Below are 56,063 nucleotides of genomic sequence, written 5' to 3'. Positions count from 1 at the left end.
CGCAGGCCATGCCGGCTGACGCGCTCCGCGCCGATCAACGCCGGCCAAGGGATACTGGAAGCATGCAGCCGATGAGAGGACAACCATGACCAGCACGGTGCTGTACGCCGCGGTAACCGGCGAGGCGATCGACGCGGGCGAAGCTACCGCCGCGGTGGGCTCCGCCGAGTGCGGCGCCGTGGTCAGCTTCAGCGGCGTGGTCCGCAACCACGACGGCGGCCAGGCCGTGGCCGCGCTGTCCTACTCCGCCCACCCCAGCGCCCAGCGCGTGATCGCCGAGGTCGCGGGGCGCATCGCCGCGGACCACGACGGCGTGCGCATCTGGGTGGCGCACCGCACCGGCCCGCTGGCGATCGGCGACCCGGCCCTGGTCGCCGCCGTCGCGTCGGCGCACCGCGCCGAAGCCTTCGCGGCCTGCTCGGAGCTGGTGGACCGGATCAAGGAAGAGGTGCCGGTCTGGAAGGAACAGCACTTCGCCGACGGCAGCACCGAATGGGTCGGCATCGGCCAGTAGCGATACGCTGGAGGGCATGACTGAGCAACTTGCGGTGGCCGTGCTGGGCGCCGGCGGACGGATGGGCAGCGAGGCCGTCGCGGCCATCCAGAGCGCCCCTGACCTGGACCTGGTGGCCGCGCTGAAGCGTGGCGACGCGCTGGAAGAGCTGGTGGCCGCGGGGACGCAGGTCGTGGTCGACCTGACCACCCCGGACAACACCGAGGCCAACGTCCGCTTCGCCGTCGAGCACGGCATGCACGCGGTGGTCGGCACCACCGGCTGGGACCAGGCCAGGCGCGACTCGCTGGCGGAACTGCTGGAACAGCATCCCGGAACGGGCGTGCTGATCGCCCCCAACTTCGCGCTCGGTTCCGTGCTGGCCTCGGCCTTCGCCGCCACCGCCGCCAAGTACTTCGAATCGGTGGAGATCATCGAACTGCACCACCCGGACAAGGTGGACGCGCCCTCCGGCACCGCGGTCCGCACGGCGCAGCTGGTGGCCGCCGCCCGCATGGACGCCGGCGTTCCCGCCGGCCCCGACGCCACCACCACGACGCTGGACGGGGCCCGCGGCGCCGACGTGGACGGCGTGCGCGTGCACAGCGTGAGGCTGCGCGGCCTGGTGGCGCACCAGGAGGTGCTGCTCGGCGGGCCGGGCGAACAACTGACCATCCGGCACGATTCCTTCGACCGCGCCTCCTTCATGCCCGGCGTCCTGCTGGGCGTCCGGACCGTCGCCGGGCGGCCCGGACTGACCTACGGACTCGACGGGTACCTGGAACTTTCATGAGCAACGCCGAACACACGGGTCCCGCAGCGGACGGCGGCAACGGCCGCATCGGCTGGTATGCCCGGCACGGAGCCAAGATCTGGGTCGGCGTGATTATCGTGCTGCTGGTGGGCTACCTGGGAGCCACGCTGCAGCGGGCCTGGCTGATGCTCAGCGAACCCGACCCCGTAGCCAAGGGCCTGGGCATTGCGCTGGTGGTCCTGCCGATCATCGGGGCCTGGGCGCTCAGCCGGGAATTGCTGTTCGGCGCGCGGATGTCCAGGCTGGCCCGGACCCTGGAAGCCGAAGGCGGGCTGCCCGTGGACGACCTGCCGCGCACGCCCGGCGGGCGCATCGTGCGGGAGGCGGCCGACCGGGAGTTCCTGGTGTACCAGGCCGAGGCCGAAGCTGCGCCGGAGGACTGGCGCAGCTGGTTCCGCCTCTCGTGCGCCTATGACGCCGCAGGGGACCGCAAGCGTGCCCGCGAGTCGATGCGCCACGCCATCAGCCTCAGCCGCTCCTAGACCGCTCAGCGGCCGCGGCTGCCCGCCGGCCGCAGCGCCTCCCGGGTCAGCCGGGCCGCGGTGGAGGTCACCAGCTCGAACGGTCCCCGCCATCCCAGGGCCAGGAAGGCCATGCCCACCGCCACCGCTGCCGCTGCCTGCCAAAGATAGGTTGGAAGTTCGGGAGCAGCCGGCGGCAACGCGCTGAGCACCCAGACATGGGCAGAATAGAGCGTCAGCGTCATGGCACCGGCGCCCGCCAGCGGCAGCAGCAGCCACGGCAGCCGGGACGTCAGCAGCAGGCACAGCGCCAGGACCACGGCCGAGGTGCCCACCGTGTGCAGCAGGTCAAAGGTCGTACCGGCATGCGGCGACGAGCCGCCCAGCCACCACCACGAGCCGCGCTGCTCGATCCAGCTCATGTTCACCTGGTACACGAGATCGAAGTCCGGCCGCCGTGCCGCCTCGGTCGCCGCGACCTCCGTGTATCCGCCGAGCCGCTCCATCACGAACCAGGAACCCGCCTTGGCCGCCACGGCCATCACCGCGCCGGCCGCCAGCAGCCCCAGTTGCACGCCGGTGCGCTGCAGCTCCAGCCGCCCGATCAGCAGGCCCGCCAGCAGATACCCCAGCCACTGCACCACGGGATAGTAGCCGGTGAGGAAAACATCGCTGAGCAGCGTGGCCGGCGTCAGCAGGTCGTAGACCATGGGGTTGTGGCCCAGCTCGGCGGGCTGCACCGCCGCTTCCGCCCAGGGCCGCAGCACGTGGGCCAGCACCGGCGAGACGACGATCCAGCCGGTTGCCCACAGCGCCAGCACACCGCGGCGTAGCTGCAGGAACGGCAGCGCGCACAGGAACAGCACGCCGTAGTGGACCAGGATCACCGCGACGTTGACTTCCAGCGCACCCAGCATCATGCCGACCGTGGCAATGAGCAGCGCACGCACGGCTATGCCCCCGCGGTCCGCGGCCAGGCTCCCGCCCCGGTGGCCGCGGCTGCCGCCGGTGAGCAGCGCCAGCCCGACCCCGGCCAGGACCGCGAACAGCGCCGAGGAGCGCCCGGAGAGGACCAGGCCCACGAAGTTCGGCTGCGGGTCCGTGCCGGCCGTCCACGGCGCAAAGATGTGGGTCGCCATCATGCCCAGCAAGGCGATGCCGCGGGCGGCATCAATCCCGGCGATCCGCGGGCGGGTGGAACCTGGGCGCATGCACCGATAATCTCACAGGGGGCGTGGAGGCGGCTGTGAGACCGGCGGCCGGCACGCGATACCGTGAGGGAATGAACAGGTTGGAGAACGCGGCTGCCGCACCCCTGGAGCGGCCATGATGGGATTTGCCGTCAACGGGGACGACGGCGTGCGGCTGGCCTTCGAGGACACCGGCACCGGGGAGCCGCTGCTGCTGGTCCATGGAACCGCCCTGTCCAAGGCCACCTGGCGGGGGCTGGGCTACCAGCGTGCCCTCAAGCCGCGGCACCGGGTGATTTCGCTGGACATGCGCGGGCACGGCCGCAGCGACAAGCCACACGACGTGGGCGCCTACACGATGGAGCGTTTCATGGGCGACGTCGAAGCGGTGCTGGACGCCTGCGGGCTGGACAGCGTCAACTACTTCGGCTATTCCTTCGGCGCGCGGGTAGGACTCGCGATGGCGGTGTACCGGCGGCAGCGCCTGCGTTCGCTGACCATGCTGGGCGGAACCCACCGGAGCATGGCCGGCCAGGTCGGCAAGCTCTTCTTCCCCGACTACCTGGACGCGCTGGAGACGGGCGGGATGGAAGAGTTCCTCCGCCGCTGGAACGGGCGCCGGGCCGTGCCGGTGGACGCGGCCACCCGGCAGGCCTTTTTGGCCAACGACCCGGCGGCGCTTGCCGCCTACTTCCGCGCCGGCGAAGAGCTGCCCGGTCTCGATCCCCGCCAGGTCCAGCGGATCCGGTTGCCCGTCCTGCTGATTGCCGGCAGCGAGGACCACCCGCGCGCCGCGGAGTCGCGCCAGGCCGCGGCCTTGCTGCCGGACGGACACTTTGCCGAGCTGCCGGGCCTGGACCACGCCGGCTGCCTCGCGGCCCAGGACGAAGTGACCGCCTTGCTGACCGGTTTCCTGGGCCGCCTCCCCGCGCCCCGCTGACATGCCCGCCTGCTCCGGCCGCCGGGCCCGGGCGCTACGGCGGCGGGAGCCGCGGCACGTGACGTGAAGCTCTGTGTCGCGCCTTGTACGCCATTGCCGATAGGACCCGCGGACACGGTAACGTTTTCCCTATGGTTGAGTCTGACGTTCGTGAGTATCCCTTTGGCACCATGGTCACCGCAATGGTCACCCCCTTCACCGAGGAGGGCGAGGTCGACTACGGGAAGGCAGCGGAACTGGCGGACAAGCTGGTCCAGGACGGATGCGACGGGCTCGTCGTCACCGGCACCACCGGCGAGACCTCGACGCTCACCGACGACGAGAACGAGGGCATGTTCCGGGCCGTCGTCGAGGCTGTGGGGGGACGGGCCAAGGTCATTGCCGGGTCCACCACCAACGATACCCGCCACTCGGTCAGTCTCTCCCGGCGCGCCGCCAGCGCCGGCGTGGACGGACTGCTCATCACCGCCCCCTACTACAACAAGCCGAGCCAGGCCGGCGTGCAGGCCCACATCGAGACCATCGCTTCGGCCATCGGCCTGCCCGTCATGGTCTATGACATCCCCGGCCGCGCCGGCATCAACATCGAGACGGAAACCCTGATCCGGCTGGCCGAGCATCCGCTCGTCGTCGCGCTCAAGGACGCCAAGGCGGACTACGCCGCGACCACCCGCGTCCTGGCCGCCACGGACCTCGACGTCTACGCGGGCGACGACGGCCTGACCCTGCCGCTGATGGCGGCCGGCGCGGTCGGCGTGGTCAGCGTGACCGCGCACGTGGCCACCCGCCAGTTCCGGGAGCTCGTCGATGCGGCACTGACGGGGGACTTCGCCACCGCACGCCGGCTGCACTTCGAACTGGACCCGATCATCCGGGCGGTGATGACACACATCCAGGGTGCGGTCGCCGCCAAGCAGATTTTGAAGTGGCAGGGCGTTCTGCCCAATTCGGTGGTCCGGCTCCCGCTGGTGGAACCGACCGAGGCCGAGCTCGCGCCGGTCCGCGCCGACCTGGCCGAGGCCGGCCTGGCGCTGGGGGTCTGACCGCCCGATGAGCGAGTCCACCATCACCCAGTTGCGCACGCCGCCGCTGCTTGAACCGGGGACGCTCCGGATCGTTCCGCTCGGCGGGCTCGGGGAAATCGGCCGCAACATGGCGGTCTTCGAGATCGACTCCAGGCTGCTGGTGGTTGACTGCGGCGTGCTGTTCCCGGAAGAGCACCAGCCGGGGGTGGACCTGATCCTGCCGGACTTCTCGTACATCGAGGACCGGCTCGACGACGTCGTCGGGGTGGTCCTGACCCACGGGCACGAAGACCACATCGGCGCCGTCCCGTACCTGCTGCGGATGCGGCAGGACATCCCGCTGATCGGTTCCCAGCTGACCCTGGCCCTGGTCGAGGCGAAGCTGGCCGAGCACCGGATCAAACCGCAGACCCTCACCGTCGCGGAGGGCCAGATCGAGCAGTTCGGTCCCTTCGAATGCGAATTCGTGGCGGTCAACCACTCGATCCCGGACGCCTTGGCGGTCTTCATCCGCACCGCGGCCGGCACCGTGCTGCACACCGGCGACTTCAAGATGGACCAGTTGCCGCTGGACGGACGCATCACGGACCTGCGCGCGTTCGCCCGGCTGGGGGAGGAGGGCGTGGATCTCTTCATGGCCGACTCCACGAACGCCGACGTCCCCGGCTTCACCACGGCCGAGAAGGAAATCGGCCCGGTGCTGGAGCGCCTGTTCGGGCAGGTGCAAAAACGCATCATCGTCGCCTCGTTCGCGTCCCACGTGCACCGCGTGCAGCAGGTGCTCGACGCCGCCGCGGCCCACGGCCGGCATGTGGCGTTCGTCGGCCGCTCCATGGTGCGGAACATGGGCATCGCCGCCAAACTGGGCTACCTGAACGTTCCCGAGGGCATCCTCGTGGACCTGAAAAACGTTGAGGACTTCCCGGACGACCGGATCGTGCTGATGTCCACCGGGTCGCAAGGCGAGCCGATGGCGGCGCTGTCGCGGATGGCCAACGGCGACCACCGTGTGCAGGTCGGCGCGGGGGACACGGTGATCCTGGCGTCGTCGTTGATCCCGGGCAACGAGAACGCCGTCTTCCGGGTGATCAACGGCCTGCTCAAGCTTGGCGCCGACGTCATCCACAAGGGCAACGCCAAGGTACATGTGTCCGGCCACGCCGCGGCCGGGGAACTGCTGTACTGCTACAACATCCTGCGGCCCAAAAACGCCCTCCCGGTGCACGGCGAGACCCGCCACCTGATTGCAAACGGGCGGCTGGCCGAGCAAACCGGCGTGCCCGCCGGGAACGTGCTGCTCGCGGACGACGGATCGGTGATCGACCTGAAGGACGGCACGGCCCGGATTGTCGGCCAGATCGAATGCGGCTACGTGTATGTGGACGGATCCAGCATCGGTGAAATCACCGACGCCGACCTCAAGGACCGCCGGATCCTGGGCGAGGAGGGCTTCATCTCCGTCATCACCGTGGTCAACCGCAGCACCGGCCAGATCGTCTCCGGTCCCGAAATCCATGCGCGCGGGTTCGCCGAGGACGATTCGGTGTTCGACGACATCAAACCCAGGATCATCGCCGCCCTCGAAGAAGCCGTGGTCACCAACATGGACCACACGACCTACCAGCTGCAGCAGGTCGTGCGCCGGGTGATCGGCACGTGGGTGAACAAACGGCACCGCCGCCGGCCGATGATCGTTCCCGTGGTCCTGGAGGCCTGATCCCGCACCCGGCGCAGCCGATCCGCCGGAGCCAAATCCCGCGGATCACGCCGGGCAGCCGGTAACCTAGCCACTATGGCGACTCGTACTTCCCCTGCCCGAAAAGGCACCCAGCAGTCGCGCGGTAAGGCTACAGGCACCACTGCGCGCTCCTCCTCGGGGCGTTCCAGCAAGACCAAGGTGCTCGAGGTGCAGCCCCAGGAAGAGCAACTGCCGCTGCTGGCCCGGCTGATCCAGGGGCTGTGGATGGCCGTGGCGCGTCCGGTGGCCGCGGGCGTCCGGAAGCTGGGCCCCGATGTGCGGCCCGACCCCGCACTGCGCCGCGACGGCACCGGCTTCTTCCTGCTGCTGCTGGCCGGCTGCGTGGCCACCGTCGAGTGGTGGGCGCTCGACGGCTGGTTCGGAGACGCCGTGCACGCCATGGCCGGCGGGACCTTCGGCTGGATGGCGCTGGTGCTGCCCGTGCTGCTGGTGATCATGGCCGTGCGCCTGATGCGCTGCCCGGAGGACTCTCCCGCCAACAGCCGCATCTCCATCGGCCTTATCCTGGCGCTGGCGTCCGGTTCCGGGCTGGCCCACGTGATCGGCGGCCAGCCCGCCCTCGCCGACGGCTTCGATGCCTTGTGGGCGGCCGGCGGCATGGCCGGGTTCCTGCTTGCCGCGCCGCTGGCAGCGGTCAACACCTGGCTGGCGGTGTCGTTCTACGCACTGCTGGCCTTCACCAGCATCCTGATCGTGACCGCCACGCCGTTCCGCCACATACCCATGCGCCTGCGGATGCTCTACGAACACCTGATGGGCCAGGACCCGTCGGCAGAAGCCGGGTACCGGCCGGCCGCCGACGGGCATGACCAGAGCTACCTCTACGCCGACGACGCCCCGGCCAAGGAACCCAAGCCGCGGCGCAAGCTCTTCGGCAAGCGCAAGGCCGAAGAGACCGACAGCGGCGAGGACGAGGGTTTCTTCTTCGACGAGGCGTTCGAAACACCGGTGATCGAGGCCGGGGAGCCGGAGGAAGAAGCCGGAACGGAGCAGGCGGCACCGGCCGTGCCGCCGGGAGTGCGCAGGCCCACCCAGGCCGAGCTCGCCGTCGAAAAAATCAAGCGCAACCAGGGGCTGGTACCGGAAGGCGCCACCGAGGCGCTGCCGGTGCTGCCTGCCGCCGCGCCGGCGGCAGCGGCCCCCATCGTCCCGTCCACCCCGGTCCAGCCGCAGCCGCCGACCACCCCGATCCCGCAGCGCACCGAGCAGTTGCAGCTGGCCGGCGACGTCGCCTACACCCTGCCGCCCTCGGATTTCCTCCCGCCTGGCCCGCCCTCGAAGGAACGCTCGGAGGCCAACGACGCCGTCGTCAAGGCGCTGACCGAGACGCTGGACCAGTTCAAGGTGGACGCGAAGGTCACCGGCTTCTCCCGCGGTCCGACGGTGACCCGCTACGAAATCGAGCTGGCGCCGGGCACCAAGGTCGAACGTGTCACCGCGCTGTCCAAGAACATCTCCTACGCCGTGGCCAGTTCGGACGTGCGCATCCTCTCGCCGATCCCCGGCAAATCGGCCATCGGCATCGAGATCCCGAATACCGACCGCGAAACGGTCTCCCTGGGCGACGTGCTCAGGTCCAACAACGCCCGCAAGACCGAGCACCCAATGGTCATGGGCGTGGGCAAGGACGTCGAGGGCGGCTTCGTGCTGGCCAACCTGGCCAAGATGCCGCACCTGCTCGTCGCCGGCGCTACCGGCGCGGGCAAGTCTTCGTTCGTGAACTCGATGATCACCTCGATCCTGATGCGCTCGACGCCGGACGAGGTGCGGATGGTCATGGTGGACCCCAAGCGCGTGGAACTGACCGCGTACGAGGGCGTGCCGCATCTGATCACGCCGATCATCACCAATCCGAAGAAGGCGGCTGAGGCGCTGCAGTGGGTGGTCCGGGAGATGGACACCCGCTACGACGACCTCGCCAACTTCGGCTACAAGCACATCGATGATTTCAACAAGGCCGTGCGCAACGGGAAGGTTGTGCCGCCGGCCGGGTCCAAGCGCGTGATCAAGCCCTACCCGTACCTGCTGGTGATCGTGGACGAGCTCGCCGACCTGATGATGGTCGCCCCGCGGGACGTCGAGGACTCCATCGTCCGCATCACCCAGCTCGCCCGCGCCGCCGGCATCCACCTGGTGCTGGCCACCCAGCGGCCGTCGGTGGACGTGGTGACCGGCCTGATCAAGGCCAACGTGCCGTCGCGGATGGCGTTCGCCACCTCGTCGGTGACCGACTCCCGCGTGGTGCTCGACCAGCCCGGCGCGGAGAAGCTCATCGGCCAGGGCGACGCCTTGTTCCTGCCGATGGGCGCCAACAAGCCCATCCGCGTCCAGGGCGCCTGGGTCTCCGAATCGGAAATCCACAAGGTCGTGGAACATGTCAAGGGACAGCTGCAGGCCGTCTACCGGGACGACGTCGCCGTCGAGGCGCCGAAGAAGCAGATCGACGACGACATCGGTGACGACCTGGACGTGCTGCTGCAGGCGACCGAACTCGTGGTCACCACGCAGTTCGGCTCGACGTCGATGCTGCAGCGGAAGCTGCGCGTGGGCTTCGCCAAGGCCGGCCGCCTGATGGACCTGCTGGAGTCCAGGGGCGTGGTCGGCCCGTCCGAGGGCTCGAAGGCACGCGACGTGCTGGTCAAGCCGGACGACCTGGCCGCGACGCTTGCCGCCATCCGTGGCGATGAGCCGCCGGCGGCCGCCCCGGCCGCGGCGGGCGAGGCCGATCCGCTGACGGAGGCGCTGGCGGAGAACGCCAACGCGAACCACGGCTTCGAGGGCCCGCGTGACCTGGTCGCCGAAGACCTGGCCTCCCGGCCGCAGGCGGAGGACTACTACGACGACGACGATTCAGGGTCCGAGGACGCCTGGAGCCTGACCGGGCGCTGAGGCGGGTGCCGCGTGCCCGCCGGCGGCGGCCGAAGGGCCACGGCGGGCGGGTAGCCTTGAAACCGTGACTGATTCAGTGTCCCGCCCCGTGCCCCTGCTCAATATCGCCAACGTCCTCACCACCGTGCGGATCCTGCTGGTCCCGTTTTTCATCTGGTTCCTGCTGGCCGACGCCGGGGCAGGGCAGGTGTTCCGCTGGCTGGCCGTGGCGGTGTTTGCCGTCGCGATCTACACCGACAAGCTTGACGGCGACCTGGCGCGGTCCCGGGGCCTGATCACCAACTTCGGCAAGATAGCCGACCCGATCGCCGACAAACTCCTGATCGGTGCGGCCCTGATCCTCCTGTCGGTGCTGGGCGACCTGCCGTGGTGGATCACCGTCGTCATCCTGGTCCGGGAGCTGGGCATCACCCTGCTGCGTTTCGTTGTCATCCGCTACGGCGTCATGCCGGCCTCGCGCGGCGGCAAGTTGAAGACCGTGCTGCAAACCATGGCGATCTTCCTGTACCTCCTGCCGCTGGAGGCGTGGCTCGGATCCTGGGCCGTCTGGGTCGCCTTTGCCGTCATGGCGGTCGCCGTCGTCGTCACCGTCGCAACAGGCATCGACTACGTGGTCAAGGCAGTGGCGCTGCGCCGTGCCGCCCTCGCGAAGCCGCAGGGCCGGCCGTGAGCACGCCCGCCTCCGTGGTCGTAGGGGCCGCCATCGCCCGGAAGGTGACCTTGGCCACGGCCGAATCACTGACGGCGGGAATGGTGGCTGCGGAACTGGCCACCGTTCCGGGAGCTTCGGGCGCGCTCCGCGGCGGCGTGGTGTCCTACCAGAGCCGGATCAAGACGGCGGTGCTCGGCGTCGACGCGAACCTGCTCGAGCGCGAGGGCGCGGTCACGGAAGCGGTCGCCTGCCAGATGGCAGACGGCGCCAGGCGCGTGTTGCAGGCCGACATCGCGGTATCCACGACCGGGGTGGCGGGACCGGAACCGCACGGGGGACGGGACGTGGGAACCGTGTGGATCGGCGTGGCCTCTCCGAAAGGCACGCGCGCCGTCGGATACCGTTTCGAGGGGGACCGCGCCCGCATCCGGCGGTTGGCGTGTGACGCGGCCATCGAGCAACTGGGCCTCGCGATGGCCGCGATTCCCGGTCCCGCCGGCACCGGAGATTCGGGCCCGGGAACAAAAACTTTGATTCAGTAGTTATCAAAGGGTGTCAGCAACTGTTACGTTGTTGGCCTAGGCTTGGAAGACAGCGGCGCGAGCCGCATACCTCATGAGGGAGCAAGGCGATACAGATGGTAAAGCAGCCCGTGTCCGTAAACGGTGTAGTCCGTTGGCGTGATGTGGGATTGGCCGAAGAACCGCGCACGGAGCAGAAGGAGCGCAAGATGGTGGTGCTACGACACGAGATTGGCGACGTCCTCCGCGATGTCCGGCAGCGTCAGGGACGCACCCTTCGAGAAGTGTCGCACAGCGCCCGCGTCTCCCTCGGATACCTGAGCGAAGTTGAACGCGGCCAGAAGGAAGCATCGTCGGAACTCCTGTCCTCGATCTGCTCGGCCCTGGACGTTCCCCTGTCGCACATGCTCCGCGAAGTCAGCGACCGGGTCGCGGACGCCGAGGGCGTCGTCATTCCCGACACCGTTCCGCAGGAACTGTCCCGGGAATTTGTCGGGGCCATTCCCGACGAGCTGCCGGACGAGCTGCGCGGACTGGCTTCCGCCCGCTACTGACCCGAAAACCTGAACCGGCCGGTTCCGCCCCGTGGCGGACCGGCCGGTTTTTGTTGTGCCCGCCGATGCCACGCCGCGCCTCTCGTCCCGGAGGTTGTGCCGCTAGTGGACGGGCGGCTCGTTGGCGTACGAAGCGTTCAGCCGGTCCAGCAGTTGTCCCAGCGTGGACAGGTCCTCGACGGACCAGTCGCCAAGCCGCTCGTGGAAGGCGACTTTGCGGGCGGCCTGTGCCTCGGCCAGCTTTTCCAGCCCGGCCGGAGTCAAGGTGATGGATTGGGCCCGTCCGTCCAGTGGATCAGCCTCCTTGCCAACCAGTCCCAACTGCTCCAGCATGGCGATCTGGCGGCTGACGGAGGGTTTGCCCACCCCGATGGCGGCCGCCAGTTCGGTCAGGCGCATGGAGCGCTCCCGCTGCAGGATCAACAGCAGTCCGTAAGCGGCAGGTTCCATGTCCGGGTGGACGTTTCGTGCCACCCGGTGCGAATTCGCCCTGGCCCGCCGCCAGAGCAGGCTCAGCTGCCGTTCCAGTGCTTCGATGGCCGCATCGAACCCTGCATCTGCGCTGCCTGTGGCGTGGTCTGTCATGGGCTCATTGTAATGAGCAGCATGCACACGCAGGGCAACGGCGGCCTGACGCGCCGTACCCTTATTCCGACGGCGCCGAATCTCCGTCCGGCCCGGTTGAGGCCGGACGGACACGTGAGAAGATGGACGCGTGCGAACCAGTGACTTCTGGCGGTTGATGGACGATGAATTCGGTCCCGCATACTCGCATGTCCTGGCTGCCGACCTGGTGCTGGGTCAACTCGGGGGCCGTACCGCGGCCGAAGCGCTGGCCGCGGGAATCCCGCCCAAAACCGTGTGGCTGGCCCTCTGCGATGTCCAGGACGTTCCGCCCGAGCGGCGCTGGGGCAAGGACCGCGAGCCGCGCGGCTGAACAGACACGCCGCGCCCAACGCCGATATGTTCGAAAGTGTGTTCGGATCCCGCTAAGCTTCTACACAGACCCCCGAGTGGACGGATCATCCACACGCTCCGCTGCCGATCCCATTTTGTCCGAACCGGCGGTTACGGTCGGAAGACGTCAAGACAAAAAATGGCCCGAGGGCCGCAAGAGACTGAGGTGAACAATGGCCGCACCAGCTGACCGCGAGAAGGCACTGGAAGCTGCGCTGGCGCAGATCGACAAGCAGTTCGGCAAGGGGTCGGTGATGCGGCTCGGCGACGACACGCGCGCCCCGATCGAAACGATCTCCACCAGCTCGATCGCCTTGGACGCTGCCCTGGGGATCGGCGGCCTGCCGCGGGGCCGCGTGGTGGAAATTTACGGTCCGGAATCTTCCGGCAAGACCACCGTGGCGCTCCATGCCGTGGCCAGCGCCCAGCGCAACGGCGGCATCGCAGCCTTCATCGACGCCGAGCACGCGCTGGACCCGGAATACGCCAAGAAGCTCGGGGTGGACACCGACGCCCTGCTGGTGTCGCAGCCGGATACCGGCGAGCAGGCCCTGGAAATCATGGACATGCTGATCGGCTCCGGCTCGCTGGACATCATCGTGATCGACTCCGTCGCAGCCCTCGTGCCCCGCGCGGAGATCGAGGGCGAAATGGGCGACAGCCACGTGGGCCTCCAGGCGCGCCTCATGAGCCAGGCCCTGCGAAAGATCACCGGGCGGCTCAACCAGTCCAAGACCACGGCCATCTTCATCAACCAGCTGCGCGAAAAGATCGGCGTGTTCTTCGGCAGCCCGGAGACCACCACCGGCGGTAAGGCGCTGAAGTTCTATGCCTCCGTGCGCATCGACGTGCGCCGCATCGAGACCCTGAAAGACGGCGCCAACCCGGTGGGCAACCGTACCCGCGCCAAGATCGTCAAGAACAAGATGGCTCCGCCCTTCAAGCAGGCCGAGTTCGACATTCTGTACGGTCACGGCATTTCCCGCGAGGGCGGCCTGATCGACATGGGCGTGGAACATGCGCTGGTCAAGAAGTCGGGCGCCTGGTTCACCTACGACGGCGACCAGCTGGGCCAAGGCAAGGAGAACGCCCGCAAGTTCCTGATCGACAACCCGGACCTGGCCGATGAGCTGGAGCGCAAAATCCGGCAGAAGCTCGGGATCGACCCCGTTCCGGACAGCGGAGAAGAAGGCGGACCGAAGCTCAAGGCAGTCGACGGATTCTAGGTGGCCCGCAGGCACGGTCCGGCCGCCGGGCCAACGCCGGGCAGTCCGGCCGACCTGGCGCCCGAGGCGGATCCTCATGCGGTGGCACGCTCGATTGTGCTGGGCGCGCTGACACGGTCCCCGAAAAGCCGCGCGCAGCTGGCCGCAAAGCTGGCTGAGCGCGGCGTCCCGGACGACGTCGCCGAGGCGGTGCTCGACCGATTCGAAGAGGTCAATCTCATTGACGACGCCGGGTTCGCCGAAATGTGGGTGCGCAGCCGCTCCCAGACCCGCTCCTTGGCGCGCGCTGCCCTCAAGCGGGAACTCGGGGAGAAGGGCATTTCCGGCGACATCGCCGAGCAGGCACTTGACCAGCTATCGCCCGACGACGAGCTGGAAGCCGCGCGGGGACTCGTTCGCCGCAAGATCCGTCCCGACTGGGAACTGAACGACAGGTCGGCCAGGGATAAGCATCTGCGGCGGTTGGTTTCGATGCTGGCCCGGAAGGGCTATCCGCCCTCGCTGGCCTACCGGGTCGCCGACGAGGAACTCGGCACCGCCGCCAACCCCGAGTTCTGAGCGGCTCCGTTATGCAATTGAGACTTTCCGCGGTTTGGTCGGTATCATTGTGCGACTGTGAGCCCCTCGCAGAATCAACGACGCAAATCCACCCAGCTACGCAGGATCAACCGCAGGCGGCGCCGCCTCCGGATCGCGGCGGGGGTGACTCTCGGCTCTGTGGCCGCCCTCGGCGCAACCGGGGCAGCGGGCGCCCTCCACAACGGCCATAGCCCGTCCGCAGCGGTGGGATTCATCGCAGCCCCGGTGAAGCAGTTGATGGGGTGGAGCGACCCGGACGAGGGGCAGCGGCCGTTGGCGCGTGCGGCCCAGCGGCAGCAAACGGAGGAAGCGTCCACCGACGCAACCGCTCCGAAGGCCGCCCGGGCTCCGGAGGCGCGCACGGAAGAAAAGGAAACTGCCGCCGCACCGGCGCCCGAAACCCCTGCGGCAGAGCCCGCGGAGAAGGAAGCCTCCGGCCCGACGGATCCGGGGCAACACGGCGACGCCGGAGCGCAGGCGGGCGCGGCACGGGAGGGCGCGGCGACAGACCCAGCCGGTAATGCAGCTGCCGGACGCACGGCCGAAGAACAAACCGCACCGGGGGCAAGTGATCAGCAGGCTGCAGCCGGCGCGGCCGAAGAACAGGCACCGGCGGCCGGCGCGGCGGCAGACCAGGGCGGCTCATCGGCTCCTGCCGAGGCGCCCGCGACCGACTCGGAGCCGGCCGACGCCCGCACCGGAGCAGCAAGCCCGGCCCCCGGCTGGGGTGCCGGGGAATTGGCCTGCCTCGAAGAACTGTGGAACGAGGAGTCGGAAGGCAACGCCGGCGTTGAGAAATCGACCGACGGCGGGTACGTTTTCCGGATCCGGCTCGACCGCGGCCTGGATTACATCGAGTCCCGGTACGGTTCGCCGTGCCTGGCCCTGGACTTCCAGCTGGCCAATAACTGGTACTGATTTGCCGGCCCCGCGAATTGTGGCCGGTCCCGCTGCAGGCCGTACCCTTGTAAGGTGAGTTTGACTGCCCCAGCCCCGCCCATCGAGACGCAGCACGAAGCCCGCACCTACCAAGTGCGCACGTTCGGCTGCCAGATGAACGTACACGATTCCGAGCGGCTTGCCGGGCTCCTCGAAGCAGCCGGCATGGTCGAGTCCCAAGGCGGGCAGGCCGACGTCGTGGTGTTCAATACCTGTGCGGTGCGGGAGAACGCCGACAACAAGCTGTACGGCAACCTCGGCCAGCTCGCCCCCGTGAAGGAACGCAACCCCGGCATGCAGATCGCCGTCGGCGGCTGCCTGGCGCAGAAGGACCGGGAGACGATCCTCCAGAAGGCGCCCTGGGTCGACGTCGTGTTCGGCACCCACAACGTGGGCTCGCTTCCCGCCCTGCTGGAGCGTGCCCGGCACAACAACGAAGCGCAGCTGGAAATCCTCGAGTCGCTCGATGTCTTCCCCTCGACGCTGCCCACCAAGCGCGATGCGGTGTACTCCGGGTGGGTTTCCATCTCGGTCGGTTGCAACAACACCTGCACGTTCTGCATCGTGCCCTCGCTGCGCGGCAAGGAACGCGACCGCCGGCCGGGGGACATCCTGGCGGAGGTCCAGGCCCTCGTCGACGACGGCGCCATCGAGGTCACCCTGCTGGGGCAGAACGTGAACTCGTACGGCGTGGAATTCGGCGACCGCGGCGCCTTCGCGAAGCTGCTGCGGGCCTGCGGCAGCATCAGCGGCCTTGAGCGCGTCCGGTTCACCAGCCCGCACCCGGCGGCGTTTACTGACGACGTCATCGACGCCATGGCCGAAACGCCCAACGTCATGCCGCAGCTGCACATGCCGCTGCAGTCCGGGTCGGACAAGGTCCTGAAGGACATGCGCCGGTCCTACCGGTCTACCAAGTTCCTCGGCATCCTCGAAAAGGTCCGGGAACGGATCCCGCACGCCGCCATCTCCACCGACATCATCGTCGGATTTCCCGGGGAGACCGAGGAGGACTTCCAGGCCACGCTGGACGTGGTGGAACGGGCCCGCTTCGCCAGTGCCTTCACCTTCCAGTACTCCAAGCGGCCCGGCACGCCGGCCGCGGAACTGCCGGACCAGCTGCCCAAGGCCGTGGTGCAGGAACGCTACGAGCGCCTGATTGCCCTGCAGGACCGGATTGCCGCCGAAGAGAACGCCAAACAACTGGGCAGCCGGCTCGAGGTCATGGTGACCGCGCAGCAGGGACGCAAGGCGGAAGCGACCCACCGGCTCTCCGGGCGCGCCCGGGATCAGCGGCTGGTGCACTTTTCCGTGCCCGCGGGCGCGCCGGCGCCGCGGCCGGGCGATCTGGTCACGGTGACCGTCACCGAGGCGGCACCGTTCCACCTGATCGCCGACCCGGCATCCGAAGCGGACTACCAGCTGCGCCGCTCGCGCGCCGGGGACGCGTGGGACCGCTCCCAGGCGGATTCCTGTGCGGTTCCGGCCGCCGCGGGCAAGCCCTCCCAGGTGTCGCTGGGCATGCCCGCGCTGCCGGGCCGAACCGCCTGACGGCGATGCCGGTCCACCCCCAAGCGCCGCGCGGCCCGGCGGTCATCGCCGTCGTCGGTCCCACCGGCTCCGGAAAATCGGATCTCGCCGTCGCGCTGGCCCGGCGGCTGGGCGGGGAAGTGATCAACGCCGACGCCATGCAGTTTTACCGCGGCATGGACATCGGCACGGCCAAAATCGATCCGGCCGAGCGGCAAGGAATCGAGCACCACCTGCTGGACATCCTCGACGTGACGGAAGAGGCGAGTGTCTCTGCCTACCAACACCAGGCCAGGGAAGCGATCGACGCCGTGCACGGGCGGGGGCGCCGGGCCATCCTCGTCGGTGGTTCCGGACTGTATGTACGGGCCGCCCTGGATGCGATCGAGTTTCCGGGTACCGATCCGGCCCTGCGCCGCGGCCTCGAAGAAGAGCTGGAAAGGCTCGGCCTCGCAGCGATGCGGGAGCGGTTGCGGCAGGTCGACCCGGTGTCCGCCGGGCGGCTGGCCGACGCCCGCCGGGTCATCCGGGCGCTGGAAGTGCGGCAACTGACCGGGCGTCCGTTCAGCTCCTACATGCCGGAGCGGGAGTATGTCCGCCCAACCGTGCAGATCGGCCTCCGGGTGGACCGCGAGCGGCTTAAGCACCGCCTGGCCGGCCGCGTCCATACGATGGTGGAACGCGGGCTGCTGGAGGAAGTCGCGGCACTGGACCGGCGGGGCCTGCGCCAGGGCCGGACTGCCTCGCGCGCGCTCGGCTACGCCCAGTTCCTGAAGGTGGTCGACGGTGAATGGACCCGGGACGAGGCCGCCGAGGACACCATCGCCGCCACCCGCAAGTTCGCCCGGCGGCAGCTGACCTGGTTCCGCGCCGATCCGAGGATTCACTGGCTGGACTGGGAGGATCCGCTGGCGGCGGACAAGGCGGCAGCGCTCATCGCTAAGCTTGAGCCGTGAACAACCCCATGCCTGATCATCTGTCGGCCCTCGCCGGGCTGCCCTTTGCCAAGGGACACGGCACCGGCAACGACTTTGTGCTCATTGCCGATCCCGACGGGGCCAAGCGCCTCGGGGCCGAGGAGGTCGCCGGCCTCTGCCACCGCCACCTCGGCATCGGCGCCGACGGGCTCATCCGTGCGGTCCGGTCCCGGCACCTGCCCGAGGGCCGCGAGCTGCTGGAGAGCGCGCCGGAGGCCGAGTGGTTCATGGACTACTACAACGCCGACGGCTCGACCTCGGAAATGTGCGGCAACGGGGTCCGCGTCTTCGTGCACTTTCTGCTGGCCGAAGGACTCGTCCAGTTGCCGGCCGGTGAGTCGCTGACCATCGGGACCCGGGCGGGAACCAAAACGGTCAGCCGGTCAGCCAACGGCTACGCCGTGGACATGGGGCCGTGGGAGTTCATCTATCCGGCGGAGGCTGCCGCCAGGGCGATGGATTCGACGGTCACCGCAGGCGGCCTCCAGGTGCCGCGGCCGGCACTGTCGGTGAGTCTGGGGAACCCGCACACCGTGGTCGCCCTCGCCGGGCTCGAAGAACTGGCCGCCACCGAGTTGTTCCACGCGCCGGCGGTGGACCCGGTCCCGGAGAACGGAACGAACGTTGAGTTTGTCGTGCCGGCGGAACCCCTCGTCGCCGACGGCGCCGGGCACATCAGTATGCGCGTGCACGAGCGCGGGGTGGGGGAGACCCAGTCCTGCGGGACCGGCGCCTGCGCTGCCGCCGCCGCCATCCGCTACTGGGCGGGTGCGGGCGCACCCGACGACTGGCAGGTAGGAGTGCCGGGCGGCGTTGTCCGGGTCCGGTTCATCCCTGCGGCCGACGGGCGGGAACATGTGGAGCTGAGCGGCCCCGCCGTGCTCGTGTCCCGAGGCGTGGTGGCCTGACCGAAGCGGCTCAGCCGGCCCGCCGTACGCAGAGCACCCGGAACGTCTTTGCGGTGCTTTCCCGGCTGACCGCGTAGTCCGACGGCAGTTCGGCCGCGAGCCAGCGCTGCAGCGAGTCCGATCCCAGGTTCTTCTGGACGACCAGCCAGGCGGTGCCCCCGGGTGCGAGGCGGGGCAGCCACATCAGCAACAGTGCGTGAAGCTCGCTCTTGCCGATCCGAATCGGAGGATTGGACCAGATGGTGTGGAACTGCAGGGCCGGGTCAACGTCTTCCGGGCGGCAGGCACGGACGTTGGCCAGCCCCAGCGACGCGGCGTTGTCGTTGGTCAGTGCGATGCTGCGTTCATTGACATCCACGGCCAGCACCGTGGCATCGGGGGACTTCAGCCCCATGGTGAGCGCGAGCGGTCCCCACCCGCAGCCGACGTCGAGCAGGTTGCCTTCCGGAGCAGGTGGCGGGACCTCGTCCAAAAGCACCGCCGTGCCCTTGTCGAGGCCGTCCGGACTGAAGATGCCTCCGGCTGTTTGCAGCTGCCGCATGCGGCCATCCAGCTCGACGGCGAGGGTGCGACGAACCTCGGGATTGCCTGGTTGCGCGCTGAAGTAGTGCTCTGTTCCCATAATCGGCCAGATTAGTGCGCCGACCGCGGAATCGGTATCTAGGCCCACCTAAGCAACGTCGGCTCTGATACCGTGGGAGGCATGAAAAAGCTGTGATTGCGCCGTAACCTGCTGTCTCCGCTCGTAGCCGGACAGCGCGTGCCGATGGTTGAGGCCTTGACCTCCCCGGCCGCCGGGCAATCACCGTTCCCGAAGGCTCACTCGAGTCCCTTCTGATTCGGTGCCGCAGCCGCCGCAAGGGCTGCGGCGGTCCCCGGCACCCGCTGCTTGCCCTGCCGCCCGGCCGGGCGGCAGCCCCGCCTTTCCCGCCCGGCAGCGCCCGGGCCCATGCCAGGAGGACTTTTGGCGAATCATCCACAAACTGCATCTTCGGGCTCTGCCGGCCGCATCCCGGAGGACTACGATAAGACCACGGACATTTCGAAGGAGAGCATGACCACCAACCACCCCCAGCCGACACCGGAACCGGAAATGACGCCTGACGAAATCCAGGCGGTCATCGACCGTATCCTTGCCCGCGACACCGCGGCGCGCGGCAAACAGGGCGTCGGCGGCAGAGCCCAGGCACTCTCCGAACTTGATGCCGAGCATTCCGAATTCGACGGCGACCAGCAGGACCTCGCGGAACGCCGCGCCCTGCGGCGCGTAGCCGGCCTGTCCACCGAGCTTGAGGACGTCACCGAGGTTGAGTACCGGCAGCTGCGCCTGGAGCGCGTTGTCCTCGCCGGTCTCTGGACCGAAGGCACGGCCGACGACGCCGACAATTCCTTGCGGGAGCTGGCAGCGCTGGCGGAGACAGCCGGCTCCGAGGTGCTGGACGGTATTGTCCAGCGCCGGTTGAAGCCGGATCCGGGGACTTTCCTGGGCTCCGGCAAGGCCCAGGAACTGCGCGACATTGTGATGTCCACCGGCGCCGACACGGTCATTGTCGACGGCGAGCTGTCGCCGTCGCAGCGCCGCGGTTTGGAAGACATCGTGAAGGTCAAGGTCATTGACCGCACCGCGCTCATCCTGGATATTTTCGCGCAGCATGCCAAGAGCCGCGAAGGCAAGGCCCAGGTAGAGCTGGCCCAGCTTGAGTATCTGCTGCCCAGGCTCCGAGGCTGGGGCGAGTCCATGTCCCGGCAGGCCGGCGGCCGGGTGGGGGCGGCCGGCGGCGGCATTGGTTCCCGCGGGCCCGGTGAGACGAAGATCGAGCTGGACCGCCGGCGCATCCGTACCCGGATGGCGAAGCTGCGCCGGGAGATCACCGGCATGAAGCCCGCACGGGAAACCAAGCGCGCCAACCGCCGCCGCAATGCCGTGCCGTCGGTGGCAATCGCCGGCTACACCAATGCCGGCAAGTCATCGCTGCTCAACCGCCTGACCGATGCGGGTGTGCTGGTCGAGAACGCGCTCTTCGCCACCTTGGATCCGACCGTCCGCCGGGCGGAAACACCGGACGGTATCGGTTACACGCTCGCCGACACGGTAGGGTTCGTCCGGTCGTTGCCGACGCAGCTGGTGGAAGCCTTCCGCTCCACCCTGGAGGAGGTTGCCGACGCCGACGTCATCCTGCACGTCGTCGACGTCTCGCATCCCGACCCGGAGGGCCAGATCGCCGCCGTGCGCGAGGTGCTGACCGAAATCGAAGCACGGCATATTCCGGAAATCGTCGTCTTGAACAAGGCCGATGCCGCCGATCCGTTCGTGGTCGAGCGACTGCGCCAGCGTGAACCGCGGCACGTCGTGGTCTCGGCGCGGACCGGGCAGGGCATCGATGAGCTGCTTCGGCTCGTCAGCGAGACGATCCCGCGGCCGAGTGTGAAGCTGCAGCTGCTGGTGCCCTACGACCGCGGCGAAGTGATTAGCCGCCTGCACAACGAAGACGCCGAGATCCTCTCCATGGAGCATGGCGGGGACGGCACGCGGCTCGACGTGATGGTGCGCGAGGGCCTGGCATCGGAGCTGGAACAGTTCCTGCGGCATGACTGACCTCCAGGTTCCCGCCGGTGAGGCGCTGCGGCTGCTTGACGTCGCCGTACAGGAGATGGGCGGGCAGCACCGTGCCGGCCAGCACGAGATGGCGGCGAAAGTAGCCGAGGCCTTCGAGCGCCGGCAACACCTGCTGGTGCAGGCGGGCACAGGCACCGGCAAGTCGCTGGCCTACTTGGTGCCGCTCATGGTCCAGGCGCTGGAGGGGGAGAAGCCGGCGATCGTCTCCACCGCAACGTTGGCGCTGCAATCGCAGATCGTCAAGCGGGATCTGCCCCGGCTGTTGGAGGCCGTCGCCGACGAGCTGCCCAGGCCGCTGGACGTCGCTTTGCTCAAGGGCAGGAACAATTACCTCTGCCTGCACAAGCTCGCGGGCGGCTTTCCGGACGAGGACGCGCCGGCGGCACTGTTCAGCCTCGGCGAGGACGCGGTTCCGCATCCTGCTCCGGCCGGCGCAGCGTCGGCTTCCGGCGCCTCGGGCGCGCTGGGCAAGGAAGTCGTGCGCCTGCGCGAGTGGGCGCAGGAGACCGACACCGGGGATCGGGATGAACTGGTGCCCGGTGTCAGCGACCGGGCCTGGCGGCAGGTCTCCGTCGGGTCCATGGAGTGCCTGGGCGCCCAGAAGTGTCCCCTGGCCGCCGAGTGCTTCAGCGAACTGGCACGGGGCCGCGCGGCAGAGGCAGACATCGTGATCACGAACCACGCCATGCTGGCCATCAACGCCTTCGAGGGCGTCGCGGTACTCCCGGACTATGACGTGGTGGTCATCGACGAGGCCCATGAGCTGCAGGACCGCGTCACCAGCGCCGTCGCGGGGCAACTCTCCGCCGCCATGGTGCGTACCGCCGCCTCGACGGCGCGCAAACACACGGGGATCAGCGTGGAGCCTTTGAACTCCGCCGCCGACGCGCTGGAGGACGTCCTGCAGTCGGTGCCCACCGGCCTGCTGGCGGCCGGCCTCCGCGAGGAGCATGAGCTGGTTCTCGCGCAGGTACGGGAAGCGGCCCGCGCGGCGCTCTCCGACTCCAAGCCCGAGGGTGCGGGGGCAGCGGACGGCGGACGGCAGATGGCGCGCTCACGGCTCGCGGCCGTGCTGGAACTGGCCGAACGGCTGCTGTCCGCTCCGGACTCCCGGGAGGTCATCTGGGCGACCCGTCCCAGCACCTATGGCGAAACCGGCGACTACGCCGCCAATGACGACCAGCCGGCAACGTTGAACATAGCGCCGCTCTCGGTGGCGTCCCGGCTGCGTGAGGGCTTGTTCGACGACCATACCGTTGTGCTGACATCGGCGACGTTGTCGGTCGGGGGGACCTTCGATGCCGTCGCCGGGTCGCTCGGACTGCTCGGAGCCGGCGCGCCCGCCTATTCCAGCGTGGACGTGGGCAGCCCCTTCGATTACCCCAGGCAGGGCGTGCTCTACGTGGCGTCGCATCTGCCGAAGCCGGGCCGGGGCACCAGCCCGGAACAGCTCGATGAACTCGAGGAGCTGCTGCTGGCCTCGCGCGGCGGCGCCCTGGGCCTGTTCTCCTCGCGGCGTGCGGCAGAAGAAGCCGCGGCCGAGATGCGCGGGCGCACCGACCTGACCATCCTGTGCCAGGGCGAATCGTCGATGGGCGCGCTGGTCCGCCAATTCGCCGAAGAGCCCGACACCTGCCTGTTCGGCACCATGACGCTCTGGCAGGGCGTCGACGTTCCCGGTTCCGCGTGCCGGCTCGTGGTCATCGACCGGATTCCGTTCCCCCGGCCGGATGACCCGCTCACGACTGCCCGAACCCGGTCCGTGGCGCAGTCCGGGGGAAACGGTTTCATGACGGTCTCGGCGACCCATGCGGCCGTGCGGCTGGCCCAGGGAGCCGGCAGGCTGATCCGCGCGTCAAACGACCGTGGAGTGGTGGCCGTGTTGGACTCCCGGCTGGCGACGGCGCGCTACGGGAGTTTCCTCCGCAGCGCCCTGCCGCCCTTCTGGAGTACCAAGGACGGCGCCACGGCCCGCCAGGTCTTGGAAAGGCTGGCTACGGCCTCAGCCTGAACGGGTTGGGGGCACGCCCGTTCCGGAGCGAGCGGGGCCCTGCGCGGGGACCGCCCGTGCGGGCAGGGGATCCCGGGGTGGCTGCAGCGCGGACCGGGGAGACCGGGCGCGTCAGAGGGCCCGCATCACCGAGACAACCTTGCCCATGATGGTTGCGTGGTCGCCAAGAATCGGTTCGTACTGGGTATTCTGCGGCAACAGCCAGGTGTGGCCGTCGCGCTGCCGGAAGGTCTTGACCGTTGCTTCGTCGTCGAGCAGCGCCGCCACGATGTCGCCGTTCTCGGCCGTGTGCTGCTGGCGGACCACGACCCAGTCGCCGTCACAGATGGCCGCATCGATCATGGAATCGCCCGAGACCCTGAGCATGAACAACTCGCCGTGTCCCACCAGTTGCCGCGGCAGGGGCATGACGTCCTCGACCGCCTGGTCCGCCAGGATCGGCCCGCCCGCTGCGATCCTTCCCACCAGCGGCACCATCGCCGTGTCGGATGACGTGGTCAGCTCGGATACGGCGACGCCGCTGGAGCTGCGCAGCTGTTGCGGTTCATCGACTCCGACGATTTCCACACCCCCGTGCTCGAGTGTCAGCGGGGTCAGGATTTCCATGGCACGGGGACGCTTGGGGTCGCGCCTGATGTAGCCCATCTTCTCCAGTTGGGCCAACTGGTGCGTGACGCTGGACAGGCTTGCCAGACCGACCGTGTCACCGATCTCGCGCATGGACGGAGGGTATCCGTGGGACATGACGGAGCGCTGGATGGTTTCCAGGATCTTCTTCTGCCTCGGCGTCAGGCTGCGCCCCACTTTGACGGGCCGGCCGCGTCGCTTCGCTCCGGCAGTGGTGGTGGTCTCTTCCGACATGTCCGGCCCCGGTCTCCCCGTAGTGGTCCCTGCGCCGGCGCCGTAGCGGAACCGCACATGGACTGTTGTCTCAACTGTTTTGTCGGTGGCGGCTGATGCACTGCTCTTACTGCCGCCCGACGCTTACAACGCTAGGCGAGGCGGTAGCGAATTTCAAACATTTGTTCGACTGAGTCTCGACAATGTTCGATCACCAGTGCTAAAACTGTAGAAGACGTATTCGAAGATACGTTCGAATACCGTTGCAAGACGATCGAAACCAGCCGAAATAGATCGAATATCGGAAAGGTGGCACCATGTCCGCCCAGCTCGCACCGCAGCCCGCCGGCCTTCGTACCAGCACAGGCCTGCGGCTGACCCGCCGCGGCCGTTTGTTGCTGATCGGCCTGCCGCTGATGCTCGCCGCGGCCGCAGCCCTGACCCTGATCGGTTTCTTCACTGCTCCGGCAATGGCCGCCGCCGGGGGGCTGGGGCCGGGGCCGGCGGCGACCGTCACGGTCGGCAGCGGCCAGTCACTGTGGGACATAGCAGTGCAGTCCGCGCCGGACCGCAACCCCCACGATGTCATTTTCGAGATCGCGCAATTGAACGGCCTGCAGGGGGACATCGTCCACGCCGGGCAGCAGCTGCTGGTCCCGTCCGCGCGCTGAGGCAGCCGTAATATGAGCTGCTTCGGCCCGCCCGATTCCTGCCCCGGGCGGGCCGAAGCTTAAACTGGACCGGTGAGTGAGCAGTTAGAACGCCTGAACCGCCTGCCGTTGCGGGAAAATCTCCGGGGCCTGGAGCCCTATGGTGCGCCCCAGCTGGAGGTTCCCGTCCTCCTGAACGTCAACGAAAACACCCATGGCCTGCCCGATGCTGTCCGTCAGGCCATCGTCTCGGCCGTCAGCGAGGCTGCCGCGGGTCTGAACCGGTATCCGGATCGCGAGTTCACGAAGTTGAGGACGGCGCTGGCCCGCTACTTGGGGCACGGCCTCACCGCAGAGAACATTTGGGCCGCCAACGGATCGAACGAGGTCCTGCAGCAAATCCTCCAGGCCTTCGGCGGCCCCGGCCGCACCCTGCTGAGCTTCCCGCCCACCTATTCCATGTACCCGCTGCTGGCCAGCGGGACGGACACGGATTATGTGGCCGTTCCGCGGGGGGCAGACTTCACGTTGTCCCCGGACGCTGCCGCCGCCGCCGTGGCCGACTCCGGGGCAAACGTGGTCGTTCTTTGCTCCCCGAACAACCCGACGGGCACCGCCCTGGGTCTTGAGGTCGTGGAGGCGGCGTATGAAGCGGGGGAGGCCTCCAAGGCCATCGTGATCGTGGACGAGGCCTACGCCGAGTTCGCCCACGCCGGAACGCCGAGCGCGCTGACGCTGTTGCCGGGACGGGAGCGGCTCATCGTTTCCCGCACCATGAGCAAGGCCTTCGCGCTGGCAGGCGCCAGGGTCGGGTACCTCGCCGCCGCACCGCAGATTACCGATGCGCTGCGCCTGGTCCGCCTGCCCTACCACCTGTCCGCCGTCACGCAGGCAACGGCCCTGGCCGCCTTGGAACACGCCGATGCGCTGCTGGCCAACGTCGAAGACATCAAGGCGCAGCGGGACCGCATTGTCGACGGGCTGGCCGAGCTGGGACTCGACCCGGCGCCGTCCGACTCAAACTTCGTGTTTTTCGGCGGGTTGGAGGACCCCCGCTCGGTGTGGCAGGGACTGCTGGAAGCCGGCGTTCTGATCCGCGACGTCGGGATCCCGGGCCATCTGCGGGTAACCGCCGGCACTGAGGCCGAGACCACAGCCTTCCTCGACGGCATCAAGGCCCTCGTGGCGAGCCCCGTCTCCTAAACTAGTAAGAGCGAACCGGCTCGCGCCGGTCGACCAATTCGTCAAAGGACTCCCATGACCGTGGAAACCACCACCGGACGTACCGCACGCCTCGAACGCATTACCAGCGAGTCGTCCGTGCTGGTTGAACTGGACCTCGACGGCACCGGCCGTTCCGAGATCAGCACCACCGTGCCGTTCTACGACCACATGCTCACCGCCCTGGCGAAGCACTCGCTCGTCGACCTGACGGTGAAGGCCAGCGGGGACACGCACATCGACGCGCACCACACCGTCGAAGATGTCGCCATCACCATCGGCGACGCGCTGAAGGAAGCGCTGGGCAATAAAGCCGGGATCCGCCGTTTCGGCGAAGCCACGGTGCCCCTGGACGAGGCGCTGGCCCACGCCGTCGTGGACATCTCCGGCCGGCCCTACCTGGTGCACACGGGAGAACCGGCAGGCCAGGAGTACCACTTGATCGGCGGACATTTCACCGGATCGCTGACCCGCCACGTGTTCGAATCGATCACACTGCACGCCCAGATCTGCCTGCACATGCGCGTGCTGGGCGGCAGGGACCCCCACCACATCGTCGAGGCCCAGTTCAAGGCCTTCGCCCGGGCACTCCGCGCCGCCGTCGAAGCCGATCCACGTGTCGAGGGCATTCCCTCGACGAAGGGAGCCCTGTGACGGCTGCGCCCAAGGTCACCGTACTGGACTACGGTTCCGGGAACGTCCGCTCGGCAGTCCGCGCGCTGGAGCACGTGGGTGCCGACGTCACGCTGAGCCATGCCTCCGACGACGTCCTCGACGCAGACGGCCTGCTGGTTCCCGGCGTCGGCGCCTTCGCCACGGTCATGCAGGGGCTCAAGTCCGTGGACGCGCTTCGCTGGATCGGGCGCCGGGTGGCCGGCGGCCGGCCCGTGCTGGGAATCTGCGTCGGCCTGCAGGTCATGTTCGAAGAAGGCGTGGAACATGGCGTCCGCACGCAGGGCGTCGGGGAATGGCCGGGAACCGTGGAAGCGCTGCCGGCGGAGGTCGTGCCCCACATGGGGTGGAACACCGTGGACGCCGCAGAGGGCAGCCGGCTGTTTGCCGGGATCGAAGACGAGCGCTTCTACTTTGTGCACTCCTACGGTGTGCAGCACTGGAACTTCGACGTCACCCAACCCGCGATGACGCCGCCGCTGGTGACCTGGTCCACGCACGGCGCCCCGTTCATAGCGGCCGTCGAAAACGGTCCGCTGAGTGCTACCCAGTTCCATCCGGAAAAGTCCGGAGACGCCGGCGCGGAGCTGCTGCGCAACTGGTTGAAGACGCTGAGGTAGCCATGGGCAGCATCCTCCTGATGGGCCTGGCCGGGCTGCTGGCCGGCGGCGCCATCTCGTTCCGGCAGCAGCGGCTGCCCAAGTGGTTGGTGATCGTCTTCTGGATCCTGGCCGGCCTGTCGCTGCTGGCTGCCTACTTGCTCACCCTCGGACCGGCCGAGTAACCACACCCATCCCGCGCCCGCTGACGGCGCGCAGAAAGCGGAAGAACCATGACGAACCAAACCTCCATCCTTGAACTTTTGCCCGCGGTCGACGTTGCCGACGGCCAGGCCGTCCGGCTGGTCCAAGGCGAAGCCGGCAGCGAGACCGGCTACGGGGATCCGCTGGAGGCTGCGCTGGCGTGGCAGAACGACGGGGCGGAATGGGTGCACTTGGTGGACCTCGATGCGGCGTTCGGCCGGGGCAACAATACGGAAGTGCTGCGCCGCGTCGCCGACGAGCTGAAAATCAAGGTGGAGCTGTCCGGCGGCATCCGCGACGACGCGTCATTGGAGCGCGCGCTTGAATTCGGGGCCGCGCGTGTCAACCTGGGCACCGCCGCGCTGGAAAACCCGGAATGGACAGCACACGCCATTGCCCGGCACGGTGACGCCATCGCCGTCGGCCTCGATGTCCGCGGCACCACGCTCGCGGCCCGCGGCTGGACGCAGGATGGCGGCGACCTCTGGGAGGTGCTGGCCCGCCTCGAAGACGCCGGCTGCTCGAGGTACGTGGTCACCGATGTGACCAAGGACGGGACGCTGCGCGGACCCAACGTGGATCTGCTCCGGCAGATGTGCGAGCGGACCGACAAGCCGGTGGTTGCCTCGGGCGGAATCTCCAGCCTGGATGACCTGCGGACGCTGCGCGGCCTGGTTCCGGCCGGAGTCGAGGGAGCGATTGTGGGCAAGGCACTGTACGCGGGCAAGTTCACGCTGCCCGAAGCCCTCGATGTGGCGGGACGGCGCTGAGGGACCAGCATGGGCAAGAAGCAACTGCCCGCCCATATCGCCGCCGCGCTGGCGGGAGCCGGCGGGGCGGGGGACTCGGCCGGCCAAAGCTGGGCCGGACGGGACCTGAGCGGTGAAGGAAACCCGCTCCACCAGTTCGACCACGATGACGGCAGCGCGGATCCCGGCTACGAGGCGGCGCTGCAATGGCTTGCCGCCGGAACCGGCGGCGAAGCGGAAGTAGTGGCTGCCCTGGCGAACGCCCGCGTTTTCGTGCCCATCGTGGCGACGCTGGGAGAAGAGGCCGAGGGCAGCCACGGCCTGACAGCGGATAAACAGGCCGACATGGCCGTGGTGACGTTGCAGGCGCCGGATGGGCGCCGGGCGCTGCCGGTGTTCAGTAACACGGCCGCCCTGGAAGCCTGGCATCCCCAGGCCCGGCCGGTCGCCGTGGAGGCGCCGCGGGCGGCCTTGGCGGCCGTGTCCGAAGACGCCGAACTGATGGTTATGGATCCGGGCGCCGCCCTGACGTTCGTTGTCCGGCGGCCGGCAGTGTGGGCGTTGGCCAAACAGCACGAGTGGGTGCCCTCCTACCGCGATCCGGCGCTCTTGGAGTGGGTGGCCGAGGCCACGGGCGGCGAGGAGGCGGTTATGGCCTCGTTCGTGGAGCCCGGGACCGGGATCGCGGTCCGGGCGGCAGATGGAGCCGTGGTGGCCGGCGGCGGCCACGGCCCGGAGCTGCGCCTGGTCCTGCAGGTGCGGGACGGGCTGGGGCGCGAGGAGTTGGGCGCCCTGGCGGGACGGATCCAACAGCGGCTCCAGTCCCGGCAAGAGTTTGCCGAACGGGTTGATTCGCTGGAGCTGAAGTTCACCCGCTGAACCCCGCCGGCGAACGCCGCAACCAGAAGCGCAAAGACAAAGGACGACGCCGGTGCGTGGCTCCGGCGTCGTCCTTGTTCAGTTCTGGGAGCCCGGGCCGGTCAGTTGACCGGACCCGTGAACTTCTCGCCCGGGCCCTTGCCCGGATCGTCCTGGATGACCGATGCTTCGCGGAAGGCGAGCTGCAGGGACCGGAGGCCATCGCGCAACGGGCCGGCATGCTGGCTGCCGATTTCCGGCGCGGCAGCGGTGACGAACCCCGCCAAGGCGGTGATCAGCTTGCGGGCTTCGTCCAGGTCCTTGAGCTCTTCGGCGTCGTCTCCGGCGGCCAGGCCGCACTTAACCGCGGCGGCGCTCATCAGATGGACTGCCGCGGTGGTGATGACTTCCACGGCCGGTACTTCGGCGATGTCGCGCATCTGGCCCAGGACTTCCTGTTCCTGGCTGGAGGCAGGACCGGCGTCGGGCGCGAAGCTGTGGCGGTGGCCGTCGGTCTGCGGATTGTTATCTGAGCTGCTCATACTGGTAAGCTTGTCACAGACCAATTGGATCCCGTTACTTATGTGCCTCACAGCACGTGCGGAGCAGGATCCGATCTGCAAGCGGAGTCCTCTCCCACCCGTCGGTATGGCTAGCCAGAGCTGCCGGGTCCAGGTCGGCAGGCTGTAGCCGGAAACCCTCGCGTGAGGTGCCCGGGCCAGCCGGTGGAACCCTAGCTTGTTTCCGCCTGCCGCCACTTCGAGGCCTTCGATTGCGTTTGCAATGGGGGGCCTTCTTTCATTGCAAGCGGCAGCCGATATTAGTGACAGGAGCCACACATTAGCGAGCCAAGAATCAATGATCGTATCCGCGTTCCCGAGGTGCGGTTAGTCGGACCGAACGGCGAACAGGTTGGGATCGTCCGTATTGAGGATGCCCTGCGCCTGGCCACGGAATCGGATCTTGACCTGGTTGAGGTCGCACCGCAGGCAAAGCCTCCGGTGTGCAAGCTTATGGATTTTGGCAAGTACAAGTACGAGGCTGCGGTCAAGGCCCGTGAGGCGCGCAAGAACCAGACGAACACTGTGCTCAAGGAGATCCGGTTCCGCCTGAAGATCGACAAGCACGACTACGAGACCAAGCGCGGCCACGCGCTGCGGTTCCTCGCAGCCGGCGACAAGGTCAAGGCCATGATCCAGTTCCGCGGCCGCGAACAGCAGCGCCCCGAAATGGGCATCCGCCTTCTCCAGAAGTTCGCCGAGGACGTCGCCGAGGTCGGCGTGATCGAATCGACTCCCCGCATTGACGGCCGCAACATGGTCATGGTGATCGGCCCGACCAAGAACAAGGCCGAAGCCAAGGCGGAAGCCCGCAGGGCCGCGCAGAAGGCCGACGCGAAGGCAACGAACGAGGCCAAGAAGCAGAAGGTGGACACCTCCGCCGATCAGGACCCGCTGACGCAGAGCCTGGGCGACCTTATGCCGGAAGGCCTTGCCGCAATGGCAAACCAGCCGGAGGAAACCGCCGAAGCACCTGCGCCGGCCGATGCCTCGCCTGCGGTTGAGGTTGAGGTTGTGCCCGAGGCCGAGCCCGCGGAGCAGCCGGAAGCCGAGGCTGCGGTTGCGGCCGAGCCCGAGGTTGAGGTCGAGGCCACGCCTGCGGTCGAGCCGGAAGCCGAGGCCAAGCCGGCCGCCCAGGCCAAGCCGGCCGCCCAGGCGAAGCCAGCGGCTCAGGTGAAGCCTGCCGCGCAGGCTAAGCCGGCGGCCGAGGCCAAGCCATCGGTTCCGGCGAAGCCCGCGGCGCCCGCCACAGAGGCCAAGCCCGCGGCACCCAAGCCCGCCGCCCGGCCCAAGCCGGCAGCGCGGCCTGCAGCACCCAAACCTGCTGGCCGGTCCGGTTCCAAGAACTAAGACCGTACAGAGAGCATCCGGCAACCGCCGGGCACGGTTCAGTGCCCGGTGCCGGTAGACAAGTAAACCGCCGGTGCCCGTTTTGCGGCACCGCACGAGCCGACGGTCGGCAGCGACCCGAGGAGACGTAAGGAGAACGGCAGCCATGCCGAAGCAGAAGACCCACAGCGGCGCCAAGAAGCGCTTCAAGCTCACCGGCAGCGGCAAGCTCAAGCGCCAGCAGGCCAACCGCCGCCACTACCTGGAGCACAAGCCTTCCACGCTGACCCGACGCCTTGCCAGTGACAAGATCGTTGCTCCGGCCGACGTGCGCAACATCAAGAAGATGCTCGGCATCTGATTTTCTCCCCTCTGGTCCGCGCGGCGACGCCGCAAGGGCCATCCAGCTAGTTTTGCCCCCGGCCGCCGATTGCGGCGGCCGAGCACCGGGCACCAATCATCAAAAGGAGTACGCACGTGGCACGTGTGAAGCGGGCGGTCAACGCCCACAAGAAGCGCCGGGTCATCCTGGACCGGGCTGCCGGATACCGCGGACAGCGGTCCCGCCTGTACCGCAAGGCCAAGGAACAGCTGCTGCACTCGTTCGTGTACAGCTACGGCGACCGCCGCAAGCGCAAGGGTGATTTCCGCCGCCTGTGGATCCAGCGCATCAACGCTGCCTCCCGCGCCAACGGCCTGACCTACAACCGCCTCATCCAGGGCCTGAAGGCCGCCGAGGTCCAGGTCGACCGCCGCATGCTGGCCGAGCTGGCCGTGTCCGACGCCGGCGCCTTCGCCGCTCTGGTGCAGGTAGCCAAGGACGCCCTGCCCGCCGACACTTCGGCTCCGGCAGAGCGCCAGACCGCCGCCGCCAAGCCTGTCGCCGCCGCCAAGACCGCTCCGGCCGCCGCCAAGGCTGCCGCGCCCGCCGCTGAAGCCGGAGAAGTTGCCGGCGCCGTGAAGGCTGTTGACGGCGAGGACGCTCCCGCCGGCTACACCATCAAGGGCAACCAGTCCAAGAAGTACCACGTCCCGGGCTCCACCTGGTACGAGAACACCACTCCCGTGTACTGGTTCGAGTCCGTGGAGGCCGCCAAGGCTGCCGGTTTCGAGCCCGCCGGCGGCGAGGCCCGCCAGAAGGTTGCCGAATAAGCACCGGATGCATAAACGCTTATGTGGCGACGTTATAGTCGCTGTATGAGCACTACCGGGCGCCCGCAAGCCATCATGTCCAACCCCCGAGCCGATCGGGTCAGGGATGTGGCAAAGCTTGCCGGGCGCTCGGTGCGTTTAAAGCGCCGCCAATTCCTGGCCGAAGGCCCGCAGGCTGTCCGCGAGGCCCTGTCCGCCCACCGGGCGCATCTTGGCGCCGGAAACAGCGGCATCGTGGCCGAGGTCTTCGCCACCGAAGCCTGCCTGGACCGGTCGCCTGAACTGGCGGACCTCGCCGACGGCGTGCCGCTGCGGCTGGCCACCGATGCGGTGCTGGCGGCAATGGCAGACACGGTCAACCCGCAGGGGATCGTGGCCGTCTGCCACTACCTGGACCGGCCGCTGAACGAGGTCCTGCAAAGCAAACCCCGGCTGCTGGCGGTCATGGTCCGGGTGCAGGACCCGGGCAACGCCGGCACCATCCTGCGGGCGGCCGATTCCGCCGGCGCCGATGCCGTGATCCTGACCAACTCCAGCGTGGACATCTACAATCCCAAGGCCGTCCGTTCCACGGCCGGATCACTCTTCCACCTTCCGGTGGTGAACGGTCACGATTTCGGTGACGTGGCGGCGGCGGTGCGCGCCGCCGGCGCAACCATGCTGGCAGCTGACGGCTACGGCACCATCGATCTGGACGATTTGCAGGACCGCAGCGCCCTGGCCCGGCTGGGAGAAACTCCCGCGGCCGGGGACGAGGGCGTGGCCGGCAGCCTGCCGGATCTCGCGGCGCCTACCGCCTGGCTCTTTGGGAACGAAGCCCAAGGGTTGTCGTCGGAAGAACTGGCCGCCGCGGACCATCGGGTCGCCGTGCCGGTTTACGGCCAGGCCGAAAGCTTGAACGTCGGCACGGCGGCCACCGTCTGCCTGTACGCCTCCGCGAGGTCCCAGCGTCGACGCGGGCCTGCAGGGTAGCTGTTGGCCGGCCGGCCCGCCGCACGATGCACCTCAGGCGAGTCTGCGCCGTTTCTCGAGCGCCCCGCTGAGAGCGGCGATGACCAGCCCCAAGGATGCCAGCCCGGCGCCGACCAGCGCCGGCGCGGCATATCCCCAGCCCCAGGAGATCACGAGGCCGCCCAGGAAAGCGCCGAGGGCATTGGCCATGTTCAACGCCGAATGGTTCAGCGAGGCGGCCAGGGTCTGGGCGTTGGGGGAGGCGTCCATCAGGCGTGTCTGCAGGGCCGGGATCAGGCTCGATCCTGCGGCCCCCAGGAGGAACACGAGGGGAATCGCCAGGGCGACAATGGATGAGGCCGCCCAAAAGAACACCAGAATCACGATGATCGCCGTCATCACCTGGTAGATGGTCCCCATCACCGAGCGGTCCGCCAACTTGCCGCCGATGAAGGTGCCGACGACCATGCCCAGGCCGTAGAGGCCGACAATCAGCGGCAGGGCGGCCGGGGCCAGGCCTGTCACTTCGGTCATGGTCGGGCTGATGTAGGAATACACCGCGAAAAATCCGCCGAAGCCGACCACGCCGATCAACAGCGCCAACCAGACCTGGATCCGTTTCAGGGCGCCGAGTTCCCGACGGATGCCGGCCTCCGCGTGCGCGGGGGTGAAGGGAACCAGGCGCTGGAGCATCAGTATCGTCACCGCGCCGACGATGCCCACGGCCACGAACATCAGCCGCCAGCCGTACTGTTGGCCCAGCCAGGTGACCAACGGGACGCCGACGACGTTGGCCACCGAGAGCCCGAGCATGACCATGGCGACCGCCTGCGCGCGGCGGGTCGGCGAGACCAGCGACGCGGCCAGGACGGCGGCCACGCCGAAATAGGCGCCGTGCGGAAGGCCGGAAATGAACCGGGTGGCCAGCATCGTGGCGTAGTCGGGTGCGAACACCGACGAGAGGTTCCCGAGCGTGAACAGGACCATCAGCCCCAGGACCATGTGCTTGTGCGGAAGCTTGGCTCCGAGGGCTGCGAGCAGCGGCGCGCCGACCACCACGCCCAGGGCGTAGGCGGAAATCAGGTGCCCGCTCTCCGGGATGGAGACGTCCAGGCCGGCCGCCACATTCTGCAGCAGGCCCATGATGGCAAATTCCGTCGTGCCGATGCCGAAGCCGCCCATGGCCAAGGCGACGATGGCCCACGCCGTCCGGCGGTTTTCGGTCTGCCTCCGTGCGGTGACGAGTGTCGGGGAATTCATGATCGGCTTTCGGTCGGACGGACAACTGGGCGCCGGCGCAAGCCTGCATGCCGGGGCCTGGGCACGGGCGGCAGTTGCGGGCACCGGCTGCCACTGTACGGCAACGCGACGGCACGGCATCCCATTCCGGACCCGTGTGGCCTGTGGTCTGCGGCATAGTCCGGGGCCGTGGGAACCGGGCCGGACCCGCCCCGTAGACTGAACCGCGTGCAAACGAGCCTGAAACAGATTGTCGGCGCAGCCATCCTCGACGCCCGCGACGCCCCGAACAGATTACTGGCCGCCCGGCGCACCGCGCCGGAGGCGCTGGCCGGCCTGTGGGAGTTTCCCGGCGGCAAGGTGGAGCCGGGGGAGAGCTGCGAAGACGCCCTGCGCCGCGAAATCCGCGAGGAACTGGGGGTCGGAATAGAGCTGGGAGTCGAAGTCTCCGGTCCGCTCCCGCAGGGCTGGCCGCTGAATGAGGCGGCGGCCATGCGCGTATGGTGTGCCTACATTACCGACGGGCTGCCGAAGCCGCTGCAAGACCACGACGAATTGCGCTGGGTCCGGCTGGAGGCGGCAGAAGCCGCGGCCCTGCCGTGGATTCCCGCCGATTTTCCGATCCTCGAAGCCGTGCTGACCGCTGCAGGCCGCACCGCCGCCCGTCCCGCGTAACGGCTCCCGCCGGAACCCGTCGTCCTGCCGGGGCCGAAGCGTTGCCCGGACACTTAGAACAACGTCGCCTGTCCCGCTGCGGCCGGCGTGCCCGACGGCGCTGCCGGACTTTCCGCCGGTGGCCGCACGGGCACGTCGCGCAGCCGGGCAGCGTTTTCCAATCCGTGCCGGCGCTTGGCTTCCCGGACCCGGTCCGCCAGCCAGACCCGATAGTCCTTGGCGGCATACGTGCCGCCGTCGTAGAGGCGGCGGTACTTGCCCACAAGTTGCGGGTATTCCTTGGCCAGCCATTGCAGATACCATTCCCTGGCGCCGGGACGAAGGTGCAGCGCGCCCGCCGTCATGCTGGTGGCCCCGGCTGCCGCAACGGCCGCGCACAGCCCGTCGAGCGCGTCCTCCGAGTCCGTCAGCCAGGGCAGGATCGGCATGGCCATCACCGAACACGGCAGGCCGGCGTCGCTGAGCTTGGCGATCAGCTCGAGCCGGGCACGCGGCGTGGGTGTTCCCGGCTCCACACGGCGCGCCAGTCCGGCGTCGGTCATGGCGAGCGAAATCCCCATGCCGACCTCGACGTCCCCGGCCGCCGCACGCAGCAGCGGCAGGTCACGGGCCAGCAAGGTGCCCTTGGTCAGGATCGAAAACGGGGTTCCTGACCCGGCCAGGGCCTTGATGATCTCCGGCATCAGCTTGTAGCGGCCCTCGGCCCGCTGGTAAGGATCGGTGTTGGTGCCCATGGCCACGTGTTCGCGCTTCCACGACGGTTTGGCAAGCTCGCGGCGGAGGACCTCGCCCACGTTCACCTTGACCACCAACTGGCTGTCAAAATCCAGCCCGGTGTCCAAATCGAGGTAGCTGTGCGTCTTGCGGGCGAAGCAATACACGCACGCGTGGCTGCAGCCACGGTAGGGGTTGATGGTCCATTCGAACGGCATCCGCGAGCTGGCGCCCACGCGGTTCAGCGCCGACTTGGCCATGACCTCATGGAGTGTGATGCCGGCGAAACCGGGGGTCTGGACGCTCCGGACCAGTCCGGACAACGGGAGCAGTGCGCCTGGTTCCGCTTGCTGGGAGGACCACCTCATGCTTTAAGTAGAACACATCTTCGAACCAGGCGACAGGGGCAGGAGGGGTCTTCCGCAGGAAATTCAGCCGGCCGCCCGCACGGGCCGCGAGCCGCGCCGCCCAGGCCTCCGCCGCACCGGCCGCTCCTTGTAGCCGCCCGACTGCAGCCCGGCCAGCCGCTCGAAGATGTTCCGGGACGCCGGGTCGCCGGTCCGCCACCACGACCAGGCGGCAGCGAAGCCGTACAGCGGCAGGAACGGCAGGCCCAGCACCAGGCATATTGGCTGCTGTGGCGGGATTCGTGGCCCAGCAGCACCGGATTGCCGGCCAGCCCGGCCGCAGCGTCGCGGAACAGCACCACGTTGCCCACGGTAAAGGCAGCGGCCTTCGGCAGCCCGGGCCGAAAGCCGTGGGCCAGGATCAGGCCATGGGGTCCGGGATGAAGGCTGCAGCGGACCGCGGCGGCGAGGGCCAGCCCCAACAGGGTGGAGCCGTTGAGCAGGTTCCAGGCGGCACGCAGCTTCTCGGACGGCGTCATGGGCCCATCGTAAGCGTTTCGGGTCGGTGCCGGCCCGTGAACTAGACTGGACTGGTTGCCCGTACGCGGGCGGAAACCCTTTAACCTATTCCGAGGTCCCCACAGCACATGTCTGACGTGACACCCCCAGCCCAGGAGCCACCCGTGCCGAGCCCCCTCGACGAAGCCGCGGTAGCCGCCGCCGTCGAGCAGGCGGTGATGGCTTTCAAGGCTGCCTCCGACCTGGACGGGCTCAAGACTGCCCGGCTCGCCCACGCCGGCGAGAAGTCCCCGCTTAGCCTGGCCAACCGCGAAATCGGCAAGCTGGCCAAGGAGGACAAGGCGGCTGCCGGCAAGATCGTGGGTCCGGCCCGCGGGCGCATCAACCAGGCGCTGGCCGCCCGCACCGCCGAACTGGAGGCCGAACGGGAGGCGCAGATCCTCGTCGAGGAGGCAGTGGACGTTACCGCGGCTCCGCGCCGCCGCCGCGCCGGTGCCCGGCACCCGCTCTCCACGCTGCAGGAACGGGTCAGCGACATCTTCGTCGGCATGGGCTGGGAGATCGCCGAGGGGCCGGAGGTGGAATCCGAGTGGTTCAACTTCGACGCCTTGAACTTCAAGCCGGACCACCCCGCACGGGAGATGCAGGACACCTTCTTCGTGGAACCGCCCGAGGCGCACCTGGTGCTGCGGACCCACACATCGCCGGTGCAGGTCCGCTCCATGCTGGAACGAGACCTGCCCGTGTACGTGCTGTGCCCGGGCCGGACGTTCCGCACCGATGAACTGGACGCGACCCATACGCCTGTTTTCCACCAGTTTGAAGGCCTGGCCGTGGACAAGGGGCTCACGATGGCCGACCTGCGCGGCACGTTGGAGCACTTCTCGCGGCAGATGTTCGGCGCCGAGGCCAAGATCCGCCTGCGCCCGGCCTACTTCCCGTTCACCGAGCCCTCCGCGGAGATGGACATCTGGCATCCGGGCGCCAAGGGCGGCCCCCGCTGGATCGAGTGGGGCGGCTGCGGCATGGTCAACCCCAATGTGCTGCGCGCTGCCGGCATCGATCCGGAGGTCTACTCCGGTTTCGCCTTCGGCATGGGCATCGAACGCACCCTCATGTTCCGCAACGACGTCCCGGACATGCACGACATGATCGAAGGCGACATCCGCTTCAGCCAGCACTTCGGGATGGAGATCTAGAACTATGCGTATTCCCCTTTCCTGGTTGCGCGAGTACGCGCAGGTTCCCGCAGACGCCACCGCCGAGGACGTTATGGCCGACCTCGTCAAGGTCGGACTCGAAGAAGAGGACGTCCACCGTCCGTCCGATTCGATCTCCGGACCGATCGTGGTGGGACAGGTCCTCGACCTGGTCAAGGAGCCGCAGTCAAACGGCAAGACCATTAACTGGTGCCAGGTGCGTGTGGCGCCCGAAGGCGCCGGCCAGCCGCTCAGCGGCGACGGCATCGACCCGTCCGGCGTGCAGGGCATCGTCTGCGGAGCCCACAACTTCGAGGTGGGCGACAAGGTCGTGGTGACGTTGCCCGGCGCGGTGCTGCCGGGGGATTTCCGGATCACCCCGCGCAAAACCTACGGGCACACGTCCGCCGGCATGATCGCGTCCGCCCGAGAGCTCGGCATCGGCGAGGACCACGACGGCATCATCGTGCTCTCCCGGCTGGGACTCGACCCGGAGATCGGCACCGACGCGATGGAACTGCTCGGCCTGACCGACGAGGCGGCCGAGATCAACGTGACGCCGGATCGCGGCTATTGCTTCTCCATTCGGGGGGTGGCCCGTGAATACGCGCTGGCCACCGGCACCGAATTCGTCGACCCGGCCAGCCGCGTCGTTGTTCCCGAAGCGGCCGGCGAGGGCCACCCCGTCCGGCTCGAAGACCAGTCCCCGGTCTACGGCAAGCCCGGCTGCGACCGCTTCGTGGCACGCACGGTCCGCGGCGTCGACCCGTCGCGGCCCACGCCCCAGTGGATGGCCTCCCGGCTGCGCCTGGCCGGCATGCGCTCCATTTCGCTGGTTGTGGACATCTCCAACTACGTGATGCTGGAACTGGGCCAGCCGCTGCACTTCTATGACGCGGACAAACTCCAAGGCCCGATCGTGGTCCGCCGGGCCAATCCGGGCGAGACCCTGGTGACCCTGGACGGCAAGGAGCGCCGGCTCTCCACCGAGGACCTGCTGATTACGGATGACCGCGGCGCCATCGGTCTGGCCGGGGTGATGGGCGGTGCCGAAACCGAGGTCGGGGACGGAACCGCGAATGTGCTGATTGAGTCCGCCCATTTCGACGACGTCTCCATGGGCCGCACCCGGCGCCGCCACAAGCTGCCGTCCGAGGCGTCCAAGCGCAATGAGCGCGGAGTGGACTGGGAAATTGCGGATGAGGCGGCGCAGCGCGCCGTGGACCTGCTGGTCGAACTCGCCGGCGGCACGGCCGACACCGCCGCGACGGATGTCGGGTCACGTCCGGCACCTGTCGAGATCGACCTGCCCGACGGTTTCGCCTCCCGCCTCATCGGCTTCGAGTACACGGCAGGGCAGATTGAATCCGCCCTGACCGGCATCGGCGCTTCCTTCGAACGGTACGACGGCGGCCTGCGCGTCACGGCGCCCAGCTGGCGGCCCGACCTGGCCATCAAGGAGGACCTGGTCGAAGAAATAGCCCGGCTGGTGGGCTATGACCGGATTCCGGCCACCCTGCCGGTGGCCCCGCCGGGGCGCGGCCTGTCCCGTGGACAGCAGCAGCGCCGCCGCGTCCTGCAGTCCCTGGCCGACGCCGGCCTGACCGAGGTGCTCAGCTACCCCTTCGTTTCCACCGGGCAGAACGAAACGTTCGGAACTCCCGAGGCCGGCTCCGGAGCGGCCGCCGTCAAGCTGGCGAACCCGATCTCCGCCGAATTCGGGTACCTGCGCACCAGCCTGCTGCCGGGACTGCTGGAGACCGCACGGCGCAACCATTCCCGCGGCTTCCGCGATCTGGCGTTGTACGAAGGCGGCCTGGTGTTCCTGCCCGGCGACCAGATCGGGTCTCCGGTCCTGCCCCCGCTGGGCGCCAGGCCGTCGGACGAGGTGCTCGAGGAACTGCAGGCCGGGATCCCGGACCAGCCCTGGCACGTGGCCGCGGTCCTGATCGGACACGAGGCGGCACCGGGCGCAGGGTTCACGCCCCGCCACTGGGAATGGTCGGACGCACTGGACGCCGCACTGACCGTCGGCGACGTCCTCGGCATTGAACTGGTCGTCGCCCAGGGGAACCACCAGGCCTTCCACCCCGGCCGGACCGCACAGTTGTCGCTGCGCACCGGCGAGGTCGTCGGCTACGCCGGCGAGCTGCATCCGAAGCTGCTCCAGGACGGGGACCTGCCGGCGCGGACTGCCGCCATGGAACTGAACGGCGAGGCACTCTTTGAGGCCGCCGCCGATGTGATTGTGGCCAAGCATCTGTCCACCTACCCGGTCTCCACCCAGGACGTAGCGCTGGTCGTCGATTCGTCGGTTCCGGCCGAAGCAGTCCGCGAGGCGCTGCGTGAAGGCGCCGGTGAACTGCTGGAAGATGTGGCCCTCTTCGACGTCTATGCGGGCCCCGGGATCGAGCACGGGAAGAAGTCGCTGGCCTTCGGGCTCAGGTTCCGGGCGAATGACCGCACGTTGACCGCCGACGAGGCCTCCGCGGCACGGGCCCAGGCCGTGGAGCTGGCCGCAGCCCGCTGCGGTGCCGTTCAGCGGTAACCGGTTACTGCCATGAATGACGACGGCGGGGCCCACCGACGCAGGTGGGCCCCGCCGTCGTGGGGGAAAGGGAAAAGGAACGCATGAAGGCCCAGGTGATACTGCAGCTGGTGCAGCTGCCAAACGGGTTCCCGGCCGCCAGCGGGCCGGACCGGCGCCCCAGCGTCCGCGCCCACACCCGCGAAGCCGTCCGCCTGCTGGCGGCGCGGGAACTGAACGTCGACCCCGACCGGATGCGGCTCGCCTTCGACTGCCGCCAATGCACGCGGGGCAACGATGGCCGGCATGGCCAGCCGCACCTGCTGCTGGACGGCGCTCCGGCCCCCGCCCGCCTGAGCTACGCCCGCTCGGGCCGCTGGCTGCTGGCCGCACTGTCCTTCCGGCCCGTGCTGCTCGGAGTCGACATCGAAGACGCCTGGGCGGACGCTTTTCGGCCGGAGGACAACATCGACGCCGTCATGCTCACGGACGCGGAGCGGACCCTGGTGGAGCAGGCAGCCGACCCGCGCCTGCTGCGGGCCCGGCTGTGGACCAGGAAAGAGGCCGTGCTGAAGTCGACAGGCCACGGCCTGCGGCTGCCGCCCGATACGATCGGCGTCGCCGGTGCGGACGGCGAACCCCAGCTGTCCGGCTGGCCCGGGGAAGCGGGAGACCGTCCCGGGCTGCAACTGCTGGACCTCACCCTCGCGGATGCCGGCGGGGAAGTGCCGCCCGGCCTCGCCGCGGCGCTGGCCGTTGGCGGGTCGGCCGACCCGAAAATCACCTACCGGGAAACTGCGGCCGTCCAGGGCTGAACGGGGAGGGCAGGCGCTCCGCCCGCCCTCCCCGTCCGCGGCAATTTCCTCCTCCTCCGCCGGCGCCGGGACCGCCGGCGCCGGCAGCGAGGGCGGGCGTCGACGGCAACCGGGGGCCGCCCTTACGGAACCAGCAGCAGCTTGCCCGTGGTGCGGCGGGCTTGCAGGTCCTCGTGTGCCTGCGCCGCCTCGGCCAGCGGATATGTCCGGCCGATCCGGATGTCCAGGCGGCCCGACAGGACGGCGTCGAACAATTCGCTGGAGCGCCAGCGCCGCTCCTGCGGCGTGAGCAGATGGTCGGCGAGGTTGGGGCGGGTGACGAACAAGGAGCCGCCCCGGTTGAGCCGCTGCAGGTCGAACGGCGGCACCTGGCCCGACGCGCCGCCGAAGAGCACGAGCATGCCGCGGGTGCGCAGGCTGGCCAGCGAACCGTCGAAGGTGTCCCTGCCGACGCCGTCGTACACCACGTCCACCCCGGTGCCGGCGGTCAGTTCGCGCACCTGTCCGGCAAAGCCGTCGTAGCGGAGCACCTCATCCGCCCCGGCGCTGCGGGCCAGTTCTTCCTTTTCGTCGGTAGACACCGTGGTGATCACGCGGGCGCCCTTGGCTTTGAGCAGCTGCGTCAGGATCAGGCCTACTCCGCCGGCACCCGCATGGGTGAGTACGGTCTGGCCCGGCTGGACCCTGAAGCTGGAGTTAATGAGGTAATGCGCCGTCATGCCCTGCAGCGGGATGGCGGCCGCCACGTCGTCGTCCACGCCTTCCGGCACCGGGAGCGCCGCGTCGGCGGAGACCACGGTGAACTCCGCGTAGGTGCGGTCGCCCTCGGCGAAGGCGACGCGGTCACCGGGGGCGAAGCCGTCGACCCCCGGGCCGACGGCCTCGACCGTGCCGGCGGCTTCGGAGCCGGGCGTGTACGGAAACGGGACGTTGTAGACGCCGCTGCGCTCATAGGTCTCGACGAAGTTCACACCCGCCGCGGCAACTTTGACCAGCAGCTGGCCCGGGCCGGGCCGGGGGGTGTCGACCTCGCGCAGTTGCAGTACTTCCGGACCGCCGGGTGCGGCGGCCACGATCGCCTTGGCCATGGAGGGTCTCCTTAAGGTACTCGGGACAGTCGGTGCCGGCGGTGGCATCTGGCCGCTGAGGGCCGGCCGGCTCAGAACCCATCGTAGGCGCTAACGTCCGCGCCCCCGGCCCGCCGCATCCGGCGGCAGGGCACGCAGGACAATGCATAATTATCCTCTCCGGTGCATAGTCTTGCTGTATGCTGGATGCCATGACAATTAAGGTTGCAGTCTCCGGCGCCAGCGGTTACGCGGGCGGCGAGGTCCTCCGCCTGCTGGCGAACCACCCCGAGGTCTCGGTCGGAGCCGTCACCGCCCACAGCAGTGCCGGTTCGCGGTTGGGGGAACTGCAGCCGCACCTGCATGCGCTGGCGGACAAAGTCCTGGTCGACACAACCGTCGAGAACCTGGCCGGGCACGACGTGGTGTTCCTGGCGCTGCCGCATGGCGCCAGCGCTGAGATCGCCGCCGCGCTGCCGGCAGACACCCTGGTAGTGGATGCGGGCGCGGACCACCGGCTGGTGGACCCTGTGTCCTGGGAGAAGTTCTACGGCACCGCCCATGCCGGCAGCTGGCCCTACGGCCTTCCGGAGCTTCCCGGCCACCGGGAAAAGCTGCGCGGCGCCCGCCGGATCGCCGTCCCGGGCTGCTATCCCACCAGTTCGCTGCTGGCTCTGGCCCCGGGCTTCGCGGCCGGGCTGCTGGAGCCCGGTGACGTGGTGATTGTCGCCGCGTCCGGCACCTCGGGGGCCGGCAAGTCCGCGAAGGTACACCTGATCGGTTCGGAAGTCATGGGCGGCATGAGCCCCTACGGGGTTGGCGGCGGACACCGGCACACTCCGGAAATCGAGCAGGGGCTCTCGGCCGCCGCCGGCGAGGCGGTCACGATCTCGTTTACTCCCACGCTCGCGCCGATGAGCCGCGGCATCCTGACCACCGCCACGGCGCGCATCAAACCCGGTACGGATGCCGCGTCGCTGCGCCGCGCCTGGGAGGCCGCCTACGCTGATGAACCGTTCGTGCACCTGCTGCCCGAGGGCCAGTGGCCGAATACCAAGTCGGTGCAGGGCAGCAACCATGCCGTCCTGCAGTTGGCCTTCGACGAGCACGCGGGCCGCGCCGTCGTCACCTGCGCCATCGACAACCTCACCAAGGGAACCGGCGGCGGCGCCATCCAGTCCATGAACATCGCCCTCGGCCTCGACGAGACCGCCGGCCTGACCCAGCAGGGGATAGCACCGTGAGCGTTACCGCACCACAGGGATTTCGTGCCGCCGGTGCCACCGCCGGCCTGAAAGCCTCCGGCAAGCCCGATGTCGCGCTGGTGGTCAACGACGGACCACAGCGGGCGGCGGCGGCAGTCTTTACCTCGAACCGCGTGGCGGCCGCTCCCGTGCACTGGTCGCGGCAGGTGGTCGGCGACGGCCGCGTGGACGCGGTGGTGCTGAATTCCGGCGGTGCCAACGCCTGCACCGGGGCCGAGGGCTTCCAGAACACCCACGCCACCGCCGAGAAAACCGCAGCCCTGCTCGGTATCTCCTCGGGCGACGTGGTGGTGTGCTCCACCGGGCTGATCGGCGAGCAGCTGCCGATGGACAAGCTGCTGCCGGGTGTCGAAGCTGCTGCAGCGGCGTTGTCCGGCGACGGCGGTGCCGACGCGGCCGAAGCCATCATGACCACCGATTCCGTTTCCAAGCAGGCCCTGTTCACCGGCGGCGGGTACAGCATCGGCGGCATGGCCAAGGGCGCCGGCATGCTTGCCCCGGGCCTGGCCACCATGCTGGTGGTCATCACCACGGACGCCGAACTCGCACCGCCGGCGCTGCAGTTGGCGTTGCGCGAGGCCACGCGGCTTACCTTCGACCGGACGGATTCCGACGGCTGCATGTCCACCAACGACACGGTGGTGCTGCTGGCTTCGGGCGCTTCCGGGGCCATTCCCGCGCTGGAGGACTTCACCGCGGCGCTGACCGGCGTCTGCGCGGATCTGGCGCGGCAACTGATTACCGATGCCGAGGGCGCCAGCCACGACATCGCGGTCACCACGATCAACGCCGCCTCCGAGCGGGATGCGGAAACCGTCAGCCGCGCCGTGGCCCGCTCCAATCTGTTCAAGACCGCCATCTTCGGCAAGGATCCGAACTGGGGACGCGTGCTGTCCGCGGTGGGCACGACCGACGCCGCCTTCGACCCGGACCAGCTCAACGTCAGCATGAACGGCGTGCAGGTCTGCCGAAACGGCGGCGTGGGCGAACCGCGCGACCTGGTGGACCTGAACGGCCGCGACGTGGCCGTGGTGATCGACCTTAATGCCGGCAGGGAGACCGCAACCATCTGGACCAATGACCTCACGCACGAATACGTGCATGAGAACTCCGCCTACTCCAGCTGAGGACCGAGATGAACACGATGCTGATGGCCCAGGACAAGGCCGCCACGCTGATCGAGGCCCTGCCCTGGATCCAGCGGTTCGCCGGCACCACCATGGTGATCAAGTACGGCGGCAACGCCATGGTCAACGATGAACTGCGGCAGGCGTTCGCCGAAGACATCGTTTTCCTCCACCACGCCGGCATCAAGCCGGTGGTCGTCCACGGCGGCGGACCGCAGATCAACGCCATGCTCTCGCGGCTGGGCATCGAGTCCGAGTTCAAGGGCGGACTGCGGGTCACCACCCCCGAGGCCATGGACGTGGTGCGCATGGTGCTCACCGGACAAGTCGGCCGGGAACTGGTGGGCCTGATCAATTCGCACGGGCCGTACGCCGTGGGCCTCTCCGGTGAAGACGGCGGGCTGCTGCAGGCGGTGCGCACGGGCACCGTGGTGGACGGCGAAGACATCGACCTGGGCCTGGTCGGCGAAGTCGTCGGCGTCAACCCGTCCGCCATCCTGGATTTGCTCGACGCCGGCCGCATCCCGGTGATCTCCACCGTGGCACCGGAAATCGGCGGCGACGGCGAAGGCACCAACCAGGTGCTCAACGTCAACGCCGATACCGCGGCCGCTGCGGTGGCGGACGCCTTGCACGCCTCGCGGCTGGTCATCCTCACCGACGTCGAGGGGCTGTACGCCAACTGGCCGGACAAGTCCTCCTTGATCTCGTCGCTGACGGCGGGGGAGCTGCGCGAGCTGCTGCCGCGGCTGCAGTCCGGCATGATTCCCAAGATGGAAGCCTGCCTCAAGGCGGTCGACGGCGGAGTGGAACGCGCCGCCGTCGTCGATGGCAGGATGCCGCACTCGATCCTGCTGGAAATCTTTACCGCGGCCGGCATCGGCACCCAGGTCGTCCCGGACGGAGACGCAGCATGAACACCCCGCATACCGTTTCCCCGGCCGCCGGCCTCGCCGGGCTGGAAGCACTGGAAGGCCTGGACAACCGGCAGCTGCTGGAGAAGTACCGCGGTTCGCTGATGGGGGTCTTCGGCACCCCGCAGCGCGTCCTGGTGCGCGGCAAGGGCTGCATCGTGTGGGACGCGGACGGCAGGGAATACCTGGACCTGCTCGGCGGGATCGCGGTGAACGCGCTCGGCCACGCGGACGAGTTCCTGACCGGAGTCGTGGCCGCCCAGTTGTCCACCCTCGGCCACGTCTCCAACTTCTTCACCAGCCCGGCACAAATTGCGCTGGCGGAGCGGTTGCTGCAGCTCGCCGCCGCTCCGGCAGGTTCCAAGGTGTTCTTCGCCAACTCCGGCACCGAAGCCAACGAAGCGGCGTTCAAGCTGGCCCGGCGAAACTCGAGCCCCACCCGGACCAAGATCCTGGCCCTGGAGGGCGCTTTCCACGGCCGGACCATGGGGGCTTTGGCGCTGACGGCCAAGCAGTCCTACCGCGAACCGTTCGAACCGCTGCCCGGCGGCGTGGTCCACCTTCCCTTCGGCGACGAGGAGGCCCTCCGCGCCGCCGTCGACGAGTCCGTGGCCGCCGTCGTGCTGGAACCAATCCAGGGGGAGGTGGGCGTCCGGCCGCTGCCCGCGCGCTACCTGAAGGCGGCGCGCGAAGCGACCGAGGCCGCGGGCGCGCTGCTGATTTTGGACGAGGTGCAGACCGGCGTCGGCCGCACCGGCAACTGGTTCGCGTTCCAGGGCGGCGTGGCCGGCGGCGAGCAGATCGTCCCGGATGCCATCACCCTGGCCAAGGGCCTGGGCAGCGGGCTGCCCGTCGGCGCGTTGATCACCTTCGGGGCAACTACTTCCGAACTCCTGACGGCGGGCCAGCACGGAACGACGTTCGGCGGCAACCCGGTGGCGACGGCGGCAGGCCTGGCGACGCTGCAGGCCATCGAGTCGCGCGGGCTGCTGGCCCACGCCTCCGGACTGGGGGAGCGGCTGCGCGCGGAGCTGGCCGGCCTGGAACACGTCGCCGAGGTCCGCGGCGAGGGCTTGCTGATCGGGATCGACCTGGATGCCGACATCGCCGCTGCCGCGGTGGCCGCCGCCCTGGAAGCCGGCTTCATCATCAACAACCCCGGCCCGCGCACGCTGCGGCTGGCCCCGCCGCTGATCCTGACCGCCGAAGAGGCCGCCCGGTTCACCGCCGCGCTGCCGGACATCCTGACCACCGCGGCTGCCCTGGCCGCCGCCACCAGCAAGGACGCATCATGACCCGCCACTTCCTGAAGGACACCGACCTCAGCCCGGCCGAACAGGCGGAAGTGCTGCAGTTGGCCGCCGACATGAAGCGGTCCCCCTACCGCTACCAGCCGTATGCCGGCGACGGGGCGGGACGTAAGACCGTGGCCGTGATCTTTGACAAGACCTCCACGCGCACCCGGGTGTCCTTCGCCGCCGGGATCGCCGACCTGGGCGGGGTGCCGCTCGTCATCAATCCCGGCGAATCGCAGCTGGGACACAAAGAGTCCGTCTCCGACACCATCAAGGTGTTGGAACGGATGGTCTCCACGGTCGTCTGGCGGACCTACGCCCATGCCGGGTTGGAGGAGATGGCGGCGCTGTCCCGTGTGCCGGTCATCAACTCGCTCTCCGACGACTACCACCCCTGCCAATTGCTGGCCGACCTGCTGACGGTGCAGGAACACAAAGGCAAGCTGGCCGGACTCACCATGACCTATCTGGGCGATGCGGCCAACAACATGGCCAACTCGTACCTGCTCGCGGGAGCGACGGCGGGGATGCACGTGCGGATCGCCGGACCCGCCGGGCACCTCCCGGCGGCTTCGGTCGTGGCCGAAGCCGAAGCACGCGCCGCCGAAACCGGCGGCTCGGTTCTGGTCACCACGGATCCCGCCAAGGCGCTGGCGGAGGCCGACGTCGTCGCCACGGACACGTGGGTCTCGATGGGGCAGGAAGAGGAGAAGGCGGAGCGGCTGGAACTGTTCAAGGACTACGCCGTGGACCAGGCGGCCCTGAAGCTGGCAGCCGACGACGCCGTCGTGCTGCACTGCCTGCCCGCCTACCGCGGCTACGAGATCGCCGCCGAGGTCATCGACGGCCCCCAGTCGGTGGTGTGGGACGAGGCGGAGAACCGGCTGCACGCCCAGAAGGCGCTGATGGCATGGCTGATGGACCGGTCGTCGCTGGCTCCACTGGCCGGGAGCTGACGGCGGTGAACACGATGCCGGCCACCAAGACCGCCCGCCAGGCCAAGATCACCGCGATCCTCACCGGCGAGTCGGTGCGCTCGCAGGCGGAACTGGCCGCCCGGCTGGCGGACGAGGGTGTCCAGGTAACCCAGGCCACGCTCTCGCGGGACCTGGTGGAACTGGGTGCGGTACGGGTGCGCGGCCAGGACGGCGGGCTGATCTACGCGGTGCCCGGCGAGGGCGGGGAACGCACGCCGCAGAGCGGTGTCACCCAGGAGATCCTGGACGCCCGGCTGGCCAGGCTCTGTGCCGACCTGCTGGTCACCGCCGAGGCCTCCGCAAACCTGGTGGTCCTGCGGACACCGCCGGGGGCGGCCAACTTCCTGGCGCTGGCCATCGACCACTCGGTCATGCCGTCGGTCCTGGGCACAATTGCGGGCGACGACACCGTTCTGCTGGTGACTCGGGATCCGGCCGGCGGAGCGGCGCTCGCCGCACGGTTCCTGCAGTTCGCCGACGAATCCTCGCGCAACGCCTGAACCCCATAACCTAGTCGCAGCAGCAGCAGCAGCAGCAGCGGACGCCGGCGCGGAAGCCGGCACAACGAGCCATCTCCGCCGGCCGGCACGGCCGGGTGCGGAACCGTCACCAGGGCAACCTGGCGGAAAGGGAAGACACAACGTGACGCAGGAACCGAAGAGCCCCACCGGACACACCAACGAAGGCGCCCTCTGGGGCGGCCGCTTCGCCGGCGGCCCGGCCGATGCCCTGGCCGCGCTGAGCAAGTCCACGCATTTCGACTGGCGCCTGGCACAGTACGACATCGCAGGTTCCCGTGCCCACGCCAAGGTCCTGCACCAGGCCGGATTGCTCGACGACGCCGAACTGCAAGGCATGCTCGCCGCCCTGGACCGGCTCGACGACGACGTGCGGTCGGGCGCGTACGTGGCGGCCGAGTCGGACGAGGACGTGCACGGTTCCCTGGAGCGCGGGCTGATCGAACGGGCCGGCGCCCAGCTGGGCGGAAAACTTCGGGCCGGACGGTCCCGCAACGACCAGATCGCCACCTTGGGCAGGATGTACCTGCGCGACCACGCACGGATCATCGCGGGGGGAGTGCTGGAAACCATCGATGCGCTGCTCACCCAGGCCCGCCGGTATCCGGAGGTTGCCATGCCGGGCCGCACCCACCTTCAGCACGCGCAGCCGGTGCTGCTGTCCCATCACCTGCTGGCCCACGCCTGGGCGCTGCTGCGGGACGTCCAGCGGCTGGCGGACTGGGACAAGCGGGCCGCCGTCTCTCCCTACGGCTCCGGTGCCCTGGCCGGTTCCTCGCTCGGCCTGGATCCCAACGCCGTCGCGGCGGACCTCGGCTTCGACTCCGCAACCTGGAACTCGATCGACGGAACTGCCGCGCGGGACGTCTTTGCCGAATTCAGCTGGGTCGCGGCCATGATCGGCGTGGACCTGTCCCGGATATCGGAAGAAGTCATCCTGTGGGCCACCAAGGAATTTTCCTTCGTGACGCTGGACGATGCCTATTCCACGGGCTCCTCGATCATGCCGCAGAAGAAGAATCCGGACGTCGCGGAATTGGCCCGCGGCAAGGCCGGCCGGCTGATCGGCGACCTGACGGGGCTCTTGGCCACGCTCAAGGGCCTGCCGCTGGCCTACAACCGTGACCTGCAGGAAGACAAGGAACCGGTCTTTGACGCGGCAGACACCCTGGAGCTGCTGCTGCCCGCCGTCGCCGGCATGATCGAAACCCTTGTCTTCAATACCGAGCGGCTGGAGGCGCTGGCCCCGCAAGGCTTCGCGCTCGCCACCGACATCGCCGAATGGCTGGTCCGTCAGGGCATTCCGTTCCGGGAAGCTCACGAGCTGTCCGGTGCCGCCGTAAGACAGGCCGAAAGCCGCGGAGTCGAACTCTGGGACCTGACGGACGAGGAATTCGCGGCTATTTCCCCGCAGCTGACTCCACAGGTGCGTGAAGTGCTCACGGTCGAAGGTTCGCTGGCCAGCCGCAGTTCGCAGGGCGGCACCGCCCCGACCGCCGTGGCCGCCCAGATCGCGGCGCTTGAGGCAGCGCTGGACGGCGCACGCGGCTACGTCTCCGGCGGCCGCCCCTGAGCCGTCCGCACCCCGGCACGGGTAAGTTACCGGCCGGTAGCAAATAGTGCTGCGGTAGTTTGTGAAGCGACGGGTCGAGAGCCACTGAGCCGAGGGAGCGAGCATGTCGACGCTGAGCCAGGACGAGGAAAAGCTGGTGCCGGAGGGTCGGATCGAGCGGGTTGACGGGGACTACGTCCTGGCCTTCGACCGACAGCTCGATTACCCGCGCAGCTACATCTGGAGCCTTCTGGCGGAAAAGGACAACGTCGCCAAATGGCTCGGCACGCTGGACGCCGACTGGCAGCTGGGCCATACCTATGAGCTGGATCTGGGCGGCGGCACCACCAGCGGTACGGTCCTGCAGCTGAATCCGCCGCTCAGCCTGCAGATCAGCTGGGAGGATGAGCTGGGGCAGGAAGCGGTCATCGAATGGCGGGTGCTGGAGAGCGACGGCGGTACCTTGCTGCAGTTCCGCTCGCGCGCCGAGGGGCCGGACTTCCTGACCGAAGGCAGCGCGGGCTGGCAAACAATCCTGGACGCACTCGCCGCCGTCGCGGGCGGGCGGCCGTCAAACCCGGAGCCCGGTCGATGGGCACGGCTGCGCGAGGCCTATGCCCGCCACTTCCGGCTCTCGCACTCGATGGGCACCGCCCAAAAGGATTCGGGGCGCACCAGCCTGCGTTTCGAACGGTTGCTCGACGCCGCCGCAACGGAGGTCTGGGCGGCCCTGACCGAGCCGGATCTGTTCGGCAAGTGGCTGGGCCCCGGCCGCGTGGAGCTGCAGACCGGCGGCGCCGTCGAATTCACCCTGCCGGAACGGACGGTTGAGGGGGACGTTGAGTATGTGCTCGCCGGCAGCCGTCTCGACTACACCTGGACCGCTCCGGAGGGCAGCGGAACCGTGCACTGGATGCTGGAACCGGCCGACGGCAAGACCCGCCTGCTGCTGGTGCACAACATCGGGCGCGAGATATCGCCCGAAGCCCTGATGGCCCGCTGGCACGCGCGGCTGGATGCCCTCGCCACGGTGCTGGGCGGCGGCCATGTGCATGATTCGGCCCACCGGCTCGAAGCCCTGACGCGCTTCTACCAGCGGGTGCAGCCGGCCTAGTGGACGCAGCGTTACTTCACTGGCTTGCCCGGCCCGCCGTGGACGTTGCTCCGGGGCTGCTCGGCGCCCGCCTGACACACACCACGCCCGAGGGAACAGTAGCCGTACGGCTCACCGAGGTAGAGGCCTACATGGGCGAGCACGACCCGGGATCGCATGGCTTCCGCGGCCCGACAAACCGCAACAAGGCGATGTTCGGCCCGCCGGGCCACATCTATGTCTACTTCACCTATGGCATGCACCATTGCGTGAATATCGTGTGCGGCCATGACGGCCAGGCCACCGGGGCCCTGCTCCGCGCCGGTGAAATCACCCAAGGCCTTGACCTTGCCCGAAGCCGGCGTGCTTCGGCCAAAAACGATGCGGAACTGGCACGGGGGCCGGCCCGGCTGGCCACTGCCCTGGGGCTGACGCTTGCCGACAACGGCAGGGCCTTCGCCCAGGGGGAACTGGAACTCGCACGGCCGGCAGTCCGGGCCTCCAATCAGCATGTGCGGACCGGGCCGCGGGTGGGCGTGAGCGGCGAGGGCGGCACCGCGGCCTACCCATGGCGTTTCTGGCTTGAAGGGGACCCGACGGTCTCGCAGTACCGGGCCGCGAAGCCGCGCCGACGCGCCGGCAGCGGGTAGGGTAGACGGGTGAATGAACGTCCCCGCGAATCAGTTGAAGCCATGGTCAACCGTCTTTCTGAAACGGTTCGGGACTATCCGAAGCCAGGGATCATCTTCCGGGACCTTACTCCCGTATTTGCCGACGGCGAGGCGCTGCACGCCTTGGTGCATGCCCTAATCGACCCGTTCGAGGGCCAATTCGACGCCGTCGCCGGTGTCGAGGCCCGCGGCTTCCTGCTGTCGGCCGCGGCCGCGTATGCCTCGGGCACCGGCGTCATCACCGTGCGCAAGAAAGGCAAACTGCCGCGCAGGACGATTTCCGAAGACTACGCGCTGGAGTACGGCACGGCCACGTTGGAAATCCATGCCGATGAACTGGTGCCGGGTTCGCGCGTCCTGATCCTGGACGATGTGCTGGCCACCGGCGGGACCCTCGGCGCGGCGTGCCGCCTCTTCGAACGGGCAGGGGTGCAGGTTGCCGGATTCGGCGTGGTCCTCGAGCTCTCGGCCCTGCGGGGCAGGTCTGCCCTGACCGGACACCGCATCCGCTCGCTGGTGCGTGAATAACCCCGGCCATTGCGTCCCTGGCGAAAGGGCGCGTGCCCGCCCGACCGCGGTCCTTCCTGCGGAAGAAAATTTGGCGCGCCGGTAGTAGAATGGACGGTCTGCCTTTTGGGGAGGGAACACGTATGCCTGAATCGCCTTCGGCCCATGCCGAGCTAGAACTTGAGCGCGCCTATGTGGCGGGGCTGTACCGCCGGCTGGAAGAACTGCGCGCCGAGAAACAGGAACAGTTGGCCCGCGTCCGCAGCAGCGGCGCCGTGGGAAGCATGCAGAACATCTCCGAGCGCGACGCGTTCGCCACCATGTACGAAGACCGGCTGGCTCAACTGAACGCCGTGGACGACCGGTTGGTGTTCGGCAGACTCGATCTGGACGACGGCGACCGCCGCTACATCGGGCGGATCGGACTCAGCACGGCAGACCTGCAGCAGCTGATGGTGGACTGGCGGGCCCCCGAAGCCGGGGCGTTCTACCAGGCCACGGCCTTCGAACGGCTGGGAGTCCGGCGGCGCCGGCACCTGATTTTGCAGGGGCACCAGGTCAAGGGCATCGAAGACGACGTGCTGGATCCGACCATGCTCTCCGAGGACGGGGTCCTGCAGGGCGAAGGGGCCCTGTTGGCGGCGCTGAATTCGAAGCGGACCGGAGCCATGTCCGACATTGTCGGCACCATCCAGGCCGAACAGGACCGCATCATCAGGGCCCCGATGCCGGGGATCCTCGTGGTGCAGGGCGGTCCCGGTACGGGCAAGACCGCCGTCGCCCTGCACCGGGCGGCCTACCTGTTGTATTCGCACCGCGAACGGCTGAAGTCCGCCGGCGTGCTGCTGGTGGGGCCGTCGAACTCTTTCATGAAGTACATCGAGCGGGTGCTTCCCTCGCTGGGCGAGACCGGAGTGGTGATGTCCACCCTGGGCGGGCTGATGCCCGGCGTACGGGCCGTGTCCGAGAGCAACCCGGCCGTGGCCGAGATCAAAGGCCGCCTGGCCATGGCCGGCGTCGTGGCCAACGCAGTGGCCAACCGGCAGAGGCTTCCGGCGGAACCGCGCAGGCTCAACGTCGAAGGCACCATGCTGACGCTGACGCCGCGCCAAGTGGCACGGGCCCGCGACCGGGCACGGGCGACCGGCAAACCACACAACACGGCCCGGGTAACGTTCGTGAAAATCCTGCTGCGCGAACTGGCGGACCAGCTGGGGGAGGCACTGGAGAAATCGTCCGGACCGGGAAACAACGCGGACCGTGCCTATCTGATCGAAGACGTGCGCACCTCCCGCGATGTCAGGGTGGCGCTTAATCTGTGCTGGATGCCGCTGACCCCGGAACAGCTGGTCAGGGAACTGCTCAGCAAGCCGGCCCATCTCGAGGCGGCCGCTCCCGATCTGACGGACGCCGAACGCAAGCTGCTGCTGCGCCCCGCGGATGCGCCGTGGACGGAAGCCGATGTGCCGTTGCTGGATGAAGCCGCGGAGCTGCTCGGGGACATGGATGCCTCGGCCGGGCGTGACAAGGCCCAGCGGGATGCAGACCGCGCCCGCGACGTCGCCAATGCGGAACAATCGCTGCGGAACGTCGACCAGATGCTGCGCGACATCGGGATCGACGGCGTCGTCAGCGCCGAGGACCTGGCCGGTTACAACCAGGCGCAGCAGACCCGCTTCACCGCTGCCGAACGGGCCGCCGTCGACCGCACCTGGGCCTTTGGCCACATTGTGGTTGACGAGGCGCAGGAGTTGTCGGCCATGCAGTGGCGGCTGCTGATGCGCCGCTGCCCGCTAAAGTCGTTCACCGTCGTCGGCGATATCGCCCAGACGAGTTCGGCCGCCGGCGCGGAATCGTGGCAGCAGGCACTTGAGCCGTTCGCCGGCGACCGCTGGCAGCTTGAAGAACTGACCGTGAACTACCGCACGCCCTCCCAGATTGCGCAGGCCGCCGTCCGGATGGCCAACGCAGCGGGCCTGGTCGTGACGGCTCCGAAGGCCGTGCGCGACGGCCGCTGGTCGCCGGTCGTGGACCGGGTGCCGGAGGGCCGCATGGTCGAACGGCTTTTGGAGGTCATGCCCGAGGAGCTTGCCGCCGCCGACGGCGGTCTGTTGGCTGTTATTGCCTCCGACCACCGCCTGCCGGACGTCCGGAGTGCGCTGGCCGCAGCCTATGGGGCACGCGTGGGCGGCGGTGCCGGCGGGATGGAACAGGACATCAGCGTGCTGGGTCCGCAGGAGGCCAAGGGCCTGGAGTTCGATGCCGTCGTCGTGCTTGAGCCGGGTGAGCTGCTGCACCGGGTCGGCGGCCGCGTCGGGGATCTCTATGTCGCCATGACCCGTCCGACCCAGCGGCTCCGGCTGCTGGCCGAAGGCGACGTCCCCGAGGGCATCGAAGGCTGATAATTTGGTATCCGTGAATAATACGTTTTTCGCTTCCCAACGCAACGACCCTGGTTTTGCCAATGTGTGGCAGGAACTGAAGTGGCGCGGCCTCGTCCATGTTTCGACCGATGAAGCCGAACTGGAGAAGCTGCTGGCGGGGGACCCGATCACGTATTACTGCGGGTTCGACCCCACCGCACCCAGCCTTCACCTGGGCAACCTGGTCCAGCTGCTGACCATGCGCCGGCTCCAGTTGGCGGGGCACAAGCCGCTGGGCCTTGTAGGTGGCTCCACCGGGCTGGTCGGCGATCCCCGACCTACCGCCGAGCGCACCATGAACACCAAGGAAACCGTCGCCGAATGGGTGGACCGCCTGCAGGGACAGGTGCAGCGCTTCCTGGACTTCGACGGTACGAACGCCGCACGCATGGTCAACAATCTGGACTGGACGGCCCCGCTGAGTGTCTTGGACTTCCTGCGCGACATCGGCAAGCACTTCCGCGTCGGGACGATGGTCAAGAAGGACATCGTCGCGTCCCGGCTGAACTCGGACGAGGGGATCAGCTACGCCGAATTCAGCTACCAGATCCTGCAGGGCATGGATTACCTGGAGCTGTACCGGCAGTACGGCTGCATCTTGCAGACGGGCGGATCCGACCAGTGGGGCAACCTCACCAGCGGCATCGAGCTGATCCGCAAGGTGGAGGGCCAGTCTGTCCACGCCGTCGGCACGCCGCTGATCACTAACTCCGACGGAACCAAGTTCGGCAAGAGCGAGGGCAATGCCATCTGGCTGGATGCGGACATGTGCAGCCCCTACGCCATGTACCAGTTCTGGCTCAACACTGCCGACGCGGACGTGGTGCAGCGGCTCAAGGTCTTTACCTTCCGTTCCCGCGAGGAGATCGAAGCGCTTGAGCGCGCCGTAGCCGAACGGCCGCATGCCCGTGAGGCACAGCGTGCGTTGGCCTACGACGTGACCTCGATTGTGCACGGCCCCGCAGCCACCGAGAAGGTGATCGCCGCCTCCTCGGCACTGTTCGGGCAGGGCGACCTGGCCGAGCTGGACGAAGCGACTCTTGTCGCCGCCACTGCCGAGCTGCCCAGCGCAGTGACCGGTGCAGCTACCACCGGCATCATCGACCTGTTGGTCCAGTCCGGTCTGGCCGCCAGCAATTCCGCGGCGCGGCGGACCGTAGCCGAGGGCGGCGCCTACGTTAACAACCAGAAGATTACCGATCCGGACGCCGCAGTCGGGAGTGAACAGTTCCTGCATGGCAAATACCTGTTGATGCGCCGCGGCAAGCGCACGCTCGCCATGGTCGAAGTGTCTGCCTGAATCCGGCGGCGGTCGCACGTCAGCCGGCCACGTCGAAGGGCCCGCAGTCCCCCTGGTCAGGGGAGGCCGCGGGCCCTTCGGCATCAGTGGCGGGCATCACCCGCCGGCGATTTGCGGGCCCGTCCGGTGCCGTGTAATGTTTTCTGAGTCGCCGCCGCTGGTTGTGAAACAGCCGGCCGGAACGCGACAAACCCCTTCGATAAAAGACAGCGACTGTCATGCGCCCGAGTGCGCAGGCAAATTAGCTGGGTTTTTTTGATGGGTTCCTTTTCTCGAGGTAAATGAAGCGGAAACGCCGATTTGACAGAAAGAAAAGGAATGAAATAAAGTAGACACATCGCAGCGAAGAAAAGCAAAGCGGATTTCGGAAGAAATTGTTTTGGAGAGTATTCGTTTGCTCCTGTTGTTTGAGAACTCAATAGTGTGCCAAGTTTGTTGATACCAATTATTTATTGGTTGAAAGTGCCGTGGCGTGCCGCCCCTGTGGTGTGT

Annotated in this window: 57 protein-coding genes (1 of these 57 running past the window's edge); 47 read left to right on the top strand and 10 right to left on the bottom strand. The window is 68.5% G+C overall.

Annotation, left to right across the window (positions count from 1 at the left end):
- The 4 genes from AC5RWG_RS13280 to AC5RWG_RS13265 form a co-directional block, all read left to right on the top strand.
- Positions 1-19, top strand: the 3' portion of a protein-coding gene (locus tag AC5RWG_RS13280; protein WP_494002411.1) for a MogA/MoaB family molybdenum cofactor biosynthesis protein. Its footprint begins 473 nt before the window's first position; 19 of the gene's 492 nt are visible here — the last part of the coding sequence; its start codon lies off the left edge, out of view; its stop codon occupies positions 17-19.
- 66 nt (positions 20-85) lie between these two features.
- Positions 86-514 (top strand): molybdenum cofactor biosynthesis protein MoaE, encoded by a 429-nt coding sequence (locus AC5RWG_RS13275; RefSeq protein ID WP_494002410.1) that lies wholly within the window; start codon positions 86-88, stop codon positions 512-514.
- A 16-nt stretch (positions 515-530) separates the two neighbouring features.
- Positions 531-1,286: a 4-hydroxy-tetrahydrodipicolinate reductase gene (gene dapB / locus AC5RWG_RS13270; protein WP_494128330.1), complete on the top strand. Its 756-nt coding sequence runs from the start codon at positions 531-533 to the stop codon at positions 1,284-1,286.
- Entirely contained in the window at positions 1,283-1,789 is a 507-nt protein-coding gene (locus tag AC5RWG_RS13265) for a tetratricopeptide repeat protein (protein ID WP_494023815.1), read from the top strand. The genes dapB and AC5RWG_RS13265 overlap by 4 nt, the downstream gene beginning before the upstream one ends.
- A 5-nt stretch (positions 1,790-1,794) precedes the next feature.
- Here AC5RWG_RS13265 and AC5RWG_RS13260 read toward each other — a convergent pair whose 3' ends face one another.
- Positions 1,795-2,979: a heparan-alpha-glucosaminide N-acetyltransferase domain-containing protein gene (locus AC5RWG_RS13260; RefSeq protein ID WP_494167140.1), complete on the bottom strand. Its 1,185-nt coding sequence runs from the start codon at positions 2,977-2,979 to the stop codon at positions 1,795-1,797.
- Between the two features lie 115 nt (positions 2,980-3,094).
- Between AC5RWG_RS13260 and AC5RWG_RS13255 the strand changes: the two genes are divergently transcribed.
- From AC5RWG_RS13255 to AC5RWG_RS13225, 7 genes are all read left to right on the top strand, one after another.
- Positions 3,095-3,898 (top strand): alpha/beta fold hydrolase, encoded by an 804-nt coding sequence (locus tag AC5RWG_RS13255; RefSeq protein ID WP_494167139.1) that lies wholly within the window; start codon positions 3,095-3,097, stop codon positions 3,896-3,898.
- A gap of 131 nt (positions 3,899-4,029) precedes the next feature.
- A complete protein-coding gene (dapA, locus tag AC5RWG_RS13250; RefSeq protein WP_494167138.1) occupies positions 4,030-4,941 on the top strand; it encodes a 4-hydroxy-tetrahydrodipicolinate synthase in 912 nt (303 codons plus the stop codon).
- A gap of 7 nt (positions 4,942-4,948) precedes the next feature.
- The gene (locus tag AC5RWG_RS13245; RefSeq protein WP_494026356.1) at positions 4,949-6,640 is read left to right on the top strand and encodes a ribonuclease J; all 1,692 of its coding nucleotides are present in this window, start codon (positions 4,949-4,951) and stop codon (positions 6,638-6,640) included.
- A 75-nt stretch (positions 6,641-6,715) separates the two neighbouring features.
- Entirely contained in the window at positions 6,716-9,571 is a 2,856-nt protein-coding gene (locus AC5RWG_RS13240) for an FtsK/SpoIIIE family DNA translocase (RefSeq protein ID WP_494167137.1), read from the top strand.
- A 64-nt stretch (positions 9,572-9,635) separates the two neighbouring features.
- A complete protein-coding gene (pgsA, locus tag AC5RWG_RS13235; RefSeq protein ID WP_494167136.1) occupies positions 9,636-10,241 on the top strand; it encodes a CDP-diacylglycerol--glycerol-3-phosphate 3-phosphatidyltransferase in 606 nt (201 codons plus the stop codon).
- The gene (locus tag AC5RWG_RS13230) at positions 10,238-10,765 is read left to right on the top strand and encodes a CinA family protein (RefSeq protein ID WP_494026353.1); all 528 of its coding nucleotides are present in this window, start codon (positions 10,238-10,240) and stop codon (positions 10,763-10,765) included. The genes pgsA and AC5RWG_RS13230 overlap by 4 nt, the downstream gene beginning before the upstream one ends.
- 95 nt (positions 10,766-10,860) lie before the next feature.
- Positions 10,861-11,298: a helix-turn-helix domain-containing protein gene (locus AC5RWG_RS13225; RefSeq protein ID WP_493977754.1), complete on the top strand. Its 438-nt coding sequence runs from the start codon at positions 10,861-10,863 to the stop codon at positions 11,296-11,298.
- Between the two features lie 102 nt (positions 11,299-11,400).
- Here AC5RWG_RS13225 and AC5RWG_RS13220 read toward each other — a convergent pair whose 3' ends face one another.
- Positions 11,401-11,883, bottom strand: a complete 483-nt coding sequence (locus AC5RWG_RS13220) for a MarR family winged helix-turn-helix transcriptional regulator (protein WP_493977755.1) — start codon at positions 11,881-11,883, stop codon at positions 11,401-11,403.
- A gap of 130 nt (positions 11,884-12,013) precedes the next feature.
- Here AC5RWG_RS13220 and AC5RWG_RS13215 point away from each other — a divergent pair, with 130 nt between their 5' ends.
- The 7 genes from AC5RWG_RS13215 to dapF all read left to right on the top strand — a co-directional run bounded on the left by AC5RWG_RS13215 (position 12,014) and on the right by dapF (position 18,414).
- Positions 12,014-12,235, top strand: a complete 222-nt coding sequence (locus tag AC5RWG_RS13215; protein ID WP_494002400.1) for a DUF3046 domain-containing protein — start codon at positions 12,014-12,016, stop codon at positions 12,233-12,235.
- Between the two features lie 193 nt (positions 12,236-12,428).
- Positions 12,429-13,481, top strand: a complete 1,053-nt coding sequence (gene recA / locus AC5RWG_RS13210; protein WP_494002399.1) for a recombinase RecA — start codon at positions 12,429-12,431, stop codon at positions 13,479-13,481.
- 81 nt (positions 13,482-13,562) lie between these two features.
- A complete protein-coding gene (locus AC5RWG_RS13205) occupies positions 13,563-14,039 on the top strand; it encodes a regulatory protein RecX (RefSeq protein ID WP_494014169.1) in 477 nt (158 codons plus the stop codon).
- A 57-nt stretch (positions 14,040-14,096) separates the two neighbouring features.
- Positions 14,097-14,978, top strand: a complete 882-nt coding sequence (locus AC5RWG_RS13200; RefSeq protein ID WP_494167135.1) for a hypothetical protein — start codon at positions 14,097-14,099, stop codon at positions 14,976-14,978.
- Between the two features lie 54 nt (positions 14,979-15,032).
- Complete coding sequence (gene miaB, locus AC5RWG_RS13195) at positions 15,033-16,550, top strand: tRNA (N6-isopentenyl adenosine(37)-C2)-methylthiotransferase MiaB (protein WP_494158014.1); 1,518 nt, start codon at positions 15,033-15,035, stop codon at positions 16,548-16,550.
- A 5-nt stretch (positions 16,551-16,555) separates the two neighbouring features.
- Positions 16,556-17,485, top strand: coding sequence for a tRNA (adenosine(37)-N6)-dimethylallyltransferase MiaA (gene miaA, locus AC5RWG_RS13190; RefSeq protein ID WP_494102391.1), 930 nt, complete (start codon positions 16,556-16,558; stop codon positions 17,483-17,485).
- Positions 17,486-17,493: 8 nt separating this feature from the next.
- On the top strand, positions 17,494-18,414 hold the full coding sequence (gene dapF, locus AC5RWG_RS13185) for a diaminopimelate epimerase (RefSeq protein ID WP_494158032.1): 921 nt from the start codon (positions 17,494-17,496) through the stop codon (positions 18,412-18,414).
- A 10-nt stretch (positions 18,415-18,424) separates the two neighbouring features.
- On the opposite strand, the gene AC5RWG_RS13180 is transcribed toward dapF, so the two are convergent.
- The gene (locus AC5RWG_RS13180) at positions 18,425-19,036 is read right to left on the bottom strand and encodes a class I SAM-dependent methyltransferase (protein WP_494102421.1); all 612 of its coding nucleotides are present in this window, start codon (positions 19,034-19,036) and stop codon (positions 18,425-18,427) included.
- A gap of 432 nt (positions 19,037-19,468) precedes the next feature.
- On the opposite strand from AC5RWG_RS13180, the gene hflX reads away from it, so the two are divergent.
- Entirely contained in the window at positions 19,469-21,010 is a 1,542-nt protein-coding gene (gene hflX, locus AC5RWG_RS13175; RefSeq protein WP_494002393.1) for a GTPase HflX, read from the top strand.
- Positions 21,003-23,042 (top strand): ATP-dependent DNA helicase, encoded by a 2,040-nt coding sequence (locus tag AC5RWG_RS13170; RefSeq protein WP_494101471.1) that lies wholly within the window; start codon positions 21,003-21,005, stop codon positions 23,040-23,042. Before hflX ends, AC5RWG_RS13170 begins: the two co-directional genes overlap by 8 nt.
- 111 nt (positions 23,043-23,153) lie before the next feature.
- Here AC5RWG_RS13170 and lexA read toward each other — a convergent pair whose 3' ends face one another.
- A complete protein-coding gene (lexA, locus tag AC5RWG_RS13165; RefSeq protein ID WP_493977762.1) occupies positions 23,154-23,903 on the bottom strand; it encodes a transcriptional repressor LexA in 750 nt (249 codons plus the stop codon).
- Between the two features lie 296 nt (positions 23,904-24,199).
- On the opposite strand from lexA, the gene AC5RWG_RS13160 reads away from it, so the two are divergent.
- The 7 genes from AC5RWG_RS13160 to AC5RWG_RS13130 all read left to right on the top strand — a co-directional run bounded on the left by AC5RWG_RS13160 (position 24,200) and on the right by AC5RWG_RS13130 (position 28,856).
- A complete protein-coding gene (locus AC5RWG_RS13160; protein ID WP_494014162.1) occupies positions 24,200-24,553 on the top strand; it encodes a LysM peptidoglycan-binding domain-containing protein in 354 nt (117 codons plus the stop codon).
- 72 nt (positions 24,554-24,625) lie between these two features.
- Positions 24,626-25,735, top strand: coding sequence for a histidinol-phosphate transaminase (locus AC5RWG_RS13155; RefSeq protein ID WP_494101472.1), 1,110 nt, complete (start codon positions 24,626-24,628; stop codon positions 25,733-25,735).
- A 54-nt stretch (positions 25,736-25,789) separates the two neighbouring features.
- Positions 25,790-26,407 carry an imidazoleglycerol-phosphate dehydratase HisB gene (hisB, locus tag AC5RWG_RS13150; protein ID WP_494002389.1) on the top strand — a complete coding sequence of 206 codons (618 nt, stop codon included), beginning with the start codon at positions 25,790-25,792 and terminating at the stop codon, positions 26,405-26,407.
- Entirely contained in the window at positions 26,404-27,045 is a 642-nt protein-coding gene (hisH, locus tag AC5RWG_RS13145) for an imidazole glycerol phosphate synthase subunit HisH (RefSeq protein ID WP_494002388.1), read from the top strand. Before hisB ends, hisH begins: the two co-directional genes overlap by 4 nt.
- A 2-nt stretch (positions 27,046-27,047) precedes the next feature.
- A complete protein-coding gene (locus AC5RWG_RS13140) occupies positions 27,048-27,209 on the top strand; it encodes a hypothetical protein (RefSeq protein ID WP_494002387.1) in 162 nt (53 codons plus the stop codon).
- Positions 27,210-27,257: 48 nt separating this feature from the next.
- The gene (gene priA / locus AC5RWG_RS13135; protein WP_494158015.1) at positions 27,258-27,998 is read left to right on the top strand and encodes a bifunctional 1-(5-phosphoribosyl)-5-((5-phosphoribosylamino)methylideneamino)imidazole-4-carboxamide isomerase/phosphoribosylanthranilate isomerase PriA; all 741 of its coding nucleotides are present in this window, start codon (positions 27,258-27,260) and stop codon (positions 27,996-27,998) included.
- A 9-nt stretch (positions 27,999-28,007) separates the two neighbouring features.
- Entirely contained in the window at positions 28,008-28,856 is an 849-nt protein-coding gene (locus AC5RWG_RS13130) for an SseB family protein (protein WP_494002385.1), read from the top strand.
- Positions 28,857-28,957: 101 nt separating this feature from the next.
- Here the strand turns inward: AC5RWG_RS13130 and AC5RWG_RS13125 are convergent, their stop codons facing one another.
- Positions 28,958-29,377: a DUF1844 domain-containing protein gene (locus AC5RWG_RS13125; RefSeq protein ID WP_494002384.1), complete on the bottom strand. Its 420-nt coding sequence runs from the start codon at positions 29,375-29,377 to the stop codon at positions 28,958-28,960.
- 339 nt (positions 29,378-29,716) lie between these two features.
- On the opposite strand from AC5RWG_RS13125, the gene infC reads away from it, so the two are divergent.
- The 4 genes from infC (at position 29,717) to AC5RWG_RS13105 (ending at position 32,848) form a co-directional block, all read left to right on the top strand.
- Entirely contained in the window at positions 29,717-30,745 is a 1,029-nt protein-coding gene (gene infC, locus AC5RWG_RS13120) for a translation initiation factor IF-3 (protein ID WP_494050278.1), read from the top strand.
- A 145-nt stretch (positions 30,746-30,890) separates the two neighbouring features.
- A complete protein-coding gene (gene rpmI, locus AC5RWG_RS13115; RefSeq protein WP_493977772.1) occupies positions 30,891-31,085 on the top strand; it encodes a 50S ribosomal protein L35 in 195 nt (64 codons plus the stop codon).
- Between the two features lie 116 nt (positions 31,086-31,201).
- On the top strand, positions 31,202-31,876 hold the full coding sequence (gene rplT, locus AC5RWG_RS13110) for a 50S ribosomal protein L20, sunset domain variant (RefSeq protein ID WP_494158016.1): 675 nt from the start codon (positions 31,202-31,204) through the stop codon (positions 31,874-31,876).
- Between the two features lie 45 nt (positions 31,877-31,921).
- Positions 31,922-32,848 (top strand): TrmH family RNA methyltransferase, encoded by a 927-nt coding sequence (locus AC5RWG_RS13105; protein WP_494023831.1) that lies wholly within the window; start codon positions 31,922-31,924, stop codon positions 32,846-32,848.
- 33 nt (positions 32,849-32,881) lie between these two features.
- On the opposite strand, the gene AC5RWG_RS13100 is transcribed toward AC5RWG_RS13105, so the two are convergent.
- The gene (locus tag AC5RWG_RS13100) at positions 32,882-34,087 is read right to left on the bottom strand and encodes an MFS transporter (RefSeq protein WP_494158017.1); all 1,206 of its coding nucleotides are present in this window, start codon (positions 34,085-34,087) and stop codon (positions 32,882-32,884) included.
- A gap of 207 nt (positions 34,088-34,294) precedes the next feature.
- Here AC5RWG_RS13100 and AC5RWG_RS13095 point away from each other — a divergent pair, with 207 nt between their 5' ends.
- Positions 34,295-34,741 carry a (deoxy)nucleoside triphosphate pyrophosphohydrolase gene (locus AC5RWG_RS13095; protein ID WP_494002379.1) on the top strand — a complete coding sequence of 149 codons (447 nt, stop codon included), beginning with the start codon at positions 34,295-34,297 and terminating at the stop codon, positions 34,739-34,741.
- Positions 34,742-34,794: 53 nt separating this feature from the next.
- On the opposite strand, the gene AC5RWG_RS13090 is transcribed toward AC5RWG_RS13095, so the two are convergent.
- Both AC5RWG_RS13090 and AC5RWG_RS13085 read right to left on the bottom strand, forming a co-directional pair.
- The gene (locus tag AC5RWG_RS13090; RefSeq protein ID WP_494167134.1) at positions 34,795-35,823 is read right to left on the bottom strand and encodes an Rv2578c family radical SAM protein; all 1,029 of its coding nucleotides are present in this window, start codon (positions 35,821-35,823) and stop codon (positions 34,795-34,797) included.
- Positions 35,824-35,886: 63 nt separating this feature from the next.
- Positions 35,887-36,075, bottom strand: a complete 189-nt coding sequence (locus AC5RWG_RS13085) for a hypothetical protein (RefSeq protein ID WP_494167133.1) — start codon at positions 36,073-36,075, stop codon at positions 35,887-35,889.
- 374 nt (positions 36,076-36,449) lie between these two features.
- Here AC5RWG_RS13085 and pheS point away from each other — a divergent pair, with 374 nt between their 5' ends.
- The 3 genes from pheS (at position 36,450) to AC5RWG_RS13070 (ending at position 40,862) form a co-directional block, all read left to right on the top strand.
- On the top strand, positions 36,450-37,520 hold the full coding sequence (pheS, locus tag AC5RWG_RS13080) for a phenylalanine--tRNA ligase subunit alpha (protein WP_494023835.1): 1,071 nt from the start codon (positions 36,450-36,452) through the stop codon (positions 37,518-37,520).
- Positions 37,521-37,524: 4 nt separating this feature from the next.
- Positions 37,525-40,068 carry a phenylalanine--tRNA ligase subunit beta gene (gene pheT, locus AC5RWG_RS13075; protein WP_494167132.1) on the top strand — a complete coding sequence of 848 codons (2,544 nt, stop codon included), beginning with the start codon at positions 37,525-37,527 and terminating at the stop codon, positions 40,066-40,068.
- 83 nt (positions 40,069-40,151) lie between these two features.
- Complete coding sequence (locus AC5RWG_RS13070; protein ID WP_494002374.1) at positions 40,152-40,862, top strand: 4'-phosphopantetheinyl transferase family protein; 711 nt, start codon at positions 40,152-40,154, stop codon at positions 40,860-40,862.
- 122 nt (positions 40,863-40,984) lie between these two features.
- Here AC5RWG_RS13070 and AC5RWG_RS13065 read toward each other — a convergent pair whose 3' ends face one another.
- The gene (locus tag AC5RWG_RS13065; protein ID WP_494023837.1) at positions 40,985-41,950 is read right to left on the bottom strand and encodes a quinone oxidoreductase family protein; all 966 of its coding nucleotides are present in this window, start codon (positions 41,948-41,950) and stop codon (positions 40,985-40,987) included.
- Between the two features lie 191 nt (positions 41,951-42,141).
- On the opposite strand from AC5RWG_RS13065, the gene argC reads away from it, so the two are divergent.
- From argC to tyrS, 12 genes are all read left to right on the top strand, one after another.
- A complete protein-coding gene (gene argC / locus AC5RWG_RS13060) occupies positions 42,142-43,173 on the top strand; it encodes an N-acetyl-gamma-glutamyl-phosphate reductase (protein ID WP_494026338.1) in 1,032 nt (343 codons plus the stop codon).
- On the top strand, positions 43,170-44,321 hold the full coding sequence (gene argJ, locus AC5RWG_RS13055; RefSeq protein ID WP_494167131.1) for a bifunctional glutamate N-acetyltransferase/amino-acid acetyltransferase ArgJ: 1,152 nt from the start codon (positions 43,170-43,172) through the stop codon (positions 44,319-44,321). Before argC ends, argJ begins: the two co-directional genes overlap by 4 nt.
- An 8-nt stretch (positions 44,322-44,329) precedes the next feature.
- Complete coding sequence (gene argB / locus AC5RWG_RS13050; RefSeq protein ID WP_493977787.1) at positions 44,330-45,238, top strand: acetylglutamate kinase; 909 nt, start codon at positions 44,330-44,332, stop codon at positions 45,236-45,238.
- On the top strand, positions 45,235-46,530 hold the full coding sequence (locus AC5RWG_RS13045; protein ID WP_494167130.1) for an acetylornithine transaminase: 1,296 nt from the start codon (positions 45,235-45,237) through the stop codon (positions 46,528-46,530). The genes argB and AC5RWG_RS13045 overlap by 4 nt, the downstream gene beginning before the upstream one ends.
- Positions 46,527-47,486, top strand: a complete 960-nt coding sequence (argF, locus tag AC5RWG_RS13040; RefSeq protein WP_494002368.1) for an ornithine carbamoyltransferase — start codon at positions 46,527-46,529, stop codon at positions 47,484-47,486. The genes AC5RWG_RS13045 and argF overlap by 4 nt, the downstream gene beginning before the upstream one ends.
- Positions 47,441-48,007 carry an arginine repressor gene (locus tag AC5RWG_RS13035; RefSeq protein WP_494002367.1) on the top strand — a complete coding sequence of 189 codons (567 nt, stop codon included), beginning with the start codon at positions 47,441-47,443 and terminating at the stop codon, positions 48,005-48,007. Before argF ends, AC5RWG_RS13035 begins: the two co-directional genes overlap by 46 nt.
- A gap of 142 nt (positions 48,008-48,149) precedes the next feature.
- On the top strand, positions 48,150-49,598 hold the full coding sequence (gene argH, locus AC5RWG_RS13030; RefSeq protein WP_494158023.1) for an argininosuccinate lyase: 1,449 nt from the start codon (positions 48,150-48,152) through the stop codon (positions 49,596-49,598).
- 103 nt (positions 49,599-49,701) lie between these two features.
- On the top strand, positions 49,702-50,691 hold the full coding sequence (locus tag AC5RWG_RS13025; protein ID WP_494002365.1) for an SRPBCC domain-containing protein: 990 nt from the start codon (positions 49,702-49,704) through the stop codon (positions 50,689-50,691).
- Complete coding sequence (locus AC5RWG_RS13020) at positions 50,691-51,320, top strand: DNA-3-methyladenine glycosylase (protein WP_494167129.1); 630 nt, start codon at positions 50,691-50,693, stop codon at positions 51,318-51,320. Before AC5RWG_RS13025 ends, AC5RWG_RS13020 begins: the two co-directional genes overlap by 1 nt.
- Positions 51,321-51,362: 42 nt before the next feature.
- Positions 51,363-51,869 (top strand): adenine phosphoribosyltransferase, encoded by a 507-nt coding sequence (locus AC5RWG_RS13015; RefSeq protein ID WP_493977814.1) that lies wholly within the window; start codon positions 51,363-51,365, stop codon positions 51,867-51,869.
- A gap of 122 nt (positions 51,870-51,991) precedes the next feature.
- A complete protein-coding gene (locus AC5RWG_RS13010) occupies positions 51,992-54,250 on the top strand; it encodes a HelD family protein (protein ID WP_494167128.1) in 2,259 nt (752 codons plus the stop codon).
- A gap of 4 nt (positions 54,251-54,254) precedes the next feature.
- On the top strand, positions 54,255-55,571 hold the full coding sequence (gene tyrS / locus AC5RWG_RS13005; RefSeq protein WP_494167127.1) for a tyrosine--tRNA ligase: 1,317 nt from the start codon (positions 54,255-54,257) through the stop codon (positions 55,569-55,571).
- A gap of 216 nt (positions 55,572-55,787) precedes the next feature.
- Here tyrS and AC5RWG_RS13000 read toward each other — a convergent pair.
- Positions 55,788-56,063: hypothetical protein (locus tag AC5RWG_RS13000; RefSeq protein ID WP_494167126.1), on the bottom strand; the 276-nt coding region annotated here is incomplete at its 5' end.

The organism is Arthrobacter sp. Y3221160 (genome assembly GCF_059092585.1).
This window is presented reverse-complemented; position numbering and strand designations above follow the sequence as displayed.

Coding starts and splice junctions, on each gene's coding strand:
- AC5RWG_RS13275 (WP_494002410.1), top strand. CDS start 86: ATGACCAGCACGGTGCTGTACGCCGCGGTAACCGGCGAGGCGATCGAC.
- dapB (WP_494128330.1), top strand. CDS start 531: ATGACTGAGCAACTTGCGGTGGCCGTGCTGGGCGCCGGCGGACGGATG.
- AC5RWG_RS13265 (WP_494023815.1), top strand. CDS start 1,283: ATGAGCAACGCCGAACACACGGGTCCCGCAGCGGACGGCGGCAACGGC.
- AC5RWG_RS13260 (WP_494167140.1), bottom strand. CDS start 2,979: ATGCGCCCAGGTTCCACCCGCCCGCGGATCGCCGGGATTGATGCCGCC.
- AC5RWG_RS13255 (WP_494167139.1), top strand. CDS start 3,095: ATGATGGGATTTGCCGTCAACGGGGACGACGGCGTGCGGCTGGCCTTC.
- dapA (WP_494167138.1), top strand. CDS start 4,030: ATGGTTGAGTCTGACGTTCGTGAGTATCCCTTTGGCACCATGGTCACC.
- AC5RWG_RS13245 (WP_494026356.1), top strand. CDS start 4,949: ATGAGCGAGTCCACCATCACCCAGTTGCGCACGCCGCCGCTGCTTGAA.
- AC5RWG_RS13240 (WP_494167137.1), top strand. CDS start 6,716: ATGGCGACTCGTACTTCCCCTGCCCGAAAAGGCACCCAGCAGTCGCGC.
- AC5RWG_RS13225 (WP_493977754.1), top strand. CDS start 10,861: ATGGTAAAGCAGCCCGTGTCCGTAAACGGTGTAGTCCGTTGGCGTGAT.
- AC5RWG_RS13220 (WP_493977755.1), bottom strand. CDS start 11,883: ATGACAGACCACGCCACAGGCAGCGCAGATGCAGGGTTCGATGCGGCC.
- recA (WP_494002399.1), top strand. CDS start 12,429: ATGGCCGCACCAGCTGACCGCGAGAAGGCACTGGAAGCTGCGCTGGCG.
- miaA (WP_494102391.1), top strand. CDS start 16,556: ATGCCGGTCCACCCCCAAGCGCCGCGCGGCCCGGCGGTCATCGCCGTC.
- dapF (WP_494158032.1), top strand. CDS start 17,494: ATGCCTGATCATCTGTCGGCCCTCGCCGGGCTGCCCTTTGCCAAGGGA.
- AC5RWG_RS13180 (WP_494102421.1), bottom strand. CDS start 19,036: ATGGGAACAGAGCACTACTTCAGCGCGCAACCAGGCAATCCCGAGGTT.
- hflX (WP_494002393.1), top strand. CDS start 19,469: ATGACCACCAACCACCCCCAGCCGACACCGGAACCGGAAATGACGCCT.
- AC5RWG_RS13170 (WP_494101471.1), top strand. CDS start 21,003: ATGACTGACCTCCAGGTTCCCGCCGGTGAGGCGCTGCGGCTGCTTGAC.
- lexA (WP_493977762.1), bottom strand. CDS start 23,903: ATGTCGGAAGAGACCACCACCACTGCCGGAGCGAAGCGACGCGGCCGG.
- AC5RWG_RS13160 (WP_494014162.1), top strand. CDS start 24,200: ATGTCCGCCCAGCTCGCACCGCAGCCCGCCGGCCTTCGTACCAGCACA.
- hisB (WP_494002389.1), top strand. CDS start 25,790: ATGACCGTGGAAACCACCACCGGACGTACCGCACGCCTCGAACGCATT.
- AC5RWG_RS13140 (WP_494002387.1), top strand. CDS start 27,048: ATGGGCAGCATCCTCCTGATGGGCCTGGCCGGGCTGCTGGCCGGCGGC.
- priA (WP_494158015.1), top strand. CDS start 27,258: ATGACGAACCAAACCTCCATCCTTGAACTTTTGCCCGCGGTCGACGTT.
- AC5RWG_RS13130 (WP_494002385.1), top strand. CDS start 28,008: ATGGGCAAGAAGCAACTGCCCGCCCATATCGCCGCCGCGCTGGCGGGA.
- AC5RWG_RS13125 (WP_494002384.1), bottom strand. CDS start 29,377: ATGAGCAGCTCAGATAACAATCCGCAGACCGACGGCCACCGCCACAGC.
- rpmI (WP_493977772.1), top strand. CDS start 30,891: ATGCCGAAGCAGAAGACCCACAGCGGCGCCAAGAAGCGCTTCAAGCTC.
- AC5RWG_RS13105 (WP_494023831.1), top strand. CDS start 31,922: ATGAGCACTACCGGGCGCCCGCAAGCCATCATGTCCAACCCCCGAGCC.
- AC5RWG_RS13100 (WP_494158017.1), bottom strand. CDS start 34,087: ATGAATTCCCCGACACTCGTCACCGCACGGAGGCAGACCGAAAACCGC.
- AC5RWG_RS13090 (WP_494167134.1), bottom strand. CDS start 35,823: ATGAGGTGGTCCTCCCAGCAAGCGGAACCAGGCGCACTGCTCCCGTTG.
- pheS (WP_494023835.1), top strand. CDS start 36,450: ATGTCTGACGTGACACCCCCAGCCCAGGAGCCACCCGTGCCGAGCCCC.
- pheT (WP_494167132.1), top strand. CDS start 37,525: ATGCGTATTCCCCTTTCCTGGTTGCGCGAGTACGCGCAGGTTCCCGCA.
- AC5RWG_RS13070 (WP_494002374.1), top strand. CDS start 40,152: ATGAAGGCCCAGGTGATACTGCAGCTGGTGCAGCTGCCAAACGGGTTC.
- AC5RWG_RS13065 (WP_494023837.1), bottom strand. CDS start 41,950: ATGGCCAAGGCGATCGTGGCCGCCGCACCCGGCGGTCCGGAAGTACTG.
- argC (WP_494026338.1), top strand. CDS start 42,142: ATGACAATTAAGGTTGCAGTCTCCGGCGCCAGCGGTTACGCGGGCGGC.
- argB (WP_493977787.1), top strand. CDS start 44,330: ATGAACACGATGCTGATGGCCCAGGACAAGGCCGCCACGCTGATCGAG.
- AC5RWG_RS13045 (WP_494167130.1), top strand. CDS start 45,235: ATGAACACCCCGCATACCGTTTCCCCGGCCGCCGGCCTCGCCGGGCTG.
- argF (WP_494002368.1), top strand. CDS start 46,527: ATGACCCGCCACTTCCTGAAGGACACCGACCTCAGCCCGGCCGAACAG.
- AC5RWG_RS13035 (WP_494002367.1), top strand. CDS start 47,441: ATGGCTGATGGACCGGTCGTCGCTGGCTCCACTGGCCGGGAGCTGACG.
- AC5RWG_RS13025 (WP_494002365.1), top strand. CDS start 49,702: ATGTCGACGCTGAGCCAGGACGAGGAAAAGCTGGTGCCGGAGGGTCGG.
- AC5RWG_RS13015 (WP_493977814.1), top strand. CDS start 51,363: ATGGTCAACCGTCTTTCTGAAACGGTTCGGGACTATCCGAAGCCAGGG.
- AC5RWG_RS13010 (WP_494167128.1), top strand. CDS start 51,992: ATGCCTGAATCGCCTTCGGCCCATGCCGAGCTAGAACTTGAGCGCGCC.